Here is a 55,457-nt window from a genome sequence, read left to right on the forward strand (position 1 = left end):
GGGAGACCGATGCGGACGGTGGGCAGGCGCTCGTCGAGTTCGCCGGGCGGGCGTGCTACCAGAGCTGGTCCAAACCCAATCCGCGCACCGCCACCAATGCGTCGTATCTGCGTCACCTGCTCGACGTCGGACACCTGTCGGTCCTCGAACACGCGAGCGTGAGCTTCTACATCACCGGGATATCGCGCTCGTGTACCCACGAGTTGATTCGGCATCGGCATTTCTCGTACTCCCAACTCTCCCAGCGCTTCGTCCCCGAACACGACGCACACGTCGTCGTTCCGCCTGCGGTGGAAGGGGATCCCGAGCTCGAGGCGCTGTTCGCGTCCGCTACCGAGGCCAGTCGCGCCGCGTACACCGAACTGCTCAGCGCACTCGAGGGGAAACTGGAGTCGGTCACCAATGCTGCATTGCGCGGAAAGCAGGCGCGGCAGGCCGCGAGGTCGGTGCTGCCCAATGCCACCGAGACGCGGGTGGTGGTGAGCGGCAACTATCGGGCATGGCGACATTTCGTCTCGATGCGTGCCTCCGAGCACGCGGACGTAGAAATTCGCCGCGTTGCCGTCGAATGTCTGCGTAAGCTGGTGGACGTGGCGCCGGACGTGTTCGGTGACTTCGAGATCTCGACGCTGCCCGACGGCACCGAAGTGGCCCGCAGTCCGTTCGTCACCGAGGTCTAGCGGCGAGGCACGGTCGTCGCAGGTACCGGGTATCCCCGCTGCGCAGGAGTGGGCAAAGCACCGGGTAATCTGCTGCCATGACCTACGGTGACGCCGCTCCTTCCGTTGCGCCTGTGTTCGGTACGGTGCTCACCGCCATGGTGACCCCGTTCACGCCGGACGGTAAGTTGGACATCGATGCCGGCGTTCGGCTGGCCCATCACCTCGTCGAGCAGGGCAACGACGGCCTGGTTCTGGCCGGTACGACGGGCGAATCGCCTACCACCACCGAGAACGAGAAGCTCGAACTTCTGCGCGCAGTCATCGCGGCGGTGGGGCATCGAGCTCGAATCATCGCCGGGGCAGGAAGCAACGACACCGCGCACAGTGTCGAGCTTGCCCGCGACGCCGCTCGTGCCGGAGCGCACGGCCTCCTGGTCGTGACCCCGTACTACTCTCGGCCGCCCCAGGCCGGTCTCTACGCCCACTTCACAGCAGTCGCCAGTGCCACGGACCTGCCCGTGATGCTCTACGACATTCCGCCGCGATCGGTCGTTCCGATCGAGACCGAGACGCTGCGCCGCCTCGCCGAACACCCTCGGATCCTCGCCGTCAAGGACGCGAAGGGCGACCTGAACGCCGGTGCCGAGCTGATCGCATCGACGGGCCTGCAGTTCTACTCCGGTGACGATCCACTGAACCTGCCCTGGCTCTCGGTCGGAGCCACCGGATTCGTGAGCGTGATCGGACATCTGGTTCCCGCCCGCCTGCGCGAACTGCACACCGCCTTCATGATGGGTGACATCGCGCGTGCGCAGGCAATCAACGTCAGCCTCATCCCGGTCATTCGCTCGGTCGCACGCCTCGGTGGCGTCAGCGCCTCGAAGGCCGGCCTCCGCCTCATCGGACTCGATGTAGGCGATCCACGACTTCCCCAGGTGCCACCGAGCATCGACCACATCGAATTGCTCGCAGCCGAGCTGCGAGCGGCAGGAGTTCTTGTATGACACGACCCAACAGATCGCGCGGACGCGCAACCCGAAACGCTGGACCCCCCTCCGAGCGCAAGACCCCGACGCAGGGCCAGCCGTCGGGAGCACGGCAGGGCAAGCCGATGGTGCAGAACTCTGCGCGAACCCAACGCCCCGACGCGCGAAGGGAATTCGACCCGACGCAGCGACTCGGGACGCCGCCGAAGGCACCGTTCAAGGGCCTGCGCGTCGTTGCGCTCGGTGGCATCGGCGAAATCGGTCGCAACATGACCGTGTTCGAGCACCAGGGCAAGTTGCTGATCATCGACTGCGGCGTCCTGTTCCCCGAGGACCAGCAACCGGGCGTCGATCTGATCTTGCCCGACTTCCGGCACATCGAGAACCGTATGGCCGATGTCGAGGCCGTGGTTCTCACGCACGGCCACGAGGACCACATCGGAGCCGTTCCGTTCCTGCTTCGCCTGCGTCCCGATCTGCCTGTCGTCGGATCGAAGTTCACCCTCGCCCTGGTAGCAGCCAAGTGTCGTGAGCATCGGCTTCGGCCGAATCTCGTCGAGGTGATCGAAGGCCAGCACACTCAGCACGGCCCGTTCGACTGCGAGTACTTCGCGGTCAATCACTCGATTCCCGATGCGCTTGCCATCGCGGTCAGAACCGATGCCGGTCTGGTTCTGCACACCGGTGACATCAAACTCGATCAGCTACCACTGGACGGTCGTCTGACCGACCTGGCCGGATTCTCGCGACTCGGCGACGAGGGCGTCGACCTGTTCCTGGTCGACTCCACCAATGCCGAGGTACCCGGATTCGTCACTCCCGAGCGGGAGATCGGCGGCGTGCTCGACACGGTCATCGGCAAGGCGAAGCAGCGCGTCATCGTCGCGTCGTTCGCCAGCCACGTCCATCGTATTCAACAGGTGATCGACGTGGCCGAGCGATACAACCGGCGGGTGGCGTTCGTCGGCCGGTCCATGGTGCGCAACATGCAGATTGCCCAGGATCTGGGCTACCTGCGGGTGCCCGACGGGCTCGAGGTCAACATCGACACTGCCGCGACGCTCCCCGACGATCGGTTGGTTCTGATCTCCACCGGTTCGCAGGGCGAGCCGTTGTCGGCGCTCTCGCGGATGGCGCGCGGCGAGCATCGCCAGATCAACGTCAAGGCAAACGATCTCGTGGTGCTGGCGTCCTCGCTCATTCCCGGCAACGAGAACTCCGTGTTCGCGGTGGTCAACGGTCTCGCCAAGCGCGGTGCGACCGTTGTGACCCAGCAGAACGCGAAAGTTCACGTCTCGGGCCACGCATCTGCGGGCGAACTGCTGTACCTCTACAACGCGGTGCGGCCCACCAATGCCATGCCGGTGCACGGTGAGTGGCGGCACCTGCGGGCCAATGCTGCGCTGGCCAAGGCGACGGGAGTCCCCGAAGACCGCGTGGTGCTGGCCGAGGACGGCGTGGTGGTCGACATGGTCGACGGTCTCGCCGAGATCGTCGGGCAAGTACCCGTGGGGCATGTGTACGTCGATGGCCTCTCGGTCGGTGACGTCGGTGATTCGACCCTGTCCGATCGACTGGTGCTGGGTGAGGGCGGTTTCATCGCGATCAGCGTTGCCGTCGACTCCGCAACCGGGCGTGCCGTGACCGCACCCGAGGTGTCCGGTCGCGGGTTCTCCGACGACCCGGCCGCACTGAAGGAGGCCGGGCAGCTCGTGGAAGCGGAGCTGCATCGACTGGCGTCCGATGGCGTATCGGACACCCATCGCATCGCGCAGGCAGTGCGCCGCGTGGTGGGTCGCTGGGTGGCGGACAAATACCGCCGCAAGCCGATGATCGTTCCGACGATCATCGCGGTCAATCCGCAGTCGCAGCCGAAGTAGACCTGCTAGACCAGCAGTCGCCACAGTCCGATCAGTCCGAGCAGGACGATGGCACCGCGTAGGGCCGCCGGCGAAAGCCGGCGGCCGTAGCGGGCCCCGACCGCGCCGCCGATCAGCGATCCCACGGCGATGAGCCCGGCCGCCTGCCAGCTGATGTCGTCGAATCGAAAGATCGTATAGGTCACTGCGGCAACGACATTGACCACCAGCGACAGCAGATTCTTGGCGGCGTTCATGCGCTGCATGGTCTCGGGTAGCAATGCTCCCATCACGCCGATCAGCAGAATTCCCTGCGCGGCAGTGAAATACCCGCCGTAGACGCCCACCAAGAGGGTGCCCACGGTGATCAGGGCCATCCGGGTGCGGCTCAGGTGGCCCGCGGCCTTACCCGCGGCGTCCGAGCGTCGTTTCGCCCAGGCCTGAATTCTCGGTTGTGCGACAACGAGAATCAACGCTGCGATGAGCAGTACCGGTACCACTGAGGCGAACACGGTTTCGGGTAAGTGCAGCAACAGCCATGCGCCACCGAGTGCACCGAAGAACGAGGCAGGCAGTTGCCAGCGCAGTCGGTGCCACTGCCCGCGCAGTTCTCGGCGGTAACCCCAAGTGCCGGAAACGCTTCCCGCGACCAGACCGATCGCGTTGGACATCGTGGCCACCACCGGCGGATAGCCGAATGCGACCAGAGTCGGAAACGTGATCAGCGTTCCGGATCCGACGACGGCATTGATGGCCCCGGCCCCGAGGCCGGCGAGCAAGATCACGAGAATTTCCGATACCGGCACTATTGGGAGGCTACTCAGACATCGGTGTGCAGCGCCGAGCAGGATGCCGTCGGTTCCCGCGCGACGTACCGTGGACCTGTGAGCCTCGCCCAGGATGAACGTTCCCAGCTTGTTCGTACCCTTCTCGACGTCGGTCCCGACGCACCGACTCTGTGTGGAGAATGGACGGCAGCAGATCTGGCCGCACATCTGGTGGTGCGTGAGCGACGACTCGATGCAGTTCCGGGGATCTTCGTGCCGGCGCTCGAGGGCTACACCGAACGGGTGCAGCGGTCCGTCGCCGATCGACCGTTCGCGGCGGTTGTCGAGGATGTTCGTACCGGTCCACCGATCTGGTCGCCGTTCGTTGTGTTGGATCCATTGATCAATCTCGGTGAGATGTTCGTTCACCACGAGGATGTGCGCCGCGCAGGCGCGGGTTGGACCCGACGGACGATGCCGGCGGCGGTGGAGTCGCGGCTGTGGCCGCAGGTCCGATTGATCGGGCGGGCCGGACATCGCTCTGCACCCGTTCCGGTGCGCGTCCGCACACCCGATGGCCGGACAGCCACGTTCAAGGGCGGTGCCGGTGTCGGGGTGACGGTGGAGGGCGAGCCCTCCGAATTGCTTCTCTACGCCTTCGGTCGCGATCAGGTCGACGTCGAATACGTGGGTTCGGAGGACGATATCGCTGCGGTGAAGGCGCTCGATCCGAGTTTCTGACACATTCACCTCCGCTGTTACGGGTGTTGCGGATGGTTTCGGCGGGGCTGTTGCGACTAGCCTGGAGGCATGGCAGGAAAGACCAGCACCTCCACCGCCAGGGCCGGATCCACCGGATCCGGCTCTTCGCGCACGTCCGGTACCGCACGTAAGTCCGGTTCCGGCCGTACCGCACGGACCGTCACGACGCCGAAGAAGCCGACCGCACCGCGCAATCCGGCGACGGCTCGGGCGAGCGCCACGTCGCGCGGCAAGGGACCAGCGAGAGGTGCGGCGTCTCGGCGGCCGGCCACCAAGACGAAGTCCCGCGGTGCGCTCGACGCGATCGGCCGCGGCATCGCGTCCACCTGGTCCATGGCGGCCAAAGGCGTCGGTGCCACGACCAGAACGGTCGGCAAGGCTGCTGATATCGAGCACGGCCATCGCCGAGACGGGATCGCCCTCGGCTTGATCGCTGCCAGCGTGGTCCTCGCCGCGAGCGTGTGGTTCAGTGCCGGGGGACCGGTCGGTCGATGGATCGAGATCGGCATCCGCGCCGTCATCGGTGAAGCCGGATATGTCGCACCCGTTCTCGGCGTCGGCATCGCCGTGGTGTTGATGCGTTCCGAACCTCGACCCGAGGTGCGACCCCGACTCGTCCTCGGCTCGATCCTGCTCGCCCTCCCGATCCTGGGCTTGTGGCACATGGCCACCGGTTCGCCCAACGACGCCGCCGGTCGATCCGCAGGAGCGGGCTTCGTCGGATACGTCGCCGGGGGACCGATCGCCGACGGCCTCACCGTGTGGTTGGCGGTCCCGCTGCTGCTGCTCGCAGGCCTGTTCGGAGTGTTGCTGCTGACCGGAACCACGGTCCGCGACGTGCCGGACCGCTTGCGGGCGCTGTTCGGCACCGACAGTCGCGGCGACGAATACGAGGACTACGACCCGGCCGACTTCGGGTCCGAGTTCGCAGACGAGGGCTACGGCGCGTACGACGCCGATTTCGACGCCGACGGATATCCGGTTCACGGCAGCGCCGATCCGTACGACAACTACCCGACCGAGGAATACATCCCGGTCGCCAAGTCGCCGCGCGCGCGCAAGACCCCGACGCCGGAGGCAGCCACCGAGGTCATCGCGCCCGCCGCCACGCCCACCGCTGCGCCCGAGCGGCCGAAGCCCAAACCGATCGTCAAAGCCGCCGAACCGAAACCGACGGCCGAGGACGACAAGATCGTCGTCGATCGCGTCGTCGACGGGGACTACACACTTCCGTCGTTATCGCTGCTCATCGACGGCGATCCACCCAAAACCCGTAGCCAGGCCAACGATGCCATGATCGAGGCCATCTCCGAGGTGCTCGATCAGTTCAAGATCGATGCCGCGGTCACGGGCTTCACCCGAGGACCGACGGTCACCCGTTACGAGGTCGAACTGGGCCCCGGCGTCAAGGTCGAGAAGATCACCGCGCTGGCCCGCAACATCGCGTACGCGGTCGCGACCGACAACGTACGTCTGCTCGCCCCGATCCCCGGCAAGTCCGCGGTCGGTATCGAGGTACCGAACTCGGACCGCGAAATGGTCCGGCTGGCCGATGTGCTCACTGCGCCGTCGACGCGCAAGGATCACCATCCATTGGTGATCGGCCTCGGTAAGGACATCGAGGGTGACTTCGTCAGTGCCAACCTGTCGAAGATGCCCCACCTGCTGGTGGCCGGATCCACCGGATCGGGCAAGTCGAGTTTCGTGAACTCGATGCTGGTGTCGTTGCTCGCGCGAGCGACACCGGACGAGGTACGGATGATCCTGATCGACCCGAAGATGGTGGAGTTGACGCCCTACGAGGGCATTCCGCACCTCATCACGCCGATCATCACGCAGCCGAAGAAGGCCGCGGCAGCCCTGGCTTGGCTCGTCGAAGAGATGGAGCAGCGCTACCAGGACATGCAGGTCAACAAGGTCAGGCACATCGACGACTTCAACAAGAAGGTGCGTTCGGGCGAGATCACGGCACCCCTGGGTAGCGAACGCGTCTACCGGCCGTACCCCTACATCCTGGCCATCGTGGACGAGTTGGCCGACTTGATGATGACGGCGCCGCGTGACGTCGAGGAAGCGATCGTGCGGATCACCCAGAAGGCGCGCGCGGCTGGCATACACCTGGTGCTCGCCACGCAGCGTCCCTCGGTGGACGTGGTGACGGGCCTGATCAAGACCAACGTGCCCTCGAGACTGGCCTTCGCCACGTCCTCGCTGACGGACTCACGCGTCATCCTGGATCAGCCGGGTGCGGAAAAGCTGATCGGTATGGGCGACGCACTGTTCCTGCCGATGGGTGCCGGTAAGCCGACGCGTCTGCAGGGCGCATTCATCACCGACGAGGAGATCGCCGCCGTCGTCGACTTCGCGAAGAACCAGGCCGAGCCCGAGTACAACGAGACCGTGACCGCGGCAAAGGTCTCGGACAAGAAGGACGTCGACCCCGATATCGGCGACGACCTCGACGTGTTGCTGCAGGCCGTCGAGCTGGTGGTGACCAGCCAGTTCGGTTCCACCTCGATGCTGCAGCGCAAACTTCGAGTCGGCTTCGCCAAGGCCGGGCGGTTGATGGACCTGATGGAGAACCGCGGGGTGGTCGGCCCCAGTGAGGGCTCGAAGGCTCGCGAGGTCCTCATCAAACCGGACGAGCTCGACGGTCTGCTGTGGTCGATCAAGGGCGGCGACCCGGACGAGCAGCCGGCCTCCGACGAGTTCTGACGGTCCACGTTTTGGGTGAATGGACCACTGCGGGCGTGTCGGCCGTGCAGTGGTCCATTCACCGGAATCGGTCGAGCGGGCCGATCAGGACGTGAACGCGCCCATCACGGGAGTCCATTCGTCGAAGGAAGCCGACTCGATCAGGTTCTCCACGGCGAACGGATCCTGAGCGAACAGCGTCTCGACTGTGGCTGCGTCCGGGCCGTCGACCAGCAGCAACGCGCCGCTACCGTCGGCGTAGGGGCCACTCGACACCAGAGTCTTCTGCTCGAGCAGGTCGGCCAGCCAGGCGCGATGAGCCGCGCGATGAGTGTCGCGGCCGTCCGCGGTGGCGGGTGAGTAGACGTAGCTGACGGCGATCAGAGGCATGGAACTCTCTTCCGGGATTCGAGGGGTGGTCCACGGATTCTGTCAGAGTGACAGCAGCATTCGAGTGTTGCCCAGGGTGTTGGGCTTGACGAAGCTCAGGTCGAGGAATTCGGCAACGCCGGTGTCGTAGGACCGGCACATTTCGGCGTACACCTCGGCCGTGACGGGCGTGCCATCGATCTCGGCGAATCCGTGTCTGGCGAAGAAATCCACCTCGAAGGTCAGCACGAACACTTTCTGCAGCGCTAGATCACGCGCGACCTCGATGAGCTTGGCGACGATCACATGCCCGGCCCCGTGCCCTTTCGCGGCCGGATCGACGGCCACCGTGCGTACCTCGCCCAGATCGGCCCACAACACGTGCAACGCCCCGCAGCCGATGATCTCGCCGTCACGCTCGGCGATCCAGAACTCTTGCACTGCCTCGTACAACGTCACGAGATTCTTCTCGAGCAGAATGCGTCCGGCATAGATGTCGATCAAGCGTTTGATCTCGGGAACGTCGGAGGTCTTGGCGCGACGCACGACGACTGTGCTGTCCGGAGCGGAACTCCGGTCCACGGTGTCGGGACGCACGTCGGATCCGAGATACGCGGTATCGCGACTCGCCCGGTTCGGCCCAGAAGTCATGTGGTGAACAGTAGCGAGTACCCCAACCGATAAACTTTCCGTGTGTCGTTCACTGAGCTGGTTACCCGTCTCGGCGGGTCGGTGCTGCGCGAAGGTGAACACACCACCGATTGCCATGTGCCGGGCTCGCGGGTTCGACGATGACCGAGCCGGTAGCGCCCGATCAGGGCGCCCCCGCGAGCAGCGGCAAGCCCGAACGCGGTACCTCCGGCAGTCACGGGGGTCCCCGGAGCACGGCATTGCCGCATGGCAATGCCGCCCCGGGCGGATCCGAGGACGTGCCTCTGCTCAACATCGCCAACGTGTTGACGGTGCTCCGAATCGCACTGGTGCCGGTCTTCCTCGCGGCGTTGTTCGTCGGGGACGGCCACGAGAGCACCTGGCGCCTGGTTGCGACAGCGATCTTCGCCGGTGCGGCCATCACCGACCGGATCGATGGGCAACTGGCACGCAAGTACGGTCTGGTCACCGATTTCGGGAAGATGGCCGATCCCATCGCAGACAAGGCGTTGATCGGCGCGGCTCTCGTCGGATTGTCGATGCTGGGGGATCTGTCCTGGTGGGTCACCGTGATCATCGCGGTCCGAGAAATCGGCATCACGCTGGTGCGGTTCGCAGTACTTCGCCACGGAGTCATCCCAGCCGGCCGGGGCGGGAAGGTGAAGACCCTGGTGCAGACGTTCGCGATCGGGGTGTACCTGTGTCCGCTGCCGGACGCGTTCGATCCGGTCGCGATCACGCTGATGGTTCTGGCGGTGTTGCTGACCGTCTACACCGGCGTCGACTACGTGGTGCAGGCAGTTCGCTTGCGTAGAGGCAGGTCCTCACGATGAGCGCAGTGGCGGGATACAGTCTTCGAAGCCGTGTCGGAGCGGCTTCGGCGCGTGCGGGAGCGAACGGGCATATAGGGTCGGGAACCAATCGGACCGACTGGGACGTTGGACATCGTGACGGCTCCGGACGAAACGAGATATGAACGTTGTGGTCCCGACGGTTCGGCCGTCGAGACCGATACCAACGAGGAGGAGCGAGATGGCGCTGCTATTGCGTGAAGCACTCGGCGACAGTTTGCGGCGAACTCGCGTCGCACAGAGTCGGACCCTGCGTGAAGTCTCGAACACCGCACGCGTGAGCCTCGGGTACCTCTCGGAGGTGGAACGTGGCCGCAAGGAGGCGTCGAGCGAACTGCTCGCCGCGATCTGCGACGCGCTTGCGGTCCCGCTCGCGGATGTCATGAGCGATGTCAGCGTGACTCTGTCCGATGCATCCCTCGCCGCTGCACTGGCGGAGGACGCGGCTGTGGCGACTCGCATCGACGGCGATACTCGCGTCGTGATTCCCGCACCTGCTGCCAGAGCCCTCGCTGCCGCCTAAGATCGACGGGTACTCGATTTCGTACTCCTGACCCAGACCAAGCACCCGACATTCTCAGCACGGACAGGTTCATGTCGGTCACTGCGAGAGCAGTCCGACCCGTACGCGGCCACCGCGGCGCAACAGATGGAGGCAGGACCACCCCATGGCTAATCCTTTCGTCAAGGCCTGGAAATACATGATGGCGCTCTTCAATTCCAAGATCGACGAGAAGGCCGACCCCAAAGTTCAGATTCAGCAGGCCATCGAAGACGCGCAGCGGCAGCACCAGGCTCTGTCCCAGCAGGCCGCCTCCGTCATCGGTAACCAGCGTCAGCTGGAAATGAAGCTGAGCAGGCAGTTGGACGAGGTCGAGAAGCTCAACGCCAACGCCAGGCAAGCGGTGACGCTGGCCGATCAGGCCACCGCTGCGGGCGACATCGAGAAAGCCACCCAGTACACCAACGCCGCCGAGGCATTCGCTGCACAGTTGGTGACCGCCGAACAGAGCGTCGAGGACCTGAAAGTTCTGCACGATCAGTCGCTGCAGGCCGCCACTCAGGCCAAGAAAGCCGTCGAGCAGAACGCGATGGCGCTGCAGTCCAAGGTTGCCGAGCGCACCAAGCTGCTCAGCCAACTCGAGCAGGCGAAGATGCAAGAGAAGGTCAGCGAGTCTCTGCGTTCGATGGACAGCACGCTGTCCGCGCCCGGGAACACTCCGAGCTTGGACGCTGTCCGCGACAAGATCGAACGTCGGTACGCGGACGCTCTCGGATCGGCCGAGCTGGCGCAGAACTCGGTCTCGGGACGCATGCTCGAAGTGCAGCAGGCATCGGTGCAGATGGCCGGGCACAGTCGACTCGAGCAGATCCGTGCATCGATGTCGGGTGACTCCCTGGCATCGGGCAACTCCGCCGCCAAGCCCTCGATCGCCAAGTCCCCCGACGCAACGCCCGAGCCTCCGGCACAGGCGTGACCGGTCGAGCGAACGGCTCTGCCGACTGACGTCAGCGCCGACATGACAGACAGAGAACACGAAACCGGCCGGTCGCGTAAGCGGCCGGCCGTTTCGCTCGATCGCGAGTCCGTGACTGCAGCAGTTGCGGACTCGGGCGCAGTGGTCCGATCTCTCGCCGAGTCCGCACGCGGAGCGGGCATGTCCCTCCTCGCCGCGGCCGGACGCCGAAAGGACCCCCGCGCCAAGCATCTGAAGAAGATTCGGCGCGCCAGACGCCGAGGCATCCGGTTCGGTGCAGCCTCGACCACGTCGGCAGTCGGAACAGCGGGATTGGCGGTGTTGTCCGCCCCGGAGTGGACCTTGTTCGTCGGTGGCGGTTCAGCTGCGGTCATGGCCGTACCTGCGGTGTTCGCAGTGACCCGCTTGCGCCGTCTTCGATCTCAGCCGGTGCCGGTGGGGATACCGGCCAAACGGATGGCACCGCAGCGCGCATCCGCCGCCTACGAGTCGATGACGCGGCTGGCTGGAGCAGAGCAGGGGTTCTTCGAGTTGTTGTCGATCCTGTCTCGATCCGAGACCATCGGGGCCGACGAGATCGAAGAGATGATCGGTGTCGCCTCCGCTGCGGCTCGAAGTCTCGAGGGTGTCGCCGTCGACATAGCCGCTCTCGAACGCGCAGGCGCGACCAGCGATGTCACACGGGAGCATCTGCGCAGCGCAACGGAATCGGCCGCAGCCGATCTCGCCACCGGCGTCGAGCAGTACGAACAGCTCGTTGCGGCGGCCGCTCGCATGACCGGACCCGCCGGATTCGCGTCGGCGACGGTCGTGGAATCGCATCGCCGCGAATTGGCGTCGGCCACCGATCGGCTGCAGGGGTGGGCCGAGGCGCTCACCGAAATCGACCAGATCCGGGCGCGACACCGCTGAGCCATTTCAGGGTTCACCCCGATGTATTCGCAGCGCCCCGATGCGAGGATCGAGATATGCGGCACGACACGGTGCACGTACGACACAGCAGGGAGCTGCGAAATGATCTGGAAAGTACTCGGATTCATCGTTCTGATCTGGATAGCGCTTGCACTATTGGGCGCCATCATCAAGGGCGTGTTCTGGCTGGTGGTGGCGGGAGCCGTCGTGTTGGGGCTGGTATGGCTGTACAAGGCGATCTCGTCCTCCGATGATCATTCGTCCCTGAAGTACTGAGTCCGCCTCACTACCCGTGCGGCGCGGAGTTCCGATCGACGAACACCCGCAGTGCGTGCGGAACGGACCGTACGGTGACGGGCAACGCGCCCACCCGTTCACCGTCCGCATAGGCGACTATTCCGTCGCTGTGCAGAGCGACCCGAGCGGAGGTATAGGTGTCGACCTGCGGGAGATCGACATGCGTTCCCCGATAGAGGGTGGGCGACATCCCGAGCAAGCGAGTTCGGCTGACCCCACGTACGACGGTGACGTCGAGTAGACCGTCGTCCACACGAGCGGCCGGACAGATCGACATTCCTCCGCCGTAGCTGGTGCCGTTCCCCACGGCGACCAACGTGGCATCGACCGTGAGTTCGGCGTCGTCCAATTCGATGACGAACGGTAGCTTTTCGAGTGTTGCCAGCTGCAAGACCATGGCCGCGTTGTAGCGCAGTGGGCCGCCGACCCAGCGAAGCCGACTCGCTCGCTCGGTGACCAGCGAATCGAAACCACTCGACAACACCGTCGCGAACCAACGATCGCCCACCCGGCCGAGATCGATCGTGCGGGTGATGTTCTCGGCGACGATATCTGCTGCGCGAACGGTATCGCCGAGGGGTAGACCCAGTGCTCGCGCGAAATCGTTTCCGCTGCCTGCAGGTACCAGGCCCATCGGGGTGTCGGTGCCGGCGAGCACCTGAAGCACGAGATTGACGAGCCCGTCCCCACCGACTGCGACGACGGCGTCGGTTCCGCCTCTGACGGCTCTCTCGAGCAAAATCAATGCGTCTCCGGGGGTGCGGCCCTCGATGGCGTTGACGTGAAGCTGTCGCTCGCGGAGTCGGGCCACGGCATAGCGGCCGCAGTAGGCAGCGCGTCCACGGCCGGCCGTCGGATTGGTCAGCACTGTCACCGAGCGGGTCATGGTCGTCCCGATTGTTCGATCACGTGGCCAAGCTTGCCAGGGTTGGCATCCCGTGTGGTGACGACCGACTCGATTCCTACCCGGAGTAGCTCGCGACGGCGTGTGCTCGCTCACAGTGCTGCCGGAAAATTGCTGTAACCGTGAGCTATAGTAACTAAGCGATCTGCTTGTGCAGCAGTTCAGGAGTTCTTCCCGCGACGTGAAGGGTGGCACGTGACCGAGCAGCCGGTGTCGAGTTCCGTCTCGACCGAGCCCGCACAGTCCGAGCCCGCGCGGCCGGGCATCGGTGCGCCCGAGAAGTCTGTCGAGGACGCCGTTCTCGACGCCGCGCACTCGTGCATCCTCGAACACGGAGTCAAGCGGACAACGCTTGCCGAGATCGCCCGACGAGCCAAGGTCAGCAGGCCGACGGTGTACCGGCGATGGGCCGATACACGAGCTGTGGTGTCGAGTCTGCTCACCCGAGAGATCGGCGCACTGATCCCGCGCTTGGATGCAGCGGCCACCGGTCGCGATCAGATCGTGGCCGGTGTCGTCGCGTCCGCCGACCGAATCCGAGTCCACCCGCTGTTCGTGAAGATTCTGCGATCCGACTCCGATGTGCTCGCCACCTACATCCTGCATCGACTCGGCACGAGTCAGGTGTTGATCATCGATTCATTGGCCGGCTTGATTCTTGCAGGACAACGGGATTCGTCGATCCGTGCTGGTGATCCTTCGACGATGGCCACGATCGTTCTGCTGATGGTGCAATCGGCCGTCCAGTCCGCGGAGATGGTGTCCGAGCGAGTGCCCGGTGCCGAGGTGATCCGTCAGATGGCATCGGCCGTCGACGCCTATCTCAGGCCCGTCGCCGCATGACCGAGCATGGTCGATCGGCGGACATCACCACCCGCGCTCCAGTCCGCTGGAACCCTCTCGCACCGTTCGGGGCGCCGTCGACCTGAGTCCTCGTCGCTGGATGTCGGTCGCGGCCGTGTCGGGTGTGGCAGGCTGGTCCCGTGCGAGTGGCAGTGGTGGCAGGGCCCGACCCGGGGCACGCGTTTCCGGCCATTGCGCTGTCTCTGCTCTTTCGCCGAGCCGGCGACGACCCTGTTCTGTTCACCGGAAGTCGGTGGGTATCCGACGCGCGGGCCGCTGGGCTACGGGCTCTTCCGCTGGGCGGACTGGCACCGCGACCCGAGGACGATGATCTCGATGCCGGTCAGCGCATTCACTCACGCGCGGCGTTCGTCTCTACCGAACTGTTGCCCGATCTCGAGCGGGAGAACGTCGACCTGGTCGTGTCCGATATCCTCACCGCCGGCGGCGGCATGGCTGCCGAGCGTCTCGGTATCAGCTGGGTGGAGCTTTCACCCCACCCTCTGTATTCACCCTCGAAAGGGTTGCCTCCCATCGGAAGTGGCCTGGCTCCTGGCGTCGGACTGCGAGGGATGCTGCGCGATACCGTGATGCGAGCGTTGACCGCGCGTTCGATTGCGCAGGGACGATCTCAACGCGCCGTCGCCAGGACCGGCATCGGACTTCCCGGCCCGGATCCTGGCCCGGCTGCCCGCTTGATCGCCACCATTCCGGCACTCGAAGTGGAACGCCCGGACTGGCCGAAGAATGCACACGTGGTCGGGCCGCTGCTGTGGGAGCCGACCGAGGCCCTGCTCGATGTACCCGACGGCGATGCACCGTTGGTCGTCGTGGCCCCCTCGACGGCGTTCACCGGTGCCGAGGGAATGCTAGAGATGGCGCTGAAAGGTTTGGACGGCAGCGGGGTTCGGGTGGTGGCCTCGGTTCTCGACGGAGGTCCCGAGGTGCTACCGGAGTGGGCGAACGCCGGTCTCGGTCGGCAGGACGATCTGCTTCGCCGCGCCGATCTGGTGGTGTGCGGCGGCGGGCACGGAATGTTGGCGAAGGCCCTCATCCACGGGGTGCCGGTGGTGACCGTGCCCGGCGGCGGCGATCAATGGGAGCTGGCGAACCGGGCGGCCCGGCAGGGCAGCGCCGTGATCGTTCGGCCTGCGACGGCTGCCTCGATCGCCGACGCGGTGACCGTTGTGCTCTCCGATCCACGGTATGCCCAGGCGGCGGCGCGTGCGGCGGCAGGCGCGCACCGCGTCGAGGATCCCGTGTCGGTGTGCCACGAGGTGCTCGCTCGTCACGCGCCGCGGGCCGGACGTTAGGATCGTTTCTGTGCGTCTGACCGAATTTCGTGAACTGCTCACCGAGGAGTTCGGCTCCGTTCGAGGTAATTCCTTGCTGGCCGATCATGTGCTCTCCGGTATCGGCCGAACGGGGGCACAGGCCATCGAGGAGGGCGTCGACCCGCGGGAAGTGTGGCGTTCGATCTGTTACGAGTTCGATGTTCCGAAAGAACGCTGGTAGCTCCTCGCTGGTGAAGTCGATCCGTCGGCGTGTCGAAAGCCGAGGTAGTTGACTCGAACACCTGTTCCCCTATGCTGGTGTCAACGGTTGCGGAGCGGTCTAGAGGAACTTCTTGTCGGTACCCCGTTCTAGCGTTACCGACGACAAGCTGATCGATACGACACAGCTGAACGACACAACACAGGGAGCTCACGATGGCTGCATACGATCGCGACAAAGCGCTCGATCTCGCACTCGCGCAGATCGACAAGAACTTCGGCAAGGGTTCGGTCATGCGCCTCGGTGACGAGGTTCGCCAGCCCATCGCCGTCATCCCGACGGGATCGATCGCCCTCGATGTGGCACTCGGCATCGGAGGGTTGCCGCGTGGACGCGTCATCGAGGTGTACGGTCCGGAATCCTCGGGTAAGACCACCGTTGCTCTGCATGCGGTAGCCAGTGCTCAGCGGGCAGGCGGGATCGCCGCGTTCATCGACGCAGAGCACGCACTCGACCCGGACTACGCCAAGAAGCTCGGTGTCGATACCGATGCGCTGTTGGTCTCACAGCCCGATACCGGTGAGCAGGCCCTCGAGATCGCCGACATGCTGATTCGCTCGGGTGCCCTCGACATCCTCGTGGTCGACTCGGTTGCGGCACTGGTACCTCGCGCCGAGATCGAAGGCGAGATGGGTGATAGCCACGTCGGTTTGCAGGCGCGCCTGATGAGCCAGGCGCTGCGCAAGATCACCGGTGCGATGAGCAACTCCGGCACCACCGTCATCTTCATCAACCAGCTGCGCGAGAAGATCGGCGTGATGTTCGGCTCACCCGAAACCACCACCGGTGGTAAGGCATTGAAGTTCTACGCCTCGGTCCGCCTCGACATCCGCCGCATCGAAACCCTGAAGGACGGAACCGACGCCATCGGTAACCGCACCCGGGTCAAGGTTGTCAAGAACAAGGTCGCGCCGCCGTTCAAGCAGGCTGAGTTCGACATCATCTACGGCAAGGGCATCAGCCGCGAGGGCTCGTTGATCGACATGGGCGTCGAGCATGGGTTCATCCGCAAGTCGGGTTCGTGGTTCACCTACGAAGGCGATCAGCTCGGCCAGGGCAAGGAGAACGCCCGCAAGTTCATGCTCGAGAACCCCGACGTGCGGGACGAGATCGAGAAGAAGATCATGGAGAAGTTGCAGATCGGCGCAGACGTCACCGCGGAAGAGCCCGCAGCTGCTCCGGTCGACTTCTAATCTGGTCTCGCTGTGCAGCAGCGACACGACGAGGGTGGCGGCACCGAGGCGCAGGCGAAAGATGCCTGCCTTCGGTTGCTGACCGACCGAGCACGCAGTAGGTACGAACTCGAAACGAGCCTCGCCAAGAAGGGCTTCACCGCCGAGATTGCGAACGCAGTTCTGGATCGGCTCGAAAAGGCGAAGCTCGTGGACGACGAATCGTTCGCGCAGCAGTGGGTCCAATCTCGGCACACCTACTCCGGTAGAGGCAAACGGGCCTTGAGCATGGAGCTCCGAAACAAGGGTGTCAGTAACGAACTGGCCGTGCACGCGCTCGATATGATCGACGCCGAGGACGAGCGTCAGCGCGCAGCCGAGTTGGTACGCAAGCGATTTCGTACACTGCAGCTGCCGGATCCGAGCGGACCGGACGCTCGCGCCGAGCGCGACAAGGTGGTCCGCAAGCTCGTCGGGATGCTCGCTCGCCGCGGATACTCGCAGGGAATGGCATTTGCGGTGGTCAAGGAAGAACTCGACCGCGCTGGTGCCGACACCGAAGACTTCGACAGCACCGACACGATGTGATCGTCCACCTCGGGTCGGAGTCGTCGAGAAACAGTAAGGCCCGCAACACCATCGGTGTTGCGGGCCTTACTGGTGTCAGTCCGGCGGCGAGTTGTCAGGCCGCGTGGCTTGCATCCGCAGCCGGTGCCGGAGTGCCGGATTTACTCTTGCCGGTCCTCAGTCGCTTCTCGACGACGGTCGCGAGCTTGGTCAGCGAGGAGTTGATGATGATCATGATGATGGCCACGATCACCAACGACGGCAGATAGTTGCTGTAGAAGGCACCCACCTGCTGACCGGAACGAACGACCTCGACATAGCCGATGATGTAGCCGAGCGCCGAGTCCTTCAACGCCACAACCATCTGCGAGATGATCGCCGGCAACATCGCGGTGACGGCCTGGGGGAGCAGGACGAGGAGCATGACCTGGCTCTTGCGCATACCGAGCGCCGACGCTGCCTCACGCTGGCCCTTGGGTAGCGAATTGACGCCCGCACGCACGATCTCGGCGATGACCGAGCCGTTGTACAGCGTCAGGCCGGTGACCACCGCTGCCAACGCCAGGTACTTGACCTTGAAGACCTCGTAGTCCGCGTAGACGGCGTACAAGAAGATCATCAGGATCAGCACTGGAACTGCGCGGAACACCTCGACGACGACCCCGCTGATCACCCGTACCGTTCGGTGATCCGAGAGCCGTCCGATGCCGAGAACAGCGCCCAGTATCAACGCGAACACGATCGACAATGCCGCAGCGATCAGCGTTCCCTGGATGCCGGGAAGTAGATAAGTGGTCCAGGTGGTGGATTCGAGGAACGGATCCCATTTCTCCGCGGTCAACTGACCTTTGGAATCGAGAGCCCGGTAGATCAGGAAAGCGATTCCCAACGAGACCACCGCGACCACCGCGGTGAGGATGCGGTACCGCAGCACCGCCTTGGGGCCGGGGACGTCGTACAGAACTGCCACTGCATCACTCATCAGGACACCGCCAATCGCTTGCTGATGTAACCGAAGAGCAATCCGGTCGGGAGCGTCAGGATCATGAATCCGAGCGCGAAAATGCCGCCGACTACGAAGATCGCCGCCTCGTTCTCGATCATGTTCTTCATCAGGAACGACGCTTCAGCGACACCGATGACCGACGCGATGGTCGTGTTCTTGGTCAGTGCGATCACGACACTGCCGAGCGGCCCGACCACTGCCCTGAACGCCTGGGGAAGAACGACGATCGAGATGTTCTGGGTGAACGTCATGCCCAACGAGCGACCGGCCTCGGCTTGACCGACCGGGACGGTATTGATTCCCGAGCGCAGCGATTCGGCGACGAACGATGCGGTGTAGACGCTCAGACCGAGGATGGCCAACCGAAAGTTGTTGTTCTCGAAGAAGGTCGGCGAGGTCTCGGAGGCCAACGCGACGCCCATGGTTCCGTACAGCCCGAAGGAGGTGAACAGGATGATCAGGGTCAGCGGGGTGTTGCGGAAGATGGTGACGTACGTGGCGGCTATGCCGCGTGCGATCGGGACGGGGGAGACCCGCATCGCGGCGATGATCGTTCCGATGACCAAGGCTCCGACCAGTGAGGCCAGGGTGAGGTAGATGGTCGTCAGGAACGCGTCTATCAGTTGATCGCCGTACTTGCTCAGTAGGTTCACGGTGTTTCAGGTCCTCACGGCTCGGCGAGTTCGACCCTGCCGTTCCGCTGCGCCGAGGGCAGCGGAACGGCAGGTGTCATCGATCAGTAGCGGTCGACGGTGGGCGGAGCCGGCAGCGGGTAGCCGGATGCGCCGACGGTGTCTTCGAAGGCCTGCTCCCAGGCACCGCTCGAGACCATCTCTTCGATGGCGTCGTTGATCTGGTTGCGCCCCTCGGTGTCGTCCTTGTTCAGGCCGATGCCGTAGTTCTCCGTGGTGAAGGGCTCGCCGACGACCTTGAACTGTCCGGGGGACTGAGCTGCGTAACCGGCGAGGATGATGTCGTCGGTGGTGACGGCGTCGACAGTGCCGTTGCGCAGAGCCTCCACACAGGCGGAGTACGTGTCGAATGGCTGAAGCTGCACGCCGGGGTACTCGTCGGCGATGTTCTGAGCGGGGGTGGATCCGGTGACCGAGCACAGCCGCTTGCCGTTGTCGAGCGAGTCTGCGCCGGTGATGTCGGTGTTGTCTTCCCGTACCAGCAGCGACTGCCCGGCTACGAAGTACGGTCCGGCGAAGCCGACCTTCTCCTTGCGGGCGTCGGTGATCGAGTAGGTGGCGACGATGTAGTCGACCTCACCGTTTTCGATCAGGGTCTCGCGCTGCGCGGAGGGGGACTCCTTGAATTCGATGTTCGCGGGGTCCACTCCGAGCTGGCCGGCGACGTACTTGGCCACCTCGACATCGAAGCCGGAGAAGGTGCCGTCGGGGTTGCGCAATCCGAGGCCGGGCTGATCGAACTTGATGCCGACGACGAATTTGCCGGACTCCGCGCTGCTCGAGATGGTGCGGGCTTCTTCTCCGCCGCCGCATGCTGTGGCGACGATGGACAGAGCGGCGATGGCGACACCGAGGCGAAGTGGTCGGGTGATTCTCACTGTGAATGTCCTTACGGATTGGTTGGTACTTGTCGGGTGAACGATGAATCGGGTCAGTGACCGAGGATCTTGCCGAGGAAATCCTTGGCACGTTCGGATTTCGGTGACTTGAAGAACGTTTCGGGATCGGTGTCCTCGACGACGGCACCGTCGGCCATGAAGATCACGCGGTCACCGGCTTTGCGGGCGAAACCCATCTCGTGGGTGACGACGAGCATCGTCATGCCCTCCTTGGCGAGTGAGGTCATGACGTCGAGCACCTCGTTCACCATCTCGGGGTCGAGCGCCGAGGTGGGCTCGTCGAACAGCATGACCTTGGGGTTCATCGCCAGTGACCGAGCAATCGCGACGCGCTGCTGCTGTCCACCGGAAAGCTGAGCGGGGTATTTGTCGGCCTGGTTGGCAATGCCGACGCGCTCGAGCAGTGCCAGGGCACTCTTCTCGGCCTCGTCCTTCTTCTGCTTGCGCACCTTGATCGGCGCGAGCATCACGTTCTGCAGAATGGTCTTGTGCGCGAAGAGGTTGAACGACTGGAACACCATCCCCACGTCCGCACGCAGTGCTGCGAGAGCCTTGCCCTCGGCGGGAAGTAGGTTTCCATCGACCTCGATAGCGCCCGAGTCGATCGGCTCCAGTCGGTTGATCGTCCGGCACAGGGTCGACTTACCCGATCCGGACGGACCGACGACGATGACGACCTGACCGGCAGGAACTTCGAGGTTGATGTCCTTGAGAACGTGCAGATCACCGAAGTGTTTGTCGACGGATTTGAGCGAGATCATCGAAGGTGCGCCCGGCGAGGGTGTCGATGCGGGCGCGTCGGTGGCGTGCGTCATGAGACGAAACCCTATGCGTAGTTTCCTCGGGGACCGGCGTTTTCGCCCGCAGTCTTCGATTATGTAATGGAAACTTTACTGTGGGACTGCATCGGCCCAGCACAGTCAGCGGCGGAGCCCGCGACCCCAGCGGGCCGGTCGGTGCGATGGACGTACCCTGGAGGGGTGCAGACGAGTGTTTTTCCGACCGTGAACGTGGCCGATCGTGGCAGTTCCGATCCCGCGCCGGCCGAAGAAGCGTCGGCGACGGCCCCCCGCAGCTACGAGGTGCGCACGCACGGTTGTCAGATGAACGTCCACGACTCGGAGCGGCTGTCCGGATTGCTCGAGGACGCAGGGTACGTTCCGGCAGACCCGGGTACCGACGCCGACCTCGTTGTCTTCAATACCTGCGCAGTACGAGAGAACGCCGACAACAAGCTGTACGGCAATCTCGGGATGCTGCGACCCGCGAAGACCCGCAACCCGAACATGCAGATCGCGGTCGGGGGCTGCCTGGCGCAGAAGGATCGCTCCACCGTCGTGGAGAAGGCTCCGTGGGTCGACGTCGTGTTCGGAACCCACAACATCGGGTCGCTTCCGGTGCTGCTCGAACGCGCTCGACACAACGACCGAGCTCAGGTGGAGATCCTCGAGTCACTCGACGCCTTTCCGTCCACCCTGCCGGCCAAACGGGAGTCCGCATACGCAGGTTGGGTGTCGATCTCGGTGGGCTGCAACAACACCTGCACGTTCTGCATCGTTCCGGCCCTGCGCGGCAAGGAAATCGACCGCAGGCCGGGCGACATCCTCGCCGAGGTACAGGCATTGGTGGACCAGGGCGTGCTCGAGGTGACGCTGCTCGGCCAGAACGTCAACGCCTACGGTGCCTCGTTCGCCGATCCGGAGATGCCGCGCGATCGTGGCGCGTTCGCGTCGCTGTTGACCGCATGCGGATCGATCGAGGGGCTCGAACGAGTGCGGTTCACCTCCCCGCACCCGGCCGAGTTCACCGACGATGTGATCGAGGCGATGGCGTCCACCCCGAACATCTGCCCCACCCTGCACATGCCGTTGCAGTCCGGATCGGATCGAATTCTCAAGGCGATGCGCAGGTCCTATCGGCAGACGAAGTTCATGGGAATCATCGACAAGGTGCGCGCCGCCATGCCGCATGCGGCCATCACCACCGACATCATCGTCGGCTTTCCAGGCGAGACCGAAGAGGATTTCGAGCAGACCCTCGAGGTGGTGCGGCGCGCGAAGTTCGCCAACGCCTACACCTTCCAGTACTCCAAGCGTCCGGGGACACCGGCCGCGGACATGCCCGACCAGGTGCCCAAAGAGGTTGTGCAAGAGCGGTATCTGCGATTGATCGCATTGCAGGAAGAGATCGTTCTCGCAGCCAATCAGGCTCTGATCGGTACCGACGTCGAACTTCTCGTTGCCACCGGTGAGGGACGCAAGAATGCTGCGACCCATCGGATGAGCGGACGCGCCAGGGACGGTCGGCTCGTCCACTTCGCCGTCGACCCGGCCAGGGCAGAGCAGATTCGCCCGGGCGATGTCGTGACGACAACACTGACTGCCGCAGCCCCGTATCACCTCATCGCCGACGCCGGAGTGCTCACGCACCGCCGCACCGCAGCCGGCGATGCCCACGAACGCGGCATCATGCCGAAGACCCCACCGATCGGCGTCGGTCTCGGACTCCCTTCCATCGGCGCACCTGCGCCCCTCCCGGTTCAGACAGGATGCACCGCATGACAGAGACCGACGGACCCGACCGCGCCACCACCGATGACTCCGGCGGCCCCACCGGCTCTGCTGGGTCCGCCGGCTCCGCTGGCACCACCGGCTCCGCCGAGGAACTCGAACGCGCGGAGCGAACGGTGATGACCGAACTGGACCCCGGCGCGCGGGCCATGGTCGTGGCCGGACTGGTATTGGTCCTGCTCGTCACGTTCGCGCTGCCGCACGCCGGCTCCGCCAGCGGGTTCGACGTTCTCTCGGGCAGCGATGCGGCAGTCGCCGAATCGATTGCGCTGCCGTCGCGCATCTTCGTCGTGCTGGTGCTGACGTTCGGCGTGGTGATGTCGGTGCTGGCGCTCGTCACGCGAATATGGGCGTTGGCGTGGGCTGCACTTGCCGGGTGTGCGGTGTCCTCGGTGTACGGAATGCTCTCGATCTGGACGCGGCAGACCCTGCCGGACAACCTGCAGGGCGGCGGACCGGGTATCGGCCTGATCATCGCGTGGATCGCCGTGATTGCGCTGACCTTCCACTGGCTCAAGGCCGTGTGGAACAAGACGAACTCGCAGCTCGCCGCTCAGGAGCAACGCCGAATCGCGGCCGCGTCGGGCGAGCAGAAACTGCGCTTGTGGGACGGCCACTCGGCCCCGTAGGTCCGAGCGGTCGCCCCACCGCCGGTCACAGTTCGTCGACGGCGCTCTCTGCTGCGTCTGCCCACTCGCGCCACTGCTGAGCCTGCGCCTGCGCGCGCTCGGCGTCCTTGGTTCTGCCCGCTGCCTTCGCCTTTGCAGCCTGATCCTCGAACTGGGATACCCGCTCGCGGAACTGAGCCGCACGGGCCACGGCCTCGGGATCCGAACGTCGCCACTGAGCTTCCACGGCGTCGTGGACGGATTTCTCGATCGCCCGCAGTTTTCCTTCGAGTTCCTGCATCTTCTCGCGAGGAACCTTGCCGATGGCATCCCACTTGTCCTGCAGGTCACGCAGGGCCGACCGTGCCGCGTCCAGGTCCTTGCTCGGATCTATGTGGGTCCTGGCCAGCAAGGCTTCCTTGGCCTCGGCGTTGCCCTCGAACTCGGCGTCCCGCTCGGACGCAGCGGCGTTGCGTGCCGAGAAGAACACGTCCTGCGCAGCCTTGAAGTTCTTCCAGAGGGCGTCGTCGGCATCGCGTGGTGCCCGGCCCGATGCTTTCCACTCGACGAGCAGATCGCGGAATGCTGCGGCGGTGGGGCCCCAGTCGGTGGACGAGGACAACGCCCGTGCTCGTTCGACGAGCTCCTCCTTGCGCGTTTTCGCAGCTCCACGTTCTCGATCGAGATCTGCGAAGTGCGCTCCGCGTCGCCGATTGAAGTTCTCCCGAGCCTTGGAGTACCGCTTCCACAGTGCATCGTCGACCTTGCGATCGACCCCGCGGATCGTCTTCCATTCATCGAGGATTTCGCGCAGCCGATCTCCGGCCTGCTTCCACTGGGTCGACTCACCGCCGATCTGTTCGGCCTCGGCCGCGAGGGCCTCCTTACGGGCGGTGTGCTCGGCTCGTTCGAGTTCCTTCTCCTTCTTGGCCACTGCTGCCGCGGCGTCGGAATGCTCGACGACCGCATCGAGTCGCCGGGCGAGCAGCTCGAGGTCGCCGATCACCGCTGCGGTGGGCAAGCTCTCCAGCAACGAGGACGCGGCAGCCTTGGTCTTCTTCGCATCGCCCGTGCCGGAGGTCAGCCGTGCTTCGAGCAGACCGACCTCGGTGGCGAGATCGTCGTAGCGCCGACCGAAATGGGCGAGCCCTTCTGCCGCGTCGCCGGCCTGCCAGGATCCGATCTGCCGCTCGCCGTCGGCTGTCTTCACCCACGCGGTGCCGTCGTCGTCGACTCTGCCGAACTTGCTGGGATCGCTCGCCGGGGCGACAGTCGGAATCGCGGTGGGGACGTGCGAGGGCGTCGGATGCGGCTTGGCCCCGATCGAACCACCCGGACGAGGAGAACCGACCCCATGAGCACCGGGCCTGGGCCCGCCGCCGGGCTTCGGGCCACCGCCTGGCTTGGGTCCGTTGCCCGGCTTCGGGCCACCGCCGGGCTTGACGGGATCGGACTGGGCGGGACTGGGCTCGGCCGCACCGGTGGTCTGCTGGGGTGCATCGGAGGACGCAGCCTCGGTAGGTGTGGGGGTACCGGCATTCGGGTCGGTCATTGTTCCTCATCTCTGCCGCGCGTCACGGCTGCCTTAGATCGCGATCTGGACACCATTGAACTCGGTGACGACCGATCGGACCATTGAAACAGCTCAGACGCCTCGACGTGGACTCGTCCGGCCAACTCGTGTCACCGGCTAGCGTGGTCTTCGTGTTTCGTGTCGCGGCCCTGGCGCCCACCCCACCGCTTCTCGTACCCGAACTGGCCGGTGCCCGTGCTCCCCAGACGGAGGACCTTCGGACCGCTGCCGTGGCCGCGGTGAGGGCGCTGACGTCGGAGACAGACCGGTGGCTTGCCATCGGTGTCGACGATGCCGAAGGCCACTACGACGAGACCACGGTCGGGACCCTGCGCGGCTACGGCGTCGACGTGCCGGTGAGTCTGTCCGGCGGCAGCACGTCCACGGTTCCGGACCCCGAACTGCCGCTGGCCGTGTTGATCGCCGGCTGGCTACGCGGTGCCGCCGCCCCGGAGTCCGCGGTCGAGGTCCGTACGGTCCCCGCGACCGCGGACCCTCGGTGGTGCGCGCAGTTCGGAGCCCAACTGCGGCGTGAGCTCGACGCATCGGAGCAGCGCTGGGGTGTCCTGGTGCTGGCAGACGGGGCGAACACGCTGACAGCGAAGGCTCCAGGAGCCTTCGACGAGCGAGCCGAACAACTCCAGCAGGGGATCGACGATGCCCTGACTGCAGCCGAGGTCGACTCGTTGGCGGCACTCGATTCGGACCTGTGCGCGGCCCTCGGGGTCGGCGGCAGAGCGGCATGGCAGGTGTTGGCCGGTGTGGTCGGTGCCGACGCGATGGCGACGACGGAGCTCTACCGAGGTGCTCCGTTCGGCGTCGGGTACTTCGTCGGAAGCTGGTCTCGTGCCTGAGGGAACCGGAAACCCCGTGGCGGACCCGCGCGATTCGGCCACGACTCCCGTTGCGGTGATCGGGCCGACGGCGACGGGCAAGTCGGATCTCGCCCTCGATCTGGCCGAGGAACTCGGCGGCGAGATCGTCAACATCGACGCGATGCAGCAGTACCGGGGAATGGACATCGGTACCGCGAAACTGCCGGCCGCAGACCGTCGCGGCATCCCGCATCATCAACTCGATGTGCTCGAGGTCACCGATATCGCAACGGTTGCGCGCTATCAGGCGGCGGCCACAGTCGATGTCGAGGACATTCGATCCCGAGGGCTGCGGCCGATCATCGTCGGCGGCTCGATGATGTACGTGCAGTCGCTGCTCGACGAGTGGGCCTTCCCGGCGACGGATCCGGCCGTCCGGGCGAAATGGGAAGCGGTACTCGAACGCGATGGGGTGGACGAGATCCACCGTGCGTTGGGACTGGCCGATCCCGAGGCCGCCGCATCGATCCTGCCCACCGACGGCCGACGCATGGTCCGCGCTCTCGAAGTAGTGGAGCTGACCGGTCGACCGTTCGCCGCATCGGCTCCGAAAATCGGTGAACCTCGTTGGGGCACAATCATACTGGGCGTCGACCGCGATACCGTCGAACTGGACGAGCGAATCGACGCGCGCACCCGGCTCATGTTCGACACCGGCCTGCTCGACGAGGTCGAAGCGCTGCTGGAGCGTGGCCTGCGGGAGGGAGTCACCGCATCCCGGGCCATCGGGTACGCCCAGGCGCTCGACGTGTTGGCGGGGGAGTACGACATCGAGTACGCCCGTGAACGAACCTTCATCGGCACCAGGCGCTACGTGCGGCGTCAACGCTCCTGGTTTCGGAGGGACGACCGGGTGCGCTGGCTCGACGGAGCCTCACCGACGCTGACCTCGGATGCTCTGGCCGCACTCGTCCCTCAGTAGACTCGCCGCATGGACTTCGTCAAAGGTCACGGGACCCAGAACGACTTCGTCGTACTGCCGGATCCGGCAGCCGAGCTCGAGCTCACCAAGTCGGCGGTCGCCGTGCTGTGCGATCGACGCCAGGGCATCGGTGCCGACGGTGTCCTGCGGGTCGCCAGGGCCGGAGTGCTGCGCGATGCAGGCGTGCTCGATCGCATTCCCGCGGGAATCGAGCCCGAGGACTGGTTCATGGACTACCGCAACGGTGACGGCACCATCGCCGAGATGTGTGGCAACGGTGTCCGCGTGTTCGCACACTATCTGCGCGTGCACGACCTGGAGCAACGCGATCAGTTCGTGGTGGGTTCGCGCGCCGGGGCACGCGCGGTGACGGTGCACTCCTTCGACGAGACGAACGCCGATGTGACCGTCGCGATGGGCGAGGTGACGCTGATGGGTTCGAGCTCGGTCTCGATCGCGGGTCGGTCCTTCGACGGTGTCGGGATCGATGTCGGCAATCCACACCTGGCCTGCGTCGACGGTGCATCGACTCGTGCCTCGCTTCGAACCCTCGATTTCTCCGCCCCACCCACGTTGGACGCCGAGTTCTTTCCGCACGGCGCGAATGTCGAGATTCTGACCAGGCTGGACGACGGAGGAGTCGAGATGCGGGTGTTCGAGCGGGGCGTCGGCGAGACGCGATCGTGCGGCACCGGCACCGTGGCCGCGGCGGCCGCCGCGTTGTCCTACGAGGGCCTCGAGACCGGTGAGGTGAGCGTCGGTGTGCTCGGCGGCAGGGTACGGGTGAACATCGATCATGTCGGTGCCACCTTGCGCGGTCCGTCGGTCCTGCTGGCCCGCGGGGAGATCGACGAGCGGTGGTTCGCGGCCCAGTCCTGAGGCTCGAACGGAAAACTCGCGTGCATACGCTGGGTTTTTCGTGGATCATGGGTGATGTATGACGAACTCACATGAAACATCCCCTGCGGGCGAACCGGTCGAGAAGAGCATCGACGATTCATCCGACACCGCATCTGCGTGGACCCGCGAGGAGTCCGACGCATGGTCGAGGCGGTTGGCCCGGTCCCCACTCAACGACGAGGACTCACCGTCCTCGGGTGATATGCAACTCGAAGACCGCACGGCGCTGCGCCGAGTTGCCGGTCTGTCCACCGAGCTCACCGACGTCACCGAGGTCGAATACCGACAGCTGCGTCTCGAACGCGTCGTCCTGGTCGGTGTCTGGACCACGGGCACTGCGGCGCAGGCCGAATCCAGCATGACCGAACTGGCGGCACTGGCCGAGACCGCAGGCTCGGAGGTGCTCGAAGCGTTGATGCAGCGGCGCGACAAGCCCGATGCTGCCACCTACATCGGTTCCGGTAAGGCCAGAGAGGTGCGCGACATCGTGCTCGCGACCGGTGCCGACACGGTGATCTGCGACGGCGAACTGACCCCTGCCCAGCTCAACGCGCTGGAGAAGGTCGTCAAGGTCAAGGTCATCGACCGCACCGCATTGATTCTCGACATCTTTGCTCAGCATGCGACCTCGCGAGAGGGCAAGGCGCAGGTTGCTTTCGCGCAGATGGAGTACATGTTGCCCAGGCTGCGCGGCTGGGGCGAATCGATGTCGCGGCAGGCCGGTGGCCGTGCGGGCAGCAATGGCGGCGTCGGTCTGCGTGGACCGGGTGAAACGAAGATCGAAACCGACCGCCGGCGCATCCGCGAGCGCATGGCCAAGCTGCGCCGCGAGATCAAGGGCATGAAGCAGGCCCGCGACACGAAGCGGGAGCAGCGGCTCAGCGGTACGGTGCCGTCCATCGCGATCGTCGGTTACACCAACGCGGGCAAGTCGAGTCTGCTGAACGCGTTGACCGGATCCGGTGTGCTCGTTCAGAATGCGCTGTTCGCCACACTCGATCCCACGACCCGCAAGTCGACGCTCGAGGACGGGCGCGCGATTGTGCTGACCGACACCGTCGGCTTCGTCCGACACCTCCCGACCCAGTTGGTGGAGGCGTTCCGCTCGACGCTCGAGGAAGTCACCGATGCCGACCTGCTGTTGCACGTGGTCGACGGCTCCGATCCACTGCCGATCGATCAGATCAAGGCCGTGCGTGAGGTGATCACCGACGTCGTGCGCGAGCAGGACGCGAAGATGCCGCCGGAGTTGTTGGTGGTCAACAAGATCGACGCCGCCGACCCGGTGCAGCTGACCCAGTTGCGTGGTGTGCTCGATGGTGCCCGGTTCGTCTCGGCCAAGACCGGTGAGGGCATCGACGAGTTGCGCGATCACCTCGGAGAGATCCTGTCCGAGCCCGACGTGTTGGTCGACGTGCTGGTGCCCTACACCCGCGGTGATCTGGTCGCTCGCATTCACACCGACGGCAGAATCGTGCAGTCCACGCACGAGGAGGACGGCACGCGGGTCGAAGCTCGGGTGCCGCAGTCGCTCGCGGCGGCGCTCGTCGAGTTCACGGCCGCCGTTCCCAGCGCCTGAATTCGATGAGGCCACGGGTCGTGGTGCGTGGTGCCGCCGCGTCCGTGTTCGCCACTGCCCTCGCGTTCGTCCCTGCCCTCGCGTTCGCCGGAATCGCCCTCGCCGCGCCTGTCGACACCGAAACATATTGTCGGCCGGCAGATCCCGGCCTCTCCGAACTGTCCGGACTGACCTCGATCGACGGGGTTCTCTATGCGATCGGAGACAGCGGTTCAGATGACCGCGTCGCTGAACTCGATGGGAACTGCGCCGTCGAGCGATGGATCGACGTTCCCGTCGACCCGTACGACGTCGAGGACCTGACCTCGTACGACGGTTCGCTGTGGTTGGCCGATATCGGCGACAATCAGATGCGTCGCGACACAGTGGCATTGACGCGAATGGACCCGGTGACCGGTGCGGGTGAACTGCACCGACTGACGTACCCCGACGGCGCGCACGACGCCGAGACGATACTGATCGAGCCGGGCGGCAGGCCGGTGATCGTCACCAAGGAATTCTCGGGCGTCAGCGGGGTGTACGTCCCGGCAGGCGACGAATCCGTCGCCGATCTGGACAGCCCCGGGCCGACGCCGCTGCGGAGGGTCGGCGAGATGGCGTTCACCGCAACCGACACCGTCGGCGGGCCGCCGTTCGTGGTCGGCTCGATTCTGGCGACCGGGGGAGCGGTGAGCGCGGACGGCACCGTCGCGGCGGTCCGCACCTACACCGACGCATACCTGTTCCATCCGTCCGACGGAGACATCGCGGCCACGCTCGTGGACTCGACCTCGCCTCGGGCGGTGGTGGCGTTGCCCGATCAACCGCAGGGCGAGGCACTGGCGTTTCTGGACGACGGAAGCCTGCTCCTTGCGTCGGAGGCGGGCTTCGGTCCCGAGGACGGAACGCTTCCGCCCGTTCTGAAAATCTCGGACGCCGAGTCCATGGACATTTCTGCGCCCGAACCTGCTGCTACAGAGTCGGTGTCGCCGACCACCGTGTCCGACAAGCCCGCGCAGACGCCGGCAGCGACGGACTCGGAATGGGGATTCCGAGCGGCCGTCGCTGCTGGGGTGGTGCTGATCGCCGGAGCGGTGGGATTCACCGTCCGGCGATCGAGGCGATCTGGCTAGCTGACCGAGTCAGGCGTCCAGATCGGCTTCGACGAGTGCGACCACTTTGTCGAGGGTGGCCTGGTCGTCACTGGTGACGGTGACTTCGGTGCCCTTGGTGGCACCGAGGGTCATGATCATCAAGGCCGAACCTGCGTCCACCGGCTCCGAGTCGGCCACTGCGAGGGTCACGTCCACGCCGGCTTCGGTTACGGCGTCGGCGATCAGTGCTGCGGGACGAGCGTGCAGACCGATCGAGGATCCGACGGCGACTGTGGTGCTGGGCATGTGGTGCTCCTTCGTAGTGGGTTCGTTGCGATGCTAGCGAGTGTCAGACGGTGACGAGTGCCGGATCGAGTTCGGCTTCGGTGGGGGAGTTCTTGCTCTTGACGAACTGCTTGGCCGAGACGACCAGGAACGCCGAGACGATGGTGCCGACAGCGAGAGACACGATGAACCACAGGATGTTCCCGATTGCAAAGAACACGAAGATTCCGCCGTGCGGTGCGCTGAGGGTGACGTTGAAGGCCATGATCATGGCCCCGGTGACTGCGCCGCCGGCCATCATCGACGGGATGACGCGGAACGGATCCGCTGCGGCGAAGGGGATCGCCCCTTCGGAGATGAACGCCGCACCCAGGAACCAGGCAGCCTTACCGTTCTCGCGCTCGGCTTCGGTGAACAGCCGCGAGCGAACGGTCGAGGCCAGAGCCATGGCCAGCGGCGGCACCATACCGGCCGCCATGACTGCAGCCATGATGCGCAGCGACGCGGTGTCGGTGACCGACAGGCCCGCAGTAGCGAACGCATAGGCCGCCTTGTTGACCGGTCCGCCGAGGTCGAAGCACATCATCAGGCCGAGAATGATGCCGAGGATGATGACCGAGGAGCCGCTGAGTCCGTTGAGCCAGTCCGTCAATCCGCTGGTGATCGCGGCGAGCGGCTTGCCGAGCAGGAGGAACATGATCGCGCCGACGATGAGCGTTGCGAACAGCGGGATGATGACGACCGGCATCAGGCCTCGCAGTACTGTGGGGATCTTCCACTTGCTGATCCACAGCGCGACGAAGCCGGCGATCAGACCACCGACGAGACCGCCGATGAAGCCTGCCCCCACCAGTACCGCGACTGCACCGGCGGTGAAACCCGGTGCCAGACCTGGTCTGTCGGCAATGGCATAGGAGATGTAGCCGGCCAGTGCGGGTACCAGGAAACTGAACGACAGCGCGCCGATCTGGAAGAGCACGGCACCGAGGTATGCGGTGATTCCGCCGTCGGGCAGAGAGGTGATGGAGTTGTTGACGACGATGTCCTCGGCGACGCCGGAGATCTCGTAGCCACCGAGCAGGAATCCGAGAGCGATCAGTAGACCACCGGCGGCGACGAACGGGATCATGTAGCTGACGCCGGTCAGCAGAATCTGGCGGATGCGAGTGCCCCAGCCGAGCTCACCGGCCGAGTCGTTCGATTCGGCCGCGACGGCAGTACCGCCGACGCGGGCCGCGTCCGGGTTCAGCGCTGCGCGCAGTGCCTCGGTGACCATGACGTCGGGCTCGTTGATCGCACGCTTGACGCCCGAGGAGATGACGGGCTTGCCGGCGAAACGCTCGCGGCCCTTGACGCCCACGTCGGTGGCGAAGATGACTGCTTCGGCTCCGGCGATGATCGCGGGATCCAACGGCGTGCTGCCGCTCGAACCCTGCGTCTCCACGTGAACGGTGACTCCGGCGCGTTCACCTGCTGCGACGAGTGAGTCGGCAGCCATGTAGGTGTGGGCAATTCCGGTGGGGCAGGCGGTGACCGCCACGATGTGCTTGGGAGCCGACGACGCCTCGGCGGAGGTGTCGGGTGTGCTGTGCTTGGCGGTGGAGACCGGGGCCGCCGCGACGGGAGCCGCAACTGCAGGCTTGGTCGCAGGGTTGATGACGTCGTCGACGAGCGTGACGATCTCGGACGCCGAGGACGCGTTGCGCAGCGAGGCGACGAACTCGGGCTTGACCAGCGCGCGAGCCAGGCTGGACAGCAGCTTCATGTGAGCCGATCCGGCACCGGTAGGCGCGGCGATCAGGAACACCAGGTCTGCGGGGCCGTCGGGGGCTCCGAAATCGACCTTCGGATTCAGGCGGGCGAATCCGAGCGAGGCGGAGGTGACCGCTTCGGAGCGGCAATGCGGGATTGCGATGCCGCCGGGCAGTCCGGTCGCCGACTGCGCTTCGCGGGCCAGCGCGGCGTCGCGTAGTGCGTCGGTGTCGGTGGCGCGTCCCGCCGAAGCGAGTACACCCGCGAGGCGCTCGATGACCTGAGCTTTGGTTTCGCCGAGATCGGCGTCGAGAAGGATCAGATCCTCGGCGATGACCGGCTGATCTGCGGTGGGGGTTGACATTTCAGACTCCTAGAGAAGGTTCGAAGCAGGGGAGAACGTAGGCGGGGTGACGGGCGTTGGAATGTCGAGCGCACGAACCGTCACCGAATTCGGGTGGGTCTGCTCGGGCAGGGGAAGCGTGGTGCCAGGAAGTGCGGTCGCTGCCGACCCGTAGGCGACGGCGCGGCGTAGTTTGTCTGCGTTGGAACAGTTCTCGGCATCGGCGAGGATGTAACCGGCCAGTGAGGAATCGCCTGCACCGACCGTGCTGACCGCGGTGATCGGGGGCGGACTGGCATACCAGCTACCGTCCGCGGTGACCAGGACAGCTCCTGCGCTGCCGAGAGTGGCCAGCACCGCTCGGACTCCTCGGCCGAGAAGGATAGTGCTGGCAGCGATCGCTGCGGTCGGATCACCCTGCGCCGCAGCGCTTTCCAGCTCCTCCGAATCGTACCCGGTCAATTGCGCGAGTTCCTCGGAATTCGGTTTCATCAAGTCCGGTGCCGATCCCGGGAACGCTGCCGCGAGAGCGAGCAGCGGCTCGTCCGAGGTATCGACGGCGACCTTCGCAGAGGTGGTGCGTAGTGCGGTGACGAGTTCGGCATACCAGTCGACGGGTAGGCCGGGGGGAAGCGAACCGGACAGCACCACCCACTCGGCATCGGCTGCAAGCGACAAGATGCGCTCTCGTAGTTCGGCGCGAGTCTGCGCCGACACCGTTGCGCCCGGCTCGTTGATCTTGGTGGTGGTGCCACCGATCTCGCTCACGGTGATGTTGGTGCGAGCCAGTTCCGACGTCGGAACTGCGGAGTACTGCACTCCTTTTGCGGCCATCGCGTCGAGCAGGGGGTCTCCGGCCCTGGCCGGTAGGACTGCCAGTGCCTCGACTCCCGACCCGCCGATGACGCGAGCGACGTTGACGCCCTTTCCTCCCGGGTCGGTGGCCGAGGTCGATGCCCGGTGCACGCCCCCGCGTACGAGCGGCGTATCGAGTGTGACCGTGCGGTCCATGCTCGGGTTGGCCGTGAGTGTGACCATCATGCGATCACCACCTCGATTCCTTTGTCGCTGAGTTTTTTTCGGTCTTCGGTGGAGATGTCACTGTCGGTGACGATGATGTCGATGGATTGCACCCGGGCAAAGCTCACCAGATGTTCTCGGCCGATCTTCGACGAATCGGCAAGCACCACGACATGGTTGGCCGAATCGACCATCGCGCGCTTGACGGCAGCCTCGTCGCTGTCCGGAGTGGACAGGCCGTGCCCGACGCTGATGGCGTTGGTGCCGATGAACGCGACATCGACCCTCAACCATTCGAGTGTGCGCAGTGCTTCCTCGCCGACGGCGGCCTGTGTCGTCCCCCGGACGCGCCCACCGAGTAGTCGGAGGCCGACCCCCGCCAGTGTCGACACGCGCGCGGCGATCGGCACCGAATTGGTGACCAACGTGAGTTCGCGATCGTGCGGCAGCAGGCCGGCAAGGCGTCCGGTGGTGGTTCCGGCATCGAATACCGCGCTACCCCCGACCGGAGGAAGGAACGACAGCGCGGCGGCTGCGATCGCGTCCTTCTGATCAGCGCGAGTGAACTCCCGCTCCGAGACGCCGGGTTCGAGGGTGGTCAGTGCCGATGCAGGTACCGCTCCACCGTGGACTCGGCGGACCACACCCAGCCGATCGAGGGTGGCGAGATCGCGTCTGACCGTCTCGGTTGTGACGCCGTAGGTGGTCGAAAGCTCGTTCACGGAGACGCGGCCCTGCGTGCTGATCAGCTCAGCGATTGCGTGCTGTCTCTCTTCGGCGTACACCTGCGTCTCCTTCCGGGTCGATGTTGCTTTATGTTGTTTTACGCCCGTGTGTGTTGACATGTCAAGGGTTTGGAGTAATCTCGGTCACAACACCAGCGAGCAACCGGCTACACCACAGCTCGCCGAACAGCACGAAGGCTTTTGTTCACTCAGGATCCGAGGAGGACCACATGACGGGATCGGTTAGCACCGCTTCGACTGGACGTACCGCCACGACAGTGGATGTCACCGAGAGCGGACCCGTGCAGGCCGCTCTGCACGGCACACCCGTCGTGCCTGGTGTCGGCTACGGTCCTGTCATCCGCCCCGGTGCCCGCCCTGCCATTCCAGCCGACACCGGTGAGGTGGCCGAGGCCGATCGCAGTGCCGAAAAAGACATCTTCGACGCCGCCGCGAACGAGGTCGCCGGCCGTTTGCGCGGCCGCGCCGAGCTGGCAACCGGGGCTGCCTCGGAGGTGCTGTCGGCCAATGCCGCGATGGCAGCCGACCGTGGCTGGCTCGGTGCCGCTCGGTCCTCGATCGCCAAGGGCAGCTCCGCGGTGAGCGCAACGGCAGCGGCCACTGACAAGTTCGCCGCGATGTTCACCCAGCTCGGTGGCCTCATGGCCGAGCGGGTCACCGACCTGCGCGATATCCGCGATCGAGTCATCGCCGAGATCCTGGGCTTGCCGGAACCCGGTGTCCCCGTGCCGGCCGAAGCGTCGGTCCTGTTCGCCGACGACCTGGCACCTGCCGACACCGCAGGTCTCGACCCCACCCTCATCGTCGGACTCGCCACCTCGTTGGGCGGCCCGACCAGTCACACGGCGATCATCGCGCGTCAGCTGGGGATTCCGTGCATCGTCGCGGTATCCGGTCTCGACGACATCGCTGCAGGAACGCATGCATCGGTCGACGGAACCAGCGGCCGCATCGAACTCGAACCCGACCCCGAATCGGCTCGCGCCGCAGTGGTGTCGGCCCGTGACGAACTCGACCGCGTATCCCGGTGGGTCGGCCCCGGTGCCACCGCAGACGGACATGCGGTCGACATCCTCGCCAACGTCCAGGACGGCGCAGGCGCTCGCGCAGCGCGAAACAGTGCTGCCGACGGCGTCGGTCTGTTCCGCACCGAACTGTGCTTTCTCGACCGGGACTCCGAGCCCACCGTCGACGAACAGGCCGAGATCTACGCCCAGGTGCTCGACGCGTTCGCGGGCAAGAAGGTCGTCGTCCGCACCCTCGATGCAGGGTCGGACAAGCCCCTTCGGTTCGCCACCCATCCCGACGAGGCCAATCCGGCACTGGGCATTCGCGGCATCCGCATCGCCGAGGCAGACCGAGGGATTCTGTACCGACAGCTCGACGGCATCGCCGCAGCCGCCAAGGCCACGGACTCTTCCCCCTGGGTCATGGCACCGATGATCGCGACCGCCCAGGAAGCGAAGGACTTCGCCGCCGACGTCCGCGAGCGTGGCCTCACCCCGGGCGTCATGATCGAGGTGCCTGCGGCTGCCCTGTTGGCCGAGCACATCCTCGAGCACGTCGACTTCCTGTCCATCGGAACCAACGACCTCGCGCAGTACACGATGGCAGCCGACCGCATGTCCGCTCAGCTCGCCGGTCTGACCGATCCGTGGCAGCCGGCCGTGCTGTCACTCGTGGCACACACCGCGGCCGCCGGAGCCAAGGCGGGTAAGCCCGTGGGTGTCTGCGGAGAAGCCGCCGCCGACCCGCTGCTGGCGTGTGTGTTGGTCGGACTCGGCATCACCTCGCTCTCTGCTGCATCGGCAGCCGTCGCTCATGTGGGTTCCAGGTTGGCGACCGTCACCCTGGATCAGTGCAAGGCGGCTGCGGCCGCCGCCCTGAAGACCGACAGCACCGCGGCGGCCCGAGAGGCAGTGAGCGCAATCCTCGGCTGAACGCCTAGTCTGCTCAAATAATGAACAATCTCGGTTGGACGCTGCACGGAAACGGAAGAACTGTCACCGCCGGAGCGGTGGTGTCGCCGGACGAACGCCTGACCTGGCCGCGCACCATCGGTATCGGCATGCAGCACGTCATCGCCATGTTCGGGGCAACGCTGCTGGTTCCGACGATCACGGGCTTTCCGGTGTCGACGACGCTGCTGTTCTCGGGCATCGGGACGGCACTGTTCCTGCTCATCACCAGAGGACGCGTGCCGAGCTACCTCGGGTCGTCCTTTGCGTTCCTGGCCCCACTCGGTGCCACCCAGGCCAACGGGCCGGCCGCGCAGCTCGGAGCCGTGCTGTGCGTCGGCGTTGTGCTGGCGGCGATCGGCTTCGTGGTCAAGTTCGCAGGCAGGCGTGTGCTCGACGCGGCGATGCCGCCCGTGGTGACCGGCGCCGTGGTGGTGTTGATCGGGTTGAACCTGGCACCGGCCGCGACGACGTCGTTCGAAGCGCAGCCGCTGATCGCGGCCGTGACGCTGGTTGCGATCCTGCTGGCCACGGCCATCGGACCAGGACTGCTCGGCCGCCTCGGGATCTTGCTCGGTGTCGTGGTGGGCTGGGTGTTCGCTGCCCTCACCGGTGGGATCGCGCAACCACGCCTGGACGCCCTGAACGCCGCGAGCTGGATCGGGCTGCCCGAGTTCCGTGGGCCGTCCTTCGAACTGTCGGTGATCCTGGTGGCACTGCCGGTGGTGATCGTCCTGGTCGCAGAGAACGTCGGGCATGTCAAAGCGGTGGCCGCGATGACCGGCAAGAACCTCGACGACGTGGCAGGTGACGCGCTGATCGCCGACGGCCTGGCGACCACCCTGGCGGGAGCAGGTGGTGGCTCCGGAACCACCACGTACGCAGAGAACATCGGCGTCATGGCCGCCACCCGGGTCTACTCGACCGCGGCGTACTGGGTCGCAGCTCTGACAGCAATCGTGCTGGCGTTCTCGCCCAAGTTCGGTGCCCTGATCTTCACGGTGCCCGACGGCGTCATCGGAGGGGCGACGCTGGTCCTGTACGGACTCATCGGATTGCTGGGAGTACGCATCTGGACCGATGCCGAGGTGGATTTCGCCGATCCGATCAATCTGATCGTCGTTGCTGCGGCCCTCGTCGCGGGAATCGGCGACCTCACGCTGACCGTCGGATCGGTCGAACTCGGGGGTATCGCATGGGGTTCGCTCGGCATTCTTCTCGGCTACCCGATCGTCTCGGCACTCGCGAGGCGCGCAGGCAACGGCGGGCGTTAGCGGGTCTCGGTCACGGATCGCGCGCGTTTTGGTCATCGACCGCCACCGCGCGCCGAACGTAGTGTTGGATTGCGACGTCAGTCGTACCGACGACCGCGATCGGAACCAGCCCGCAGGTCGAAGTCGGTACGCACCGAACAAGGAGATCTGCGTGGAACGCACACTTTTCGAGCCCGAGCACGAGCTGTTCCGGGAGTCCTACCGGAAGTTCCTCGAACAACACGTAGCACCCAACCATGCGAAGTGGGAAGAGCAGAACATCGTCGACCGCGGCGTCTGGGTCGAGGCCGGTAAGCAGGGCTTCCTCGGAACGGCCGCGCCGGAGGAGTTCGGCGGCGGCGGCGTCAAGGACTTCCGCTACAACGCCATCGTCACCGAAGAAACCACCCGCGGCGGCTACAGCGGTATCGGATTCACCTTGCACAACGACGTCGTCGCGCCCTACCTGATCGACTTGGCCAACGACGAGCAGAAGCAGCGCTGGCTCCCCGGATTCTGCTCCGGTGAGCTGATCACCGCGATCGCCATGACCGAGCCCGGCACCGGAAGCGACCTGCAGGGCATCAAGACCAAAGCAGTACGTGACGGCGACGACTGGATCCTCAACGGATCGAAGACGTTCATCACTAACGGGATCAACGCCGACCTGGTGATCGTGGTGGCCTGCACCGACCCCGAGAAGGGTGCGCAGGGCTTCAGCCTGCTGGTCGTCGAACGCGATATGCCCGGGTTCGAGCGTGGGCGCAATCTCGACAAGATCGGCATGAAGGCCCAGGACACCGCCGAGCTCAGCTTCACCGACGTGCGCGTGCCTGCCGCCAACCTGCTCGGTGAAGAAGGCATGGGCTTCATCTACCTGATGCAGAACCTGCCCCAGGAACGCCTCTCGATCGCAGTGGTCGCCGCGGCAGCCATGGAATCGGCACTCGACATGACGATCCAGTACTGTCGCGACCGCAAGGCTTTCGGAAAGTCGATCGGCAAGTTCCAGAACACCCGATTCGTCCTGGCGGAGTTGGCAACCGAGACCACCGCCACCCGCATCATGGTCGACAAATTCATCGAACTGCTCAACGCAGGCACCCTGACCGTTCAGGAAGCCGCGATGGCGAAGTGGTGGACCACCGAGAACCAGGTCAAATTGATCGATCGGTGCCTTCAGCTGCACGGCGGTTACGGCTACATGAAGGAATACCCGATCGCCAAGGCGTACATGGACTCTCGCGTTCAGACCATCTACGGCGGAACCACCGAAATCATGAAGGAGATCATCGGGCGCGGCTTGAACCTCTGATTCACCCCCCGACGGACACGAAGGGCCGCAGCACAGACGTGCTGCGGCCCTTCGCATGTCAGCGGAGAGTTTCCCTAGAGCTTGCGCATCACGGTGACGACCTTGCCGAGGATTGCGGCATTGTTGCCCGGAATCGGCTCGAACAGCGGGTTGTGCGGCAGTAGCCACACCTCGCCCTTGGACCTCTTGAAGGTCTTGACCGTCGCTTCACCGTCGATCATCGCCGCGACGATGTCTCCGTTGTCTGCCACGGATTGCTGACGGACGACAACCCAGTCTCCGTCGCAGATCGCCGCGTCGATCATCGACTCGCCGACGACCTTGAGCAGGAACAGTGAACCCTGACCGACCAACTCGCGGGGGAGGGGAAAGACGTCCTCGACGGCTTCCTCGGCGAGGATCGGACCACCGGCGGCAATGCGTCCCAGGACGGGTACGAACGTCGGCGTCGGGAGTCGGTCCTGATCCTCCGCGGAACCGTCGACCGCGGCGGCCGCCTGATCGGCCTGAACCTCGTCGAGCCCGCGTACGTCGACCGCCCGGGGACGGTTGGCATCACGTCGGAGGAATCCCTTGCGTTCGAGGGTGCGTAGCTGGTGCGCGACGGAGGAGGTCGAGGTCAGACCCACCGCGTCACCGATCTCGCGAATGCTCGGCGGATATCCGCGTTCGGTGACCGAGGCTCGGATGACCTCGAGGACCTTCCGCTGGCGTTCGGTCAGCCCCGCGGCGATGTCGGTGCCGACTTCCATCGCCTTGGGTGTCGGTTCGGCGGCCGGCTTGCCCGCCGCGACCTTCGTGGCCGCCGTCTTGGAACCCGTCGTCTTCGAACCCGTGGTCGACCTCGTCGAGGTCTGGTCCTTCATGCTGTCGGCCTCCTGCTGGTGTCCTGGATCCGGTCTGCGTGCGTCGGTCTGCGCGGACTGGAGTTGATGGTGTCGACTCGTGTGGCGTGTGGTTTCTGCCACGAATCTAGCGTGTATCAGCTGTTGAATCAAACATCTGTTCGACTCGTGTCGCGTTTTCTGCAGACTTTGTCGGAGCCACGTGATAGAACTTCGAACAAGCGTCCATCGAACGCCTGATCGAACAATCGATCCAACGAGCGAAGTCGAGGTTCCGATGACCATCATCACCGATCGCCCCACCGCTGCAGGTATCCGTACCCGGTCCACCGTGGTGGAGCGTCGTCGCCGGGTTCGTCCCGCGCTTCGGAGTTCGGTCGCCGCGCCGGGGGTCACGACCGCGCGTCGTGTGCAGGCGACCGCGTGCCTGCCGGTGCTGGCCCCGTCCCGGACCGAGGTCACCGATCGCGAGCTGGCCGATCGTGAGTTCGACGAGACCTCGGCCCACTTCGCCGGCCAGCCGGTCCGGACGAGATCGTTGGTGCTGTGGGTGCTCGCAGTTGTTGTCGTGGCCGGTGGCCTGATCGGCATTGCCAACGTTCGGGCAGCTGCGCCGGATGCAGCCGTGCAGCCGACCGGCGTGGTGGAGGTCCACAACGGAGTTGTCGTCGAGTACGCGCCGGGCAGGTGACCACCGGCCCCATCGCTCGTAGGCAGACTGAGTATCCTCGACTGACTGCTCCGACACACGTGTTTCACGTCGGAGCATCGGCTACGACGGAGGCTCCTTCATGCATTGCCCGTTCTGCAGGCACCCCGATTCACGCGTGGTCGACTCGCGAGACATGGACGAGGGGCAGGCAATCCGGCGTCGCCGCTCCTGCCCGGAATGTGGCCGCCGCTTCACCACTGTCGAGGCCGCCGTGCTCGCCGTCGTGAAGCGCAGCGGAGTGACAGAGCCGTTCAGTCGCGAAAAGGTCGTCAAGGGAGTTCGCAGGGCCTGCCAGGGCCGAGACGTCGACAACGACGCGTTGAACCTCCTCGCTCAACAGGTAGAGGACGCCATTCGGGCCGCCGGGTCCGCGGAAATCCCCAGTCACGAGGTCGGGTTGGCCATCCTGGGACCGCTTCGCGATCTCGACGAGGTGGCGTATCTCCGGTTCGCGTCGGTGTACCGCTCGTTCAGTTCGGCCGAGGACTTCGAGAAGGAAATCCACGAGCTTCGTAAGCATCGTGAGTCCGCCGACATCGACTGAGAGTCGATGCCGTCAGCGGGCCTGTTCCGAGATCGCCTTCTCGAGACGCTTCTCCGAGACCGGATATGCCGTCCTGATTCCTTGAGCGAACAGCCCCACCCGCAATTCTTCGATCATCCAGAACAGTTCCTGCACTCCCGCACCGTTCTTTCTTGCTTCCGGAAGCGAATCGAGCAACCGCCCGTACGAGTCGTAGACGCGATCGAGAACGTCCATCGCCGCGGCGTCTCGGCCCGCACTGCTCGGCAGCGTGGCCAACCGCTTCGCCGCCGCGGCGAGATAGCGTGGCAGGTCTGCCAATCTGCGAGAACCGAACTCGGTCACGAACCCGCGAAAGATCAAGCCGTCGAGTTGTTCACGAACATCGTCGGCTGGTTCACCCGATGACGACTGCAATGTCGCCGACACTGCGAGTGCTGCGGTCAGCACGGGACGGACCAGTGCCAGTATCGCTGCGGTGCGCTGTGGAACCTCGGCATCGACCAGCGCGCGCAGCTTCTCGAAGGCCTCCGGATCGCGGACGGGCCCACCGTGCGCGTCCATGGCCTCCTCCACCGCGAGGACTCGGCACTCCTCCAGGAGGGCGTCCACGCTTCCGTACGGATTCTGGCCGAGGGCAAGACGTTCCGCAGTCGGCAGACCGGCCAGCAGTGCTTTGGTGCCCTTGGGTGCAGACGCGAGAAGCAGCGCTCTGGTGCCCGACCGCATCGCCGCGCGCTGCTGGGCCGGAGTGCTCAGAACCCGCACTGCGACACCGGACCCTTCCGGTACCAACGCCGGGTAGCCGGTGACTTTCTGCCCACCGACCTCCCGGGTGACCGTCGACTCCAGCCGTCCCAGCGTGCTCGAGGTCCAGGCCAACGACGGTGCACGCTCGGCGTCGCCGACCGCGCTCGCGACCTGACGACCCACCTCCCCGGACAGTCCGGCGCGCAGTGCAGCGAGATTCTTGTCGCTACCCAACACTTTTCCGCTGGCGTCGACGGCCGCGAACGTCATCCTCAGATGCTCGGGTAGCGCCGCCGTATCGAAGTCCTTGGCCGTGATGTGGCACTGGGCAGCACGCGAAAGCTCACGAGCCAAGGCCGTCACCAGAGTTTCCGATCGCGGCTTCATCACCGCCAACGCCGCGGCGGCGAAGTCGGGAGCCGGAACGACGTTGCGACGCAGCGCCTTCGGCAGTGTCTTGATCAATGCAGTCACCAACTCTGCGCGCATTCCCGGCACCAGCCAGTCGAAGCCCACCGGCTGCACCTGAGCGAGCAGTGCAATCGGAATGCGTGCGGTGACCCCGTCGGCGGCGGTACCCGGCTCGAACTGGTAGGTCAACGGGAACTGGATCTCTCCCTGTCGCCACGCGTCCGGGTACGCGCCGGTGAGCACCGCAGCCGCGTCGGCGTTGACCACGGTATCGGTGGTGAAATCCAGCAGGGCCGGATCGTGTCGGCGGGCCTTCTTCCACCAGGTGTCGAAGTGCCGGGCCGACACCGCTTCTGGCGCGACGCGTGCGTCGTAGAAATCGAACAGAGCGTCGTCGTCGACGACGATATCGCGCCGCCGGGCCCGATGCTCGAGTTCGCCGACGTCCTCGAGCAGCGCCCTGTTCTTGTGGAAGAACGCGTGCTGGGTCTTCCATTCACCCTCCACCAGGGCATGTCTGATGAACAGCTCGCGTGATACTTCCGGGTCGATGCGGTGATATCCGACCGGACGCTGTGTGACCAGGGGGATGCCGTACAGAGTCACTCGCTCGTAGGCCATGGCGGATTGGCGTTTGATGGACCAGTGCGGCTCCGAATACGTCCGCTTGACCAGGTGTGGGGCCAGCCGCTCGGCCCACTCGGGTTCGATGCGGGCAGCCATGCGGCCCCACAGTCGGCCGGTCTCGACCAACTCCGCGGCCATCACCCACCGCGGCGGTTTCTTGAACAAACCGGATCCGGGGAAAATTGCGAAATGCGCGCCGCGCGCACCGAGAAACTCCCGCTTGTCGCCTTCCCTGAGTCCGACGTGTGAGAGCAATCCGGACAGCAGTGACTGATGCAGAGCGTTGTCCGTGGAGTCGGCATCGGGCACCGTCCAGCCGAGCCCGCGGGTGATCTGACGGAGCTGGCCGTGCAGGTCCTGCCACTCCCGAATCCGCAGATAGTGCAGAAATTCGGTGCGACACATGCGTCGAAACTGATTGGAAGACAGCTCGTTTCGCTGCTCGCGCAAGTACGTCCACAGCTTCACGTAGGCCAGGAAGTCGGAGTTCTCGACTGCGAAACGGGCGTGCTTTTCGTCCGCCGCCTGCTGATGCTCGGCGGGCCGCTCCCGAACGTCCTGGATCGACAGCGCCGCCACGACCACCAACGCGTCGCGCAATGATCCGTTGCCGTTGGCCTCGACCAACATTCGCGCCATCCGAGGATCGACGGGCAACGCCGAGAGCTCTCGGCCGATCGGGGTGAGCTTGGCGGTACCGTCCTTGCCTGCGGGTTCGAGGGCTCCCAGTTCATCGAGTAGTCCGATGCCGTCTCGGATGCTGCGCGGGTCCGGCGGTTCGACGAACGGGAACGCCTCGATCTTGCCCAGACCCAGTGCGGTCATCTGCAGGATGACCGAGGCCAGGTTGGTGCGCAGAATCTCGGGCTCGGTGAACTGCGGACGGGAATCGAAGTCCTCCTCCGAGTACAGCCGAATGCAGATGCCGTCGGCGACACGCCCGCAGCGCCCCGCTCGCTGGCGCGCAGACGCCTGGGAGATCGGTTCGATGGGGAGGCGCTGCACTTTGGTGCGCAACGAGTAGCGCGAGATGCGGGCGGTACCGGGGTCGACGACGTATCGGATGCCGGGGACCGTCAACGATGTTTCCGCGACGTTGGTCGAGAGCACCACCCGGCGGCCCGAGTGCGGGGAGAACACTCGATGCTGTTCGGCTGCGGACAATCTCGCGTACAGCGGGACGATCTCGGTATTGCGAAGAGTGCGATCGTTCAAGGCGTCGGCGGTATCGCGAATCTCGCGTTCACCGGACAAGAACACCAGGATGTCTCCGTCGCCCTCGGCCATGAGTTCCTCGACGGCCTGGCAGGTCGCGTCGACGGGGTCGAGATCGATCGTCGTGTCTCCGGCATCGACGGTCAGTGGCCGATACCGCATCTCGACCGGGAACGTTCTACCGGAGACCTCGATGATCGGGGCGGGCACGCCGTCCTGGGCGAAGTGCTCGGCGAACCGTTCCGGATCGATCGTCGCCGAGGTGATGACGATCTTCAGATCCGGTCGTCTCGGGAGGAGCTGAGCCAGGTAGCCGAGGAGGAAGTCGATGTTGAGGCTGCGCTCGTGAGCCTCGTCGATGATCAGGGTGTCGTACTGGCGAAGCAGTCTGTCTCGCTGGATCTCCGCCAGCAGGATGCCGTCGGTCATCAACTTGACCAGAGTCGAATCCGAGGATTGATCGGTGAATCTGACCTTGTAGCCGATGGATTCGCCCAGCGGCTCGCCGACCTCCTCGGCAATGCGCTCGGCCACCGTACGAGCGGCGAGGCGTCGAGGCTGGGTGTGGCCGATGGAGCCGCGAATCCCGCGACCGAGTGCGAGACAGATCTTGGGAATCTGGGTGGTCTTACCGGAGCCGGTCTCACCGGCGACGATCACGACCTGATGCGCGGCGATGGCAGCGGCGATGTCGTCCTTGCGCAGGCTGACCGGCAGCGACTCGGGGAAATCGAGGGTGGGGACCGCGGCTTTGCGATGTGCGACGACACCTTCCGCGCGGGCGATATCGCGTTCGACTGCGGCGAAGGCTTCCTCGGTGCGGGCTTTGTCCACTCGCCGACGCAGCCTGTTCTCGTCGCGGATGGTGACCTCGGCCAGGCGAGTGGCGAGAGCGTTGCGCTGACGGGACGAAGTGGAGGTAGACATACTCACTGCAGGATATCCGTTTCGCCGCAACCCTCGTGAATGCCGGCCCCGACTGTGCCAGGATCGCCGCATGAGCATCTCGCGCGATGTCCTTGCCGAGCCGCGTACCCCGGCGACGATCAGGACGTTGCGGGTACTGTTCGGCGCGCTCACCGCGGCGGCCCTCGTCTCGATCGTTCTGAACGGACTTGCCGCCTCCACGTTCTCGTTGGCCAATTACTTCAGCTACTTCACCGTGCTCAGCAACGTCGCGACGGTGCTCGTCCTCATGATCGGCGGCCTGATCGATCCACGATCTTCGGGTTGGCAGCTCGTCCGCGGGGCGGTGACGCTCTACATGGTGATCACCGGGATCATCTACGCGGTGTTGCTTGCGAACATCGATGTCGGTGTCGCGGATCCGTGGACCAACAACGTGGTGCACAGGATCATGCCGGTCGTACTACTCCTCGACTGGATTCTCGCCCCGCCGCGTCGCCGGATATCCGAGTCGCGCAGCCTGATGTGGTTGCTGTTCCCGCTGATCTACGGGATCTACACCCTTGTCCGCGGACCGATCGTCGACTGGTATCCCTACCCCTTTCTCGATCCACGCGAACAGGGATACATCGCGCTCGCCATCGGGCTGGTGGTGTTGACTGTCGCCTTCGCGCTGATGGCACTGGCAGTCAATGCGCTCGGGCGGCTGGCGGGACGGTGGAGACACGGATCGGACTCGATCGAATCGGACTCCACTACTGTGTAGCGCATGTCTTCCGATCTGGATTCAGCCGGCACCGCACACTCCTCCGCGCTGTGGCACGGCTTCGCCGACATGGGCAATGTCACCGCCAGTGGGCCGTTCGTCATCTCGCGAGGTGAGGGTGCGTACATCTTCGACGACGCGGGCACCAAGTACCTCGACGCCACGGCGGGTTTGTGGTTCACCAACGTCGGCCACGGACGCCGCGAGATCGCCGATGCCGTTGCCTCGCAGCTGAGTTCGATCGCCCACTACTCGAACTTCGGTGACTTCGTTCCCGAGACCACGCTGGCTCTGGCCGACCGCCTGTCCGCGATCGCGCCCGTGCCGGGTAGCAAGATCTTCTTCACCTCGGGTGGATCGGACTCCATCGACACCGCAGCCAAGCTTGCGCGTCGCTACTGGGTGGAAATGGGACAACCGTCCAAGAAGCTGATCGTCGGTCGACAGAAGGCATACCACGGTATGCACGTGGCAGGTACTGCACTGGCCGGAATCGCGGTGAACAAGGAGAACTACGGCGAGCTCATGCCCGACGCCAGGACGGTGGCCTGGGACGACGCGAAATCGCTGCTGGCACTCATCGAGGAGGTCGGTGCCGAGAACATCGCGGCATTCTTCTGCGAGCCGGTGATCGGAGCGGGCGGGGTGTACCTGCCGCCCGAGGGCTACCTGCGCGAGGTCCGGCAGATCTGTCGAGACAACGACGTGCTGTTCGTCGCCGACGAGGTCGTCACCGGCTTCGGCCGCATCGGCGGCAGCTGGTTCGCTTCGACTCGATTCGATCTCGCACCCGATCTGATGACGACGGCCAAGGGGCTGACATCAGGATATGTGCCCATGGGTGCGGTGTTCATCGCACCGAAGATCGCCGAACCCTTCTTCGCGGGCGGAGTCTGGTGGCGACACGGGTACACCTACGGCGGGCACGCAGGCGCGGCCGCAGCGGCGATGGCCAACCTCGACATCATCGAGCGAGAGGACCTGCTCACCCACTCCGAGCGCATCGAGGCGGCCTTGCATACTCACCTGGCGCCGCTCGCCGCGCACGATCGAGTGTCCGAGGTTCGCAGCGGACTCGGTGCGGTTGCCGCCGTCCAGCTCGCCGACCCGGCGGAGGCGCTGCCCTTCGTCAAAACCCTTCGAGCGCATGGGGTTTCCGGTCGAGCCGCCGGTCAGGGTGCGATGCAGATCTCGCCGGCGTTCGTCATGACAGACGCCGAGATCGAAGAGTTGGCCGCACAGATTCTCAGCGCGCTCGGCTGAACCGGAGAGTCCCGAGCAGACGCTGCCCCCTCGACGGCAGGGGAGTAGGTGCCGGGTCCGGCTCGCCGGACATTGCCTCGAACCGCCGATGCAGCTGATCGCGCACTTCCTCGGGCGCATAGGCGCGCCGCTTGCGCTCGGACCGAACCACCAACGCCCCGGTGGCCGCGACACCGACCATCCCGGCGAGGCCGAGAGCTTTCCACACGTTCACTGGCCAACCGTACCGTCACGAGGCGGGGTGACGCCGAGACCTAGGGTGTGAGAGATGAACCCGTCGCGAATCGGCCTCGACACAGCCGTCGATGCCACCAGAACCGGAGACATCTGGATCTTCCGCGGACACTCGACGGCCGATCGGGCAATCCAAACGCTGACCAACAGCCCCGTCAATCATGTCGGAATGGCCGTCGTGATCGACGACCTGCCGCCGCTGATGTGGCACGCCGAGCTGGGAAAGTCACTGCAGGACATGTGGACCGGCAACTTTCAGCGTGGCGTGCAGCTGCACGACCTGCGCGCGGCCGTGACCCAGTGGGCCACCGTGTACCAACAGCGGTGCTGGCTGCGGCAGTTGGAGGACGCCGTCACGAAAGCCCAGGAAGACGCCTTGCTGCGCACGATCGCCCGGATGGACGGCACGGCCTTTCCTACCACCGCCGCACTCACCGGTCGCTGGTTCCGGGGACGAGTGCCCACGCTGCGCCGACGCCGGCAGCACTCGGCCGCCCTCGAAACCGCGTACTGCGCCGAGGTGGTCGCGATGACCTACGACGCGATGGGATTGCTCGCCGGACACAAGAAGGCCAACTGGTTCGACCCGGGGAAGTTCTGGAGCGGAGATCGACTCCCGCTGGCTGCGGGCGTGCGGTTGGGCGAGGAGATCGAGGTGGACGTACCCGTCACACCGTGATCGACGGATCGCTCACCGAACGTCCGCCCAATTCCACCCAGCCGTCGTCGATCGTGGTGCGCAATCGTGAGCCGACCCCCTGCACGATCGTCAGACCGCGGCCGAGCTCTCCGGTGAGGCGCACGGCGGCGGCACCGGTCGCTTCGTCCTCTGCGATTCCCATCATGGGGGCGAACATGCGCGATCGCACGGCCCCGCGCGCCTCGTCGGTCCAGGCCCAGAGATAGTGGTGCCCACTGTCGTAGGCGCTCGGGTCGGCTGCCGCTACCTCGGCTGCGTCGCGGACCTGATGGAAGGTGAACTGCGGAGTCCAGTCGGCGCGAGCGCGAACCCAGGTGTCTTCGCCGTCGTATCGGATCTCGAGCCCTGCGGCCGGAACTGTGAGGGTTCGTACCGGGTGGCCCTGTTCTCGGAGCCACCACGACAGACCGACCGTGGGATGTCCGGCGAAGGGCAGCTGCACCGCCGGGGTGTAGATGGTGGCCGAGGCCGCACCGGGCGCGGTGCGAGCGACGAACACCGTCTCGCTGTAACCGAGCTCGGTGGCGAACTGCTGTCTGTCCGCCTCGTCGACATCATCCGCGGTCACGATGCCGAGAGGATTGCCGAACCTGCCGTCGGCATCGGTGAACACTCGGACGACGGACACCTCGATAGCCATGTCGGGACGGTATCAGCCCGGGTTGATCACGATCTCGTCGAATACGATCTCGCCGGCGGCATCGGATTCCGGTACGTCGACGACGGCATCGAGCGACCAACCGTGATCGCCGTCCGGGTCCTCGAGCACCTGACGCACCGTCGTGGCCTCGGTGCCGACATCGAAGGTGAACAGCGCAGGCCCACGAGCCGAGGGCCCCGTTCCGATCGGTCCGTACTCGGCGAAGAACGGCTCGAGTTCGGTCTCCCAGTCCGGGCCGTCGTCGAGTTCCTCGAGCGCGTTCCATTGGCGACGGGCCGCCAGATCCACCCGACGGAAGATGGCATTGCGAGCCAGTACCCGAAAAGCCCTCGGGTTGGCCGAGATCGGACGCGGAGTATCGGAGCCATAGGCCTCGACCAGCGCTTCCGGCTCTGCACCGGGATCGGTCAGGTTCTCCCACTCGTCGAGCAAGCTCGAATCGACTTGACGGACGAGCTCGCCCAGCCACTCGGTGATGTCCTGAACCTCCTCGGTTCGAGACTCCGGTGGGACCGTCTGACGCAACGTGCGGTACGCGTCGGCGAGATACCGCAATACCAGCCCCTCCGACCGCATCAGACCGTAATGGCTGATCAGCTCGGCGAAGGTCATCGCCCGCTCGACCATGTCGCGCACGACGGACTTGGGCGACAAGCCGACCTCGGAAAGCCACGGGTGGGTGCCTCGATAGATCTCGAACGCCGGAACCAGCAGTTCTGCGAGCGGCTTCGGCCAGGTGACCTCCTCGAGCAGCTCCATTCTCTCGTCGTACTCGATTCCGTCGGCCTTCATCTGCGACACCGCTTCGCCGCGTGCGGCGTGCTGCTGAGCCATCAGGATCTGGCGCGGATCGTCGAGCGTGGACTCGATGATCGAGACCACATCGAGTGCGTGTGTCGGTGACTGCGCGTCGAGCAGATCGAACGACGCGACCGCGAACGTCGACAGCGGCTGGTTGAGTGCGAAGTCCGGTTGCAGATCAACAGTCAGTCGAGCATGTCGACCGTCGGCATCGGGGTGCTCCAACTGCTCGACGATGCCCGCGTCGACCAGGCCGCGATACAGCGAGAGCGCACGCAGAATGTGCTTGCGTTGAGCAGCCCGGGTTTCGTGATTGTCTTCGAGTAGATGACGCATCGCGTGGAAGCAATTACCCGGACGGGCGATGACATTGAGAAGCATGGCGTTGCTCACCGAGAATCTCGAGGTGAGTGGCTCGGGGCTCGCGGCAACAATCCGCTCGAATGTCGGCTCACCCCACGATACGAAACCGTCCGGGGCCTTCTTGCGCTGCACTCGCTTGAGCTTCTTCGGGTCGTCACCGGCCTTGGCCACCAGGCGAGCGTTCTCGATGTCGTGTTCGGGGGCCTCGACCACGACGGTGCCGAGGGTGTCGTAGCCTGCACGGCCTGCGCGGCCTGCGATCTGATGGAACTCGCGTGCCCGGAGCTTGCGAGTACGAACTCCGTCGTACTTGGTGAGTCCGGTGAACAGCACGGTCCTGATGGGGACATTGATACCAACACCCAGGGTGTCCGTTCCACAGATCACCTTGAGCAGACCGTCCTGCGCGAGCTTTTCGACCAGACGCCGATACTTGGGCAGCATCCCTGCGTGATGAACGCCGATACCGTGCCGAACCAGCCTCGACAGTGTCTTTCCGAAACCGGTGGTGAAACGGAAGCTACCGATCGCGTCGGCGATCTCGGCCTTCTCCTGTTTCGACGCGACGTTGACACTGGTCAGCGCTTGGGCTCGTTCGAGTGCCGCGGCCTGGGTGAAATGCACGACGTACACGGGCGCGAGGTGGGTGTCGACCAGTTCTTCGATGGTTTCGCTGATCGGGGTGGTGACATAGGAGAACATCAGCGGAACGGGGCGTTCGCTTCCGGAGACGACAGTGGTGGTGCGCCCGGTGCGCCGGGTGAGGTCGTCTCGAAAGAACGACACGTCTCCCAGCGTCGCCGACATCAACAGGAACTGCGCCTTCGGCAGCTCGATCAAGGGCACCTGCCAGGCCCACCCTCGATCGGGCTCGGAATAGTAGTGGAACTCGTCCATGATCACCTGGCCGATATCGGAGTCCGCGCCCTGGCGCAGGGCAAGGTTCGCCACGATTTCTGCGGTGGCGCAGATGATCGGCGCACCCGAATTGACCGACGCGTCGCCGGTCATCATGCCGACGTTCTGGGCACCGAAGATCTCGCACAGGGCGAAGAACTTCTCACTGACCAGTGCCTTGATCGGCGCAGTGTAAAAGCTGCGAATGCCTGCAGCCATGGCGGCATAGTGGGCTCCGATGGCCACCATCGACTTACCGGAACCCGTGGGCGTGGCAAGAATGACGTTGGAGCCCGAGACGAGCTCGATGAGAGCTTCCTCTTGGGCGGGATACAACGTCAGGCCCCGATCGGCCGTCCAGCTGGTGAAGGTGTCGAACAGGACATCCGGGTCTGCGCCGTCGGGATCGGCAGCGGTGACATCGGGAATCAGTTCGGTGAGAAGCACCTCTACAGGCTATGTGGGATCAACGACCGGTCCTGCATCGACACCGCGCCGGTCTGGTCGAGTCGACGCCTCAGGTCGCGCTGCGTTCGTCCGAACCCATGGCTCCGAGTACGGCCAGTCGGGTGCTGGCGCTCCCGGTGATCATGTCCTCGCCGACGCCGGTGATGAGCAGATTGCGCCACCGCACCTCGTCGAAGGCCAAGGACGGTGTCGAGTCGATGAAGTCCTCGACGACCTGCAGGAAACGCATCGGATCGTCGCGGAACGGGAAATGTCCGGAGTTCTCGAACACCTCGAGAGTGGAGCCGGGCATGGCCGAATGGGCGAGGCGGGCATGGCTGACGGGAATGACCGCGTCCTGATCACCCCAGACGAGCAGTACCGGCAGATTTTCAGTGAGATAACACCGATCCAGCATGGTGACGACTTGCCCACGCCAGTCGACCACGGCCCGCAGGGTACGCAAGTACGCCTCGTACGTGGTCGGGGCCGGGAGCTCGCTCAACACCCGAATCAAGTCAGGTGTGTCGTGCAGCAGCGAACCGGGCCGGAGTGGTGAACTGTGCAGCTTGCTCAGTACACCGCCTGCCAGCTTGACCGCAGGTATCGCTCCGGGGAGCCGAAGAAGTTTGACGGCCTCGCTCAAGAACGGCATCGAGGCGAGTCGAAGGATGGGATGGACGTCCTTGGTGACGCCACCGGAGGACACCAGCGCCAACCGGTCCACCATGTTGGGGAATTGGTACGCGAACTGCATGGCGACGCCGCCGCCCAGCGAGTGGCCCACGACCGTGACCTTCTCGATGCCGAGCACGGAGAGCAGATCTCGCATGCCGTTCGCGTACGCAGCGACGGAGTAATCCGCGCGTGGCTTGTCCGAGCGACCGTGCCCCAACAGATCGGGTGCGATCACGGTGTAATTCTTCGCGAGGTGAGGAATGACCTCGTTCCAGGTCTCGGAGTTGTCGCCGATCCCGTGGATCAGCAACACCACCGGACCGTCGCCTGCCATGCGAAAGGCTCGCCGGTAGCCGTGAATGGTCCGAAAGATCAACCGCGGTTCTTCATCGGGAACCGGGCGGAGCTTGCGATTGCGCGGAGTGGTGGACACTTGCGCCTCCTGAAATTCCCTGGTGCACCGCAGGCGGCACAGCACGGCGTCGCCGTGAACGGTTGTGTACGTCTATGCACTGGCGTACATAGTGCTACGACTCTCGCACGAGATGACCTCGTGGGCAGAACATCGAGTGCAAATACGGTTACAGGTATGTTTCGATCTGCCCACGCTGTCCAACTCAACCGCCTCGGTGCCGGGAATCTGTGACCACTCACACTCTCGTTCGGCTCACGATGGGGTTCGGCTTGTGCTGTCGCTCGGTCCGACGAGGCTACCCCGTGGTGTCGTCTTTGCCGTCGTCGAAGCCCGTCTGCTCGGCCAAGAACCTCTCGAACTCGGCACCGAGCTCGTCTCCGCTCGGAAGCGGCTCGTCACCGGCGAGCAGCGTCGACTGCTGTTCCTGCGCTGCGACATAGGTGTCGTACTGGCGCTCGAGCGCCTGCACAACGGACTGAACCTCTTCGTTGCCGGTGATGTGCTCGTTGACCTGTTCCCGCACTCGCGCGGCCGCCTCGCCGAGCGCTGCAAGCGGAAGGTCCAGCTCGGCTGCCTCGCTGACGTTCTCGAGGAGCGTCTCGGCTGCACTCGGGTAATCGGTCTGGGCGAGGTAGTGCGGGACATGCACCGAAAAGCCCATCGATTCATGGCCGTGCTGCGCCATCCGGAGCTCGAGCAGCGAGGAGGCGCTGCCGGGTACCTGCAGATCGCCTGCCCAGCTGTTGCCGTCCTTGACCAGCGATTTGTCACTGGAATGGGCAGTGACTCCGAGTGGGCGCGTATGCGGAATCGCCATCGGGATCGAGCCGAGCCCGATCGTGCGCCGCACTCCCAGTTGATCGGCGAGCAGCCGGACGGCAGTGGTGAACTTCTCCCACCGCAGATCCGGTTCCATCCCCGCCAACAACAGGAAAGGGGTACCGGCGCGGTCCTTGACCGCGTACAGATTGAGCTCGGGCGCATCGTAATCGGAGAAGTGATCGGACTTGAACGTCATCGTCGGACGACGAGAGCGGTAGTCGATCAACTCGTCGACGTCGAACGAGGCCACGAGTTCGGTCTCGAGACTCTCGCGCAGATGAGTCGTCGCAAGCTTCACCGCATGTCCCGCGTCGGAGAATCCTTCCAAGCCGTGCACGAGGACTGGTCCGACACCGTCGTTGGAGAAAATCTGCGGTGCCGGAAACTCCAGCTCGTACATGTTCGACTGTTCGGTCATGGCCGGGCCCCTTTCGGATCGACTCGTCTGTACCTCGGCACGAGATTCGGGTCAGAATACGCCGACCGCCGGCTCGAGCCGTACACGCGCGATCTCGACCGTGGCGAATCCCTCATGGACACAACAACCGATCGACGGCCGTTCATTCCCGGTGGTGGTTCGCGCCGTCTTCGACGGAACTGCGTCAGCGATCGAAGTTGGCCAATGCCCGGATCTTGTTGGTGACGTCCAGCGCGGCGACCTTGTATGCCTCGGACAGGGTCGGGTAGTTGAAAACGGCATCGACCAGATAGTCGACGGTGCCGCCGCAGCCCATGACGGCCTGCCCGATATGCACGAGATCCGTCGCACCCGAACCGAAGATGTGCACGCCGAGAATCGACCGGTCCTCGGTGGAGACCAGCAACTTCAACATCCCGTACGAGTCGCCTGCGATCTGCCCGCGGGCCAGTTCGCGATACCGCGACACCCCGACCTCGTAGGGAACCGAACCCTTCGTCAGATCCACCTCGGTCGCTCCGACGTAGGAGACCTCGGGAATGGAGTAGATGCCGATGGGCTGTAAGTCCGTCAGTTGAGCACTCGACTCGCCGAACGCGTGATACGCCGCGAGCCTGCCCTGATCCATCGATGTCGCGGCGAGCGCCGGGAATCCGATGACATCGCCGACCGCGTAGATGTGATCGACCTTGGTCTGGAAATGCTCGTCGACGAAGATGCGACCTCGCGCGTCGGCCTCGAGACCGGCGTTCTCGAGTTCCAATGCAGTGGTCAAGCCCTGCCGTCCGGCCGAATACATCACGGTTTCCGCTGGAATGCGCTTACCGCTCGCGAGGGTGGTCACCGTGCCGTTCGGTCCGACATCGACCGCCGTGACAGCCTCCCCGAATCGGAATGTCACCGCGAGATCGCGGAGATGGAACTGAAGCGATTCGATGATCTCGCGATCGCAGAAGTCCAACATCGAATCACGCTTCTCGACGACGGTGACCTTCGTGCCGAGGGCCGCGAACATCGAGGCGTACTCGATTCCGATGACCCCCGCCCCGACCACCACCATCGATGCGGGGATGAACTCGAGGTTCAGAATTCCATCGGAGTCGAGTACCCGGTAGTCGTCGAACGCAACGTCCGCGGGACGTGCGGGCGCGGTTCCGGTGGCGATCACCACGTTCTCGGCGGTCACGGTGATGCGCTCGCCCCGGGACTCGTCCTCGACGACGATGGTGTGCGCATCGAGGAACTTGCCGACACCGGTGATGAGTTCGATGCGGTTGCGCAGCAGTTGCGAGCGGACGACCTCGATCTCCTTGCCGATGACGTGCTGGGTGCGCGCCAGCAGATCGGCAGGCGTGATGTCTGCCTTGACTCGGTAGCTGGCCCCGTACAGCTCACGTTGATTCATGCCCGTCAGATAGAGGACGGCCTCACGCAACGTCTTGGAAGGGATGGTGCCGGTGTTGACGCACACCCCGCCGAGCATGTGCCCCTTCTCCACGATCGCCACTCGCTTACCGAGCTTCGCTGCTGCGATGGCGGCCTTCTGGCCACCGGGGCCGGAGCCGATGACCACCAGGTCGTACGCCATGTGTTCGGACATTGCTCATTGGTACCGCTCGCACGCAAAGAACGTGTGTTCGCTCGGTCACAACCTCGTGAACAGAGAACTACCCACCGCGGCACGCATGCAGATGTAGCTACGGTCTGATGCGTTGTGACAGGCTGAACCGCGAACGCATCACACCAGCTTTCAGTGGAGGAACATATGCCGCAACAGGTCCGGGCAGTCGTTGCCAAGAGCAAGGGCGAGCCCGTGTCGATCGAGACGATTACGATTCCGGATCCGGGTCCGAACGATGTGGTGGTCGCGGTTGCGGCGTGCGGGGTGTGTCATACGGATTTGCATTATCGCGAGGGTGGGATCAACGACGAGTTTCCGTTTCTGCTCGGGCACGAGGCGGCGGGCACGGTCGAGTCGGTCGGTGCGGCGGTCACGCATGTGGCGGTCGGTGATGTGGTGGTGTTGAACTGGCGGGCGGTGTGTGGGGAGTGCCGGGCCTGCCGGAAGGGCAGGCCGTGGTATTGCTTCGATACGCACAATGCGTCGAAGAAGATGACCCTCGCGGACGGGACCGAGCTCTCGCCTGCGTTGGGTATCGGCGCGTTCGCGGACAAGACGTTGGTGCACGAGGGCCAGTGCACGAAGGTCGATCCGCAGTCCGATCCGGCGGTGGTCGGGCTGCTCGGATGCGGGGTGATGGCCGGGTTGGGTGCGGCGATGAACACCGGCAACATCTCGCGGGGCG

52 protein-coding genes (1 of these 52 cut by a window edge) are annotated in these 55,457 nt (G+C 65.0%); 31 read left to right on the plus strand and 21 right to left on the minus strand.

Features of this window, described 5'->3' with window-relative positions:
• The 3 genes from thyX to J1M87_RS16675 form a co-directional block, all read left to right on the plus strand.
• Positions 1-680, plus strand: the 3' portion of a protein-coding gene (gene thyX / locus J1M87_RS16665) for an FAD-dependent thymidylate synthase (RefSeq protein ID WP_206490579.1). The gene continues 61 nt to the left of window position 1, outside the view; only the last 680 of its 741 coding nucleotides appear in the window; its start codon lies beyond the left edge, outside the window; it ends in the stop codon at positions 678-680.
• A gap of 77 nt (positions 681-757) precedes the next feature.
• Entirely contained in the window at positions 758-1,666 is a 909-nt protein-coding gene (gene dapA / locus J1M87_RS16670; protein WP_206490580.1) for a 4-hydroxy-tetrahydrodipicolinate synthase, read from the plus strand.
• A 107-nt stretch (positions 1,667-1,773) separates the two neighbouring features.
• Positions 1,774-3,528, plus strand: a complete 1,755-nt coding sequence (locus tag J1M87_RS16675) for a ribonuclease J (RefSeq protein ID WP_374222399.1) — start codon at positions 1,774-1,776, stop codon at positions 3,526-3,528.
• 5 nt (positions 3,529-3,533) lie between these two features.
• On the opposite strand, the gene J1M87_RS16680 is transcribed toward J1M87_RS16675, so the two are convergent.
• Positions 3,534-4,313 carry a sulfite exporter TauE/SafE family protein gene (locus J1M87_RS16680; RefSeq protein ID WP_206490581.1) on the minus strand — a complete coding sequence of 260 codons (780 nt, stop codon included), beginning with the start codon at positions 4,311-4,313 and terminating at the stop codon, positions 3,534-3,536.
• A gap of 78 nt (positions 4,314-4,391) precedes the next feature.
• Here J1M87_RS16680 and J1M87_RS16685 point away from each other — a divergent pair, with 78 nt between their 5' ends.
• Together J1M87_RS16685 and J1M87_RS16690 are read left to right on the plus strand one after the other, a co-directional pair.
• Entirely contained in the window at positions 4,392-5,015 is a 624-nt protein-coding gene (locus J1M87_RS16685) for a TIGR03085 family metal-binding protein (protein ID WP_206490582.1), read from the plus strand.
• A gap of 69 nt (positions 5,016-5,084) precedes the next feature.
• A complete protein-coding gene (locus tag J1M87_RS16690) occupies positions 5,085-7,751 on the plus strand; it encodes a DNA translocase FtsK (protein ID WP_206490583.1) in 2,667 nt (888 codons plus the stop codon).
• 84 nt (positions 7,752-7,835) lie between these two features.
• On the opposite strand, the gene J1M87_RS16695 is transcribed toward J1M87_RS16690, so the two are convergent.
• A complete protein-coding gene (locus J1M87_RS16695) occupies positions 7,836-8,120 on the minus strand; it encodes a YciI family protein (RefSeq protein WP_206490584.1) in 285 nt (94 codons plus the stop codon).
• A gap of 42 nt (positions 8,121-8,162) precedes the next feature.
• Positions 8,163-8,750 carry an amino-acid N-acetyltransferase gene (locus J1M87_RS16700; protein ID WP_241256986.1) on the minus strand — a complete coding sequence of 196 codons (588 nt, stop codon included), beginning with the start codon at positions 8,748-8,750 and terminating at the stop codon, positions 8,163-8,165.
• 140 nt (positions 8,751-8,890) lie between these two features.
• Here J1M87_RS16700 and pgsA point away from each other — a divergent pair, with 140 nt between their 5' ends.
• The 5 genes from pgsA (at position 8,891) to J1M87_RS16725 (ending at position 12,267) form a co-directional block, all read left to right on the plus strand.
• Positions 8,891-9,583: a CDP-diacylglycerol--glycerol-3-phosphate 3-phosphatidyltransferase gene (gene pgsA / locus J1M87_RS16705; RefSeq protein WP_374222394.1), complete on the plus strand. Its 693-nt coding sequence runs from the start codon at positions 8,891-8,893 to the stop codon at positions 9,581-9,583.
• A gap of 199 nt (positions 9,584-9,782) precedes the next feature.
• Positions 9,783-10,124: a helix-turn-helix domain-containing protein gene (locus J1M87_RS16710; protein WP_206490585.1), complete on the plus strand. Its 342-nt coding sequence runs from the start codon at positions 9,783-9,785 to the stop codon at positions 10,122-10,124.
• 145 nt (positions 10,125-10,269) lie between these two features.
• Positions 10,270-11,079, plus strand: a complete 810-nt coding sequence (locus J1M87_RS16715; RefSeq protein WP_206490586.1) for a PspA/IM30 family protein — start codon at positions 10,270-10,272, stop codon at positions 11,077-11,079.
• Between the two features lie 111 nt (positions 11,080-11,190).
• Positions 11,191-11,991: a hypothetical protein gene (locus tag J1M87_RS16720; protein ID WP_206490587.1), complete on the plus strand. Its 801-nt coding sequence runs from the start codon at positions 11,191-11,193 to the stop codon at positions 11,989-11,991.
• Positions 11,992-12,093: 102 nt separating this feature from the next.
• Complete coding sequence (locus tag J1M87_RS16725; protein ID WP_206490588.1) at positions 12,094-12,267, plus strand: hypothetical protein; 174 nt, start codon at positions 12,094-12,096, stop codon at positions 12,265-12,267.
• 10 nt (positions 12,268-12,277) lie between these two features.
• Here the strand turns inward: J1M87_RS16725 and J1M87_RS16730 are convergent, their stop codons facing one another.
• Positions 12,278-13,174, minus strand: coding sequence for a diacylglycerol kinase (locus J1M87_RS16730; RefSeq protein WP_206490589.1), 897 nt, complete (start codon positions 13,172-13,174; stop codon positions 12,278-12,280).
• A gap of 282 nt (positions 13,175-13,456) precedes the next feature.
• Here J1M87_RS16730 and J1M87_RS16735 point away from each other — a divergent pair, with 282 nt between their 5' ends.
• The 5 genes from J1M87_RS16735 to J1M87_RS16755 all read left to right on the plus strand — a co-directional run bounded on the left by J1M87_RS16735 (position 13,457) and on the right by J1M87_RS16755 (position 17,349).
• Entirely contained in the window at positions 13,457-14,035 is a 579-nt protein-coding gene (locus tag J1M87_RS16735) for a TetR/AcrR family transcriptional regulator (protein ID WP_307830840.1), read from the plus strand.
• Between the two features lie 140 nt (positions 14,036-14,175).
• Positions 14,176-15,348, plus strand: a complete 1,173-nt coding sequence (locus tag J1M87_RS16740) for a glycosyltransferase (RefSeq protein WP_206490591.1) — start codon at positions 14,176-14,178, stop codon at positions 15,346-15,348.
• Between the two features lie 10 nt (positions 15,349-15,358).
• Positions 15,359-15,550, plus strand: a complete 192-nt coding sequence (locus J1M87_RS16745) for a DUF3046 domain-containing protein (protein ID WP_206490592.1) — start codon at positions 15,359-15,361, stop codon at positions 15,548-15,550.
• Between the two features lie 194 nt (positions 15,551-15,744).
• Positions 15,745-16,782 (plus strand): recombinase RecA, encoded by a 1,038-nt coding sequence (gene recA, locus J1M87_RS16750; RefSeq protein WP_206490593.1) that lies wholly within the window; start codon positions 15,745-15,747, stop codon positions 16,780-16,782.
• Between the two features lie 12 nt (positions 16,783-16,794).
• On the plus strand, positions 16,795-17,349 hold the full coding sequence (locus J1M87_RS16755) for a regulatory protein RecX (RefSeq protein WP_206490594.1): 555 nt from the start codon (positions 16,795-16,797) through the stop codon (positions 17,347-17,349).
• A gap of 94 nt (positions 17,350-17,443) precedes the next feature.
• Here the strand turns inward: J1M87_RS16755 and J1M87_RS16760 are convergent, their stop codons facing one another.
• The 4 genes from J1M87_RS16760 to J1M87_RS16775 form a co-directional block, all read right to left on the minus strand.
• Positions 17,444-18,310: an amino acid ABC transporter permease gene (locus tag J1M87_RS16760; protein ID WP_206490595.1), complete on the minus strand. Its 867-nt coding sequence runs from the start codon at positions 18,308-18,310 to the stop codon at positions 17,444-17,446.
• On the minus strand, positions 18,310-18,987 hold the full coding sequence (locus J1M87_RS16765; protein ID WP_206490596.1) for an amino acid ABC transporter permease: 678 nt from the start codon (positions 18,985-18,987) through the stop codon (positions 18,310-18,312). Before J1M87_RS16765 ends, J1M87_RS16760 begins: the two co-directional genes overlap by 1 nt.
• An 83-nt stretch (positions 18,988-19,070) precedes the next feature.
• Positions 19,071-19,904, minus strand: coding sequence for a glutamate ABC transporter substrate-binding protein (locus tag J1M87_RS16770; protein WP_206490597.1), 834 nt, complete (start codon positions 19,902-19,904; stop codon positions 19,071-19,073).
• 53 nt (positions 19,905-19,957) lie between these two features.
• Positions 19,958-20,686 carry an amino acid ABC transporter ATP-binding protein gene (locus tag J1M87_RS16775; RefSeq protein WP_206490667.1) on the minus strand — a complete coding sequence of 243 codons (729 nt, stop codon included), beginning with the start codon at positions 20,684-20,686 and terminating at the stop codon, positions 19,958-19,960.
• 249 nt (positions 20,687-20,935) lie between these two features.
• Between J1M87_RS16775 and miaB the strand changes: the two genes are divergently transcribed.
• Positions 20,936-22,486 (plus strand): tRNA (N6-isopentenyl adenosine(37)-C2)-methylthiotransferase MiaB, encoded by a 1,551-nt coding sequence (gene miaB, locus J1M87_RS16780; protein ID WP_206490668.1) that lies wholly within the window; start codon positions 20,936-20,938, stop codon positions 22,484-22,486.
• Entirely contained in the window at positions 22,483-23,124 is a 642-nt protein-coding gene (locus tag J1M87_RS16785) for a hypothetical protein (RefSeq protein WP_206490598.1), read from the plus strand. Before miaB ends, J1M87_RS16785 begins: the two co-directional genes overlap by 4 nt.
• Positions 23,125-23,149: 25 nt before the next feature.
• Here J1M87_RS16785 and J1M87_RS16790 read toward each other — a convergent pair whose 3' ends face one another.
• Positions 23,150-24,655, minus strand: a complete 1,506-nt coding sequence (locus J1M87_RS16790) for a DUF349 domain-containing protein (RefSeq protein WP_206490599.1) — start codon at positions 24,653-24,655, stop codon at positions 23,150-23,152.
• A gap of 152 nt (positions 24,656-24,807) precedes the next feature.
• On the opposite strand from J1M87_RS16790, the gene J1M87_RS16795 reads away from it, so the two are divergent.
• Genes J1M87_RS16795 through J1M87_RS16815 form a run of 5 tightly spaced genes read left to right on the plus strand, consistent with a single transcriptional unit; the run spans position 24,808 to position 30,064 of the window.
• A complete protein-coding gene (locus J1M87_RS16795; protein ID WP_307830830.1) occupies positions 24,808-25,530 on the plus strand; it encodes a hypothetical protein in 723 nt (240 codons plus the stop codon).
• A gap of 16 nt (positions 25,531-25,546) precedes the next feature.
• Positions 25,547-26,473: a tRNA (adenosine(37)-N6)-dimethylallyltransferase MiaA gene (gene miaA / locus J1M87_RS16800; protein WP_206490670.1), complete on the plus strand. Its 927-nt coding sequence runs from the start codon at positions 25,547-25,549 to the stop codon at positions 26,471-26,473.
• A gap of 9 nt (positions 26,474-26,482) precedes the next feature.
• Positions 26,483-27,352 carry a diaminopimelate epimerase gene (gene dapF / locus J1M87_RS16805; protein WP_206490600.1) on the plus strand — a complete coding sequence of 290 codons (870 nt, stop codon included), beginning with the start codon at positions 26,483-26,485 and terminating at the stop codon, positions 27,350-27,352.
• Between the two features lie 58 nt (positions 27,353-27,410).
• The gene (gene hflX / locus J1M87_RS16810; protein ID WP_206490601.1) at positions 27,411-28,952 is read left to right on the plus strand and encodes a GTPase HflX; all 1,542 of its coding nucleotides are present in this window, start codon (positions 27,411-27,413) and stop codon (positions 28,950-28,952) included.
• 5 nt (positions 28,953-28,957) lie between these two features.
• On the plus strand, positions 28,958-30,064 hold the full coding sequence (locus J1M87_RS16815; protein ID WP_206490602.1) for a hypothetical protein: 1,107 nt from the start codon (positions 28,958-28,960) through the stop codon (positions 30,062-30,064).
• Positions 30,065-30,073: 9 nt separating this feature from the next.
• On the opposite strand, the gene J1M87_RS16820 is transcribed toward J1M87_RS16815, so the two are convergent.
• From J1M87_RS16820 to J1M87_RS16835, 4 genes are read right to left on the minus strand one after another with little or no spacing between them, the layout of a single operon-like run.
• On the minus strand, positions 30,074-30,331 hold the full coding sequence (locus tag J1M87_RS16820; protein ID WP_206490603.1) for an HPr family phosphocarrier protein: 258 nt from the start codon (positions 30,329-30,331) through the stop codon (positions 30,074-30,076).
• Between the two features lie 43 nt (positions 30,332-30,374).
• Positions 30,375-32,426: a fructose-specific PTS transporter subunit EIIC gene (locus J1M87_RS16825; protein ID WP_206490604.1), complete on the minus strand. Its 2,052-nt coding sequence runs from the start codon at positions 32,424-32,426 to the stop codon at positions 30,375-30,377.
• Between the two features lie 9 nt (positions 32,427-32,435).
• Positions 32,436-33,446 carry a 1-phosphofructokinase family hexose kinase gene (locus J1M87_RS16830; RefSeq protein WP_206490605.1) on the minus strand — a complete coding sequence of 337 codons (1,011 nt, stop codon included), beginning with the start codon at positions 33,444-33,446 and terminating at the stop codon, positions 32,436-32,438.
• The gene (locus J1M87_RS16835) at positions 33,443-34,210 is read right to left on the minus strand and encodes a DeoR/GlpR family DNA-binding transcription regulator (protein ID WP_206490606.1); all 768 of its coding nucleotides are present in this window, start codon (positions 34,208-34,210) and stop codon (positions 33,443-33,445) included. The genes J1M87_RS16830 and J1M87_RS16835 overlap by 4 nt, the downstream gene beginning before the upstream one ends.
• 170 nt (positions 34,211-34,380) lie before the next feature.
• On the opposite strand from J1M87_RS16835, the gene J1M87_RS16840 reads away from it, so the two are divergent.
• From J1M87_RS16840 to J1M87_RS16850, 3 genes are all read left to right on the plus strand, one after another.
• A complete protein-coding gene (locus tag J1M87_RS16840) occupies positions 34,381-36,111 on the plus strand; it encodes a phosphoenolpyruvate--protein phosphotransferase (protein WP_241256988.1) in 1,731 nt (576 codons plus the stop codon).
• Between the two features lie 20 nt (positions 36,112-36,131).
• On the plus strand, positions 36,132-37,403 hold the full coding sequence (locus J1M87_RS16845; protein WP_206490607.1) for a uracil-xanthine permease family protein: 1,272 nt from the start codon (positions 36,132-36,134) through the stop codon (positions 37,401-37,403).
• Positions 37,404-37,554: 151 nt separating this feature from the next.
• A complete protein-coding gene (locus tag J1M87_RS16850; RefSeq protein WP_206490608.1) occupies positions 37,555-38,697 on the plus strand; it encodes an acyl-CoA dehydrogenase family protein in 1,143 nt (380 codons plus the stop codon).
• A 74-nt stretch (positions 38,698-38,771) separates the two neighbouring features.
• On the opposite strand, the gene lexA is transcribed toward J1M87_RS16850, so the two are convergent.
• Complete coding sequence (gene lexA / locus J1M87_RS16855; RefSeq protein ID WP_206490672.1) at positions 38,772-39,449, minus strand: transcriptional repressor LexA; 678 nt, start codon at positions 39,447-39,449, stop codon at positions 38,772-38,774.
• Positions 39,450-39,819: 370 nt separating this feature from the next.
• Between lexA and J1M87_RS16860 the strand changes: the two genes are divergently transcribed.
• Both J1M87_RS16860 and nrdR read left to right on the plus strand, forming a co-directional pair.
• A complete protein-coding gene (locus J1M87_RS16860) occupies positions 39,820-40,233 on the plus strand; it encodes a hypothetical protein (RefSeq protein ID WP_206490609.1) in 414 nt (137 codons plus the stop codon).
• 100 nt (positions 40,234-40,333) lie between these two features.
• Positions 40,334-40,798 (plus strand): transcriptional regulator NrdR, encoded by a 465-nt coding sequence (nrdR, locus tag J1M87_RS16865; RefSeq protein ID WP_206490610.1) that lies wholly within the window; start codon positions 40,334-40,336, stop codon positions 40,796-40,798.
• Between the two features lie 12 nt (positions 40,799-40,810).
• On the opposite strand, the gene hrpA is transcribed toward nrdR, so the two are convergent.
• On the minus strand, positions 40,811-44,707 hold the full coding sequence (gene hrpA, locus J1M87_RS16870) for an ATP-dependent RNA helicase HrpA (RefSeq protein ID WP_206490611.1): 3,897 nt from the start codon (positions 44,705-44,707) through the stop codon (positions 40,811-40,813).
• A gap of 70 nt (positions 44,708-44,777) precedes the next feature.
• Between hrpA and J1M87_RS16875 the strand changes: the two genes are divergently transcribed.
• Together J1M87_RS16875 and J1M87_RS16880 are read left to right on the plus strand one after the other, a co-directional pair.
• Positions 44,778-45,452 (plus strand): Pr6Pr family membrane protein, encoded by a 675-nt coding sequence (locus J1M87_RS16875; RefSeq protein ID WP_206490612.1) that lies wholly within the window; start codon positions 44,778-44,780, stop codon positions 45,450-45,452.
• 3 nt (positions 45,453-45,455) lie between these two features.
• Positions 45,456-46,715: an aspartate aminotransferase family protein gene (locus J1M87_RS16880; RefSeq protein ID WP_206490613.1), complete on the plus strand. Its 1,260-nt coding sequence runs from the start codon at positions 45,456-45,458 to the stop codon at positions 46,713-46,715.
• Here the strand turns inward: J1M87_RS16880 and J1M87_RS16885 are convergent.
• Positions 46,699-46,929, minus strand: coding sequence for a hypothetical protein (locus J1M87_RS16885; RefSeq protein ID WP_374222395.1), 231 nt, complete (start codon positions 46,927-46,929; stop codon positions 46,699-46,701). The two genes, J1M87_RS16880 and J1M87_RS16885, sit on opposite strands and share 17 nt — an antisense overlap.
• A gap of 54 nt (positions 46,930-46,983) precedes the next feature.
• Between J1M87_RS16885 and J1M87_RS16890 the strand changes: the two genes are divergently transcribed.
• On the plus strand, positions 46,984-47,628 hold the full coding sequence (locus J1M87_RS16890; RefSeq protein ID WP_206490614.1) for a hypothetical protein: 645 nt from the start codon (positions 46,984-46,986) through the stop codon (positions 47,626-47,628).
• On the opposite strand, the gene J1M87_RS16895 is transcribed toward J1M87_RS16890, so the two are convergent.
• From J1M87_RS16895 to sthA, 5 genes are all read right to left on the minus strand, one after another.
• Positions 47,618-48,289, minus strand: coding sequence for a PhzF family phenazine biosynthesis protein (locus J1M87_RS16895; protein WP_206490615.1), 672 nt, complete (start codon positions 48,287-48,289; stop codon positions 47,618-47,620). The two genes, J1M87_RS16890 and J1M87_RS16895, sit on opposite strands and share 11 nt — an antisense overlap.
• Positions 48,290-48,301: 12 nt before the next feature.
• Complete coding sequence (locus J1M87_RS16900) at positions 48,302-50,818, minus strand: RNA helicase (protein ID WP_206490616.1); 2,517 nt, start codon at positions 50,816-50,818, stop codon at positions 48,302-48,304.
• 70 nt (positions 50,819-50,888) lie between these two features.
• Positions 50,889-51,872, minus strand: a complete 984-nt coding sequence (locus J1M87_RS16905; protein ID WP_206490674.1) for an alpha/beta fold hydrolase — start codon at positions 51,870-51,872, stop codon at positions 50,889-50,891.
• A gap of 334 nt (positions 51,873-52,206) precedes the next feature.
• The gene (locus J1M87_RS16910) at positions 52,207-53,151 is read right to left on the minus strand and encodes a proteasome assembly chaperone family protein (RefSeq protein WP_206490617.1); all 945 of its coding nucleotides are present in this window, start codon (positions 53,149-53,151) and stop codon (positions 52,207-52,209) included.
• 184 nt (positions 53,152-53,335) lie between these two features.
• Positions 53,336-54,751: a Si-specific NAD(P)(+) transhydrogenase gene (gene sthA, locus J1M87_RS16915; RefSeq protein WP_206490618.1), complete on the minus strand. Its 1,416-nt coding sequence runs from the start codon at positions 54,749-54,751 to the stop codon at positions 53,336-53,338.
• A 165-nt stretch (positions 54,752-54,916) separates the two neighbouring features.
• Here sthA and J1M87_RS16920 point away from each other — a divergent pair.
• The coding region (locus J1M87_RS16920; protein ID WP_206490619.1) for an alcohol dehydrogenase catalytic domain-containing protein at positions 54,917-55,457 on the plus strand (541 nt) is incomplete at its 3' end.

Origin of the sequence: Rhodococcus sp. KRD162 (assembly GCF_017168335.1) — a bacterium.
Taxonomy (GTDB): domain Bacteria; phylum Actinomycetota; class Actinomycetes; order Mycobacteriales; family Mycobacteriaceae; genus Rhodococcoides.

Coding starts and splice junctions, on each gene's coding strand:
- J1M87_RS16695 (WP_206490584.1), bottom strand. CDS start 8,120: ATGCCTCTGATCGCCGTCAGCTACGTCTACTCACCCGCCACCGCGGAC.
- J1M87_RS16715 (WP_206490586.1), top strand. CDS start 10,270: ATGGCTAATCCTTTCGTCAAGGCCTGGAAATACATGATGGCGCTCTTC.
- J1M87_RS16790 (WP_206490599.1), bottom strand. CDS start 24,655: ATGACCGACCCGAATGCCGGTACCCCCACACCTACCGAGGCTGCGTCC.
- J1M87_RS16895 (WP_206490615.1), bottom strand. CDS start 48,289: ATGGCTATCGAGGTGTCCGTCGTCCGAGTGTTCACCGATGCCGACGGC.
- dapA (WP_206490580.1), top strand. CDS start 758: ATGACCTACGGTGACGCCGCTCCTTCCGTTGCGCCTGTGTTCGGTACG.
- hflX (WP_206490601.1), top strand. CDS start 27,411: ATGACGAACTCACATGAAACATCCCCTGCGGGCGAACCGGTCGAGAAG.
- J1M87_RS16730 (WP_206490589.1), bottom strand. CDS start 13,174: ATGACCCGCTCGGTGACAGTGCTGACCAATCCGACGGCCGGCCGTGGA.
- J1M87_RS16675 (WP_374222399.1), top strand. CDS start 1,774: ATGGTGCAGAACTCTGCGCGAACCCAACGCCCCGACGCGCGAAGGGAA.
- J1M87_RS16830 (WP_206490605.1), bottom strand. CDS start 33,446: ATGATGGTCACACTCACGGCCAACCCGAGCATGGACCGCACGGTCACA.
- J1M87_RS16860 (WP_206490609.1), top strand. CDS start 39,820: ATGACCATCATCACCGATCGCCCCACCGCTGCAGGTATCCGTACCCGG.
- dapF (WP_206490600.1), top strand. CDS start 26,483: ATGGACTTCGTCAAAGGTCACGGGACCCAGAACGACTTCGTCGTACTG.
- J1M87_RS16725 (WP_206490588.1), top strand. CDS start 12,094: ATGATCTGGAAAGTACTCGGATTCATCGTTCTGATCTGGATAGCGCTT.
- J1M87_RS16700 (WP_241256986.1), bottom strand. CDS start 8,750: ATGACTTCTGGGCCGAACCGGGCGAGTCGCGATACCGCGTATCTCGGA.
- recA (WP_206490593.1), top strand. CDS start 15,745: ATGGCTGCATACGATCGCGACAAAGCGCTCGATCTCGCACTCGCGCAG.
- sthA (WP_206490618.1), bottom strand. CDS start 54,751: ATGTCCGAACACATGGCGTACGACCTGGTGGTCATCGGCTCCGGCCCC.
- J1M87_RS16710 (WP_206490585.1), top strand. CDS start 9,783: ATGGCGCTGCTATTGCGTGAAGCACTCGGCGACAGTTTGCGGCGAACT.
- J1M87_RS16815 (WP_206490602.1), top strand. CDS start 28,958: ATGAGGCCACGGGTCGTGGTGCGTGGTGCCGCCGCGTCCGTGTTCGCC.
- J1M87_RS16845 (WP_206490607.1), top strand. CDS start 36,132: ATGAACAATCTCGGTTGGACGCTGCACGGAAACGGAAGAACTGTCACC.
- J1M87_RS16910 (WP_206490617.1), bottom strand. CDS start 53,151: ATGACCGAACAGTCGAACATGTACGAGCTGGAGTTTCCGGCACCGCAG.
- J1M87_RS16760 (WP_206490595.1), bottom strand. CDS start 18,310: ATGAGTGATGCAGTGGCAGTTCTGTACGACGTCCCCGGCCCCAAGGCG.
- nrdR (WP_206490610.1), top strand. CDS start 40,334: ATGCATTGCCCGTTCTGCAGGCACCCCGATTCACGCGTGGTCGACTCG.
- lexA (WP_206490672.1), bottom strand. CDS start 39,449: ATGGAAGTCGGCACCGACATCGCCGCGGGGCTGACCGAACGCCAGCGG.
- J1M87_RS16890 (WP_206490614.1), top strand. CDS start 46,984: ATGAACCCGTCGCGAATCGGCCTCGACACAGCCGTCGATGCCACCAGA.
- pgsA (WP_374222394.1), top strand. CDS start 8,891: ATGACCGAGCCGGTAGCGCCCGATCAGGGCGCCCCCGCGAGCAGCGGC.
- hrpA (WP_206490611.1), bottom strand. CDS start 44,707: ATGTCTACCTCCACTTCGTCCCGTCAGCGCAACGCTCTCGCCACTCGC.
- J1M87_RS16825 (WP_206490604.1), bottom strand. CDS start 32,426: ATGTCAACCCCCACCGCAGATCAGCCGGTCATCGCCGAGGATCTGATC.
- J1M87_RS16690 (WP_206490583.1), top strand. CDS start 5,085: ATGGCAGGAAAGACCAGCACCTCCACCGCCAGGGCCGGATCCACCGGA.
- J1M87_RS16775 (WP_206490667.1), bottom strand. CDS start 20,686: ATGATCTCGCTCAAATCCGTCGACAAACACTTCGGTGATCTGCACGTT.
- J1M87_RS16840 (WP_241256988.1), top strand. CDS start 34,381: ATGACGGGATCGGTTAGCACCGCTTCGACTGGACGTACCGCCACGACA.
- J1M87_RS16875 (WP_206490612.1), top strand. CDS start 44,778: ATGAGCATCTCGCGCGATGTCCTTGCCGAGCCGCGTACCCCGGCGACG.
- J1M87_RS16880 (WP_206490613.1), top strand. CDS start 45,456: ATGTCTTCCGATCTGGATTCAGCCGGCACCGCACACTCCTCCGCGCTG.
- J1M87_RS16820 (WP_206490603.1), bottom strand. CDS start 30,331: ATGCCCAGCACCACAGTCGCCGTCGGATCCTCGATCGGTCTGCACGCT.
- J1M87_RS16785 (WP_206490598.1), top strand. CDS start 22,483: ATGACAGAGACCGACGGACCCGACCGCGCCACCACCGATGACTCCGGC.